The organism is Mucilaginibacter sp. (assembly GCF_028288225.1).
GTDB lineage: Bacteria > Bacteroidota > Bacteroidia > Sphingobacteriales > Sphingobacteriaceae > Mucilaginibacter.
Map to the genome: position 1 here is coordinate 1 of NZ_JAQBOC010000050.1, position 40,505 is coordinate 40,505.

The 40,505-nt window shown below is 41.1% G+C and carries 41 protein-coding genes and 1 pseudogene; 22 read left to right on the forward strand and 20 right to left on the reverse strand.

What is annotated here, in order from left to right:
- Positions 1-200: 200 nt before the first annotated feature.
- The 4 genes and pseudogenes from JWQ54_RS29185 to JWQ54_RS15305 form a co-directional block, all read left to right on the forward strand.
- Positions 201-306: pseudogene (locus JWQ54_RS29185) on the forward strand (ACT domain-containing protein); the annotation flags it as partial.
- Positions 307-309: 3 nt separating this feature from the next.
- Positions 310-555 (forward strand): ACT domain-containing protein, encoded by a 246-nt coding sequence (locus JWQ54_RS15295; protein WP_367187102.1) that lies wholly within the window; start codon positions 310-312, stop codon positions 553-555.
- Positions 556-658: 103 nt separating this feature from the next.
- Positions 659-877, forward strand: a complete 219-nt coding sequence (locus JWQ54_RS15300; RefSeq protein WP_299586287.1) for a hypothetical protein — start codon at positions 659-661, stop codon at positions 875-877.
- Positions 856-1,248 (forward strand): type II toxin-antitoxin system VapC family toxin, encoded by a 393-nt coding sequence (locus tag JWQ54_RS15305; protein ID WP_299586289.1) that lies wholly within the window; start codon positions 856-858, stop codon positions 1,246-1,248. The genes JWQ54_RS15300 and JWQ54_RS15305 overlap by 22 nt, the downstream gene beginning before the upstream one ends.
- A 6-nt stretch (positions 1,249-1,254) precedes the next feature.
- On the opposite strand, the gene JWQ54_RS15310 is transcribed toward JWQ54_RS15305, so the two are convergent.
- On the reverse strand, positions 1,255-2,883 hold the full coding sequence (locus tag JWQ54_RS15310; protein ID WP_299586291.1) for an aminopeptidase P family protein: 1,629 nt from the start codon (positions 2,881-2,883) through the stop codon (positions 1,255-1,257).
- A 298-nt stretch (positions 2,884-3,181) separates the two neighbouring features.
- Here JWQ54_RS15310 and pyrR point away from each other — a divergent pair, with 298 nt between their 5' ends.
- The 4 genes from pyrR to JWQ54_RS15330 all read left to right on the forward strand — a co-directional run bounded on the left by pyrR (position 3,182) and on the right by JWQ54_RS15330 (position 6,786).
- Positions 3,182-3,724: a bifunctional pyr operon transcriptional regulator/uracil phosphoribosyltransferase PyrR gene (pyrR, locus tag JWQ54_RS15315; protein ID WP_299586293.1), complete on the forward strand. Its 543-nt coding sequence runs from the start codon at positions 3,182-3,184 to the stop codon at positions 3,722-3,724.
- 146 nt (positions 3,725-3,870) lie between these two features.
- On the forward strand, positions 3,871-4,797 hold the full coding sequence (locus tag JWQ54_RS15320) for an aspartate carbamoyltransferase catalytic subunit (RefSeq protein ID WP_073404884.1): 927 nt from the start codon (positions 3,871-3,873) through the stop codon (positions 4,795-4,797).
- A gap of 10 nt (positions 4,798-4,807) precedes the next feature.
- Positions 4,808-5,326, forward strand: coding sequence for a hypothetical protein (locus tag JWQ54_RS15325; protein ID WP_299586295.1), 519 nt, complete (start codon positions 4,808-4,810; stop codon positions 5,324-5,326).
- A 38-nt stretch (positions 5,327-5,364) separates the two neighbouring features.
- Positions 5,365-6,786, forward strand: a complete 1,422-nt coding sequence (locus tag JWQ54_RS15330; protein WP_299586297.1) for a serine hydrolase — start codon at positions 5,365-5,367, stop codon at positions 6,784-6,786.
- An 86-nt stretch (positions 6,787-6,872) separates the two neighbouring features.
- Here JWQ54_RS15330 and JWQ54_RS15335 read toward each other — a convergent pair whose 3' ends face one another.
- The 4 genes from JWQ54_RS15335 to JWQ54_RS15350 all read right to left on the reverse strand — a co-directional run bounded on the left by JWQ54_RS15335 (position 6,873) and on the right by JWQ54_RS15350 (position 10,455).
- The gene (locus tag JWQ54_RS15335; RefSeq protein WP_299586299.1) at positions 6,873-7,100 is read right to left on the reverse strand and encodes a hypothetical protein; all 228 of its coding nucleotides are present in this window, start codon (positions 7,098-7,100) and stop codon (positions 6,873-6,875) included.
- A gap of 142 nt (positions 7,101-7,242) precedes the next feature.
- Entirely contained in the window at positions 7,243-7,791 is a 549-nt protein-coding gene (locus JWQ54_RS15340; RefSeq protein WP_299586301.1) for a type 1 glutamine amidotransferase domain-containing protein, read from the reverse strand.
- Between the two features lie 403 nt (positions 7,792-8,194).
- Positions 8,195-9,094 carry a LysR substrate-binding domain-containing protein gene (locus JWQ54_RS15345; protein WP_299586303.1) on the reverse strand — a complete coding sequence of 300 codons (900 nt, stop codon included), beginning with the start codon at positions 9,092-9,094 and terminating at the stop codon, positions 8,195-8,197.
- A gap of 353 nt (positions 9,095-9,447) precedes the next feature.
- A complete protein-coding gene (locus tag JWQ54_RS15350) occupies positions 9,448-10,455 on the reverse strand; it encodes an aspartate-semialdehyde dehydrogenase (RefSeq protein WP_299586306.1) in 1,008 nt (335 codons plus the stop codon).
- 275 nt (positions 10,456-10,730) lie between these two features.
- Between JWQ54_RS15350 and JWQ54_RS15355 the strand changes: the two genes are divergently transcribed.
- The 4 genes from JWQ54_RS15355 (at position 10,731) to JWQ54_RS15370 (ending at position 13,707) form a co-directional block, all read left to right on the forward strand.
- Complete coding sequence (locus tag JWQ54_RS15355) at positions 10,731-11,681, forward strand: NAD-dependent epimerase/dehydratase family protein (protein WP_299586308.1); 951 nt, start codon at positions 10,731-10,733, stop codon at positions 11,679-11,681.
- Positions 11,682-11,772: 91 nt separating this feature from the next.
- On the forward strand, positions 11,773-12,498 hold the full coding sequence (locus JWQ54_RS15360) for a YebC/PmpR family DNA-binding transcriptional regulator (RefSeq protein ID WP_299586311.1): 726 nt from the start codon (positions 11,773-11,775) through the stop codon (positions 12,496-12,498).
- 197 nt (positions 12,499-12,695) lie between these two features.
- The gene (locus tag JWQ54_RS15365; protein ID WP_299586314.1) at positions 12,696-12,911 is read left to right on the forward strand and encodes a DUF2442 domain-containing protein; all 216 of its coding nucleotides are present in this window, start codon (positions 12,696-12,698) and stop codon (positions 12,909-12,911) included.
- 127 nt (positions 12,912-13,038) lie between these two features.
- Positions 13,039-13,707, forward strand: coding sequence for a hypothetical protein (locus JWQ54_RS15370; RefSeq protein ID WP_299586316.1), 669 nt, complete (start codon positions 13,039-13,041; stop codon positions 13,705-13,707).
- 64 nt (positions 13,708-13,771) lie between these two features.
- Here JWQ54_RS15370 and JWQ54_RS15375 read toward each other — a convergent pair whose 3' ends face one another.
- The 12 genes from JWQ54_RS15375 to JWQ54_RS15430 form a co-directional block, all read right to left on the reverse strand.
- Positions 13,772-14,083 (reverse strand): hypothetical protein, encoded by a 312-nt coding sequence (locus JWQ54_RS15375; RefSeq protein WP_299586319.1) that lies wholly within the window; start codon positions 14,081-14,083, stop codon positions 13,772-13,774.
- Between the two features lie 93 nt (positions 14,084-14,176).
- Positions 14,177-14,974: a prolyl oligopeptidase family serine peptidase gene (locus JWQ54_RS15380; RefSeq protein WP_299586321.1), complete on the reverse strand. Its 798-nt coding sequence runs from the start codon at positions 14,972-14,974 to the stop codon at positions 14,177-14,179.
- A gap of 311 nt (positions 14,975-15,285) precedes the next feature.
- Positions 15,286-17,034 (reverse strand): family 43 glycosylhydrolase, encoded by a 1,749-nt coding sequence (locus tag JWQ54_RS15385; RefSeq protein WP_299586323.1) that lies wholly within the window; start codon positions 17,032-17,034, stop codon positions 15,286-15,288.
- A 379-nt stretch (positions 17,035-17,413) separates the two neighbouring features.
- Positions 17,414-18,754: a glucoamylase family protein gene (locus tag JWQ54_RS15390; RefSeq protein WP_299586325.1), complete on the reverse strand. Its 1,341-nt coding sequence runs from the start codon at positions 18,752-18,754 to the stop codon at positions 17,414-17,416.
- Positions 18,755-19,022: 268 nt separating this feature from the next.
- A complete protein-coding gene (locus JWQ54_RS15395; RefSeq protein ID WP_299586327.1) occupies positions 19,023-20,696 on the reverse strand; it encodes a glucoamylase family protein in 1,674 nt (557 codons plus the stop codon).
- A 91-nt stretch (positions 20,697-20,787) separates the two neighbouring features.
- Positions 20,788-21,621, reverse strand: coding sequence for a LamG domain-containing protein (locus tag JWQ54_RS15400; RefSeq protein WP_299586329.1), 834 nt, complete (start codon positions 21,619-21,621; stop codon positions 20,788-20,790).
- A gap of 20 nt (positions 21,622-21,641) precedes the next feature.
- Positions 21,642-23,123: a RagB/SusD family nutrient uptake outer membrane protein gene (locus JWQ54_RS15405; protein ID WP_299586332.1), complete on the reverse strand. Its 1,482-nt coding sequence runs from the start codon at positions 23,121-23,123 to the stop codon at positions 21,642-21,644.
- 11 nt (positions 23,124-23,134) lie between these two features.
- Positions 23,135-26,152: a TonB-dependent receptor gene (locus JWQ54_RS15410; RefSeq protein ID WP_299586335.1), complete on the reverse strand. Its 3,018-nt coding sequence runs from the start codon at positions 26,150-26,152 to the stop codon at positions 23,135-23,137.
- A gap of 455 nt (positions 26,153-26,607) precedes the next feature.
- Positions 26,608-26,835 (reverse strand): Txe/YoeB family addiction module toxin, encoded by a 228-nt coding sequence (locus tag JWQ54_RS15415; RefSeq protein WP_367187103.1) that lies wholly within the window; start codon positions 26,833-26,835, stop codon positions 26,608-26,610.
- Between the two features lie 34 nt (positions 26,836-26,869).
- Positions 26,870-27,079 carry a DUF2683 family protein gene (locus tag JWQ54_RS15420; RefSeq protein ID WP_299586338.1) on the reverse strand — a complete coding sequence of 70 codons (210 nt, stop codon included), beginning with the start codon at positions 27,077-27,079 and terminating at the stop codon, positions 26,870-26,872.
- Between the two features lie 25 nt (positions 27,080-27,104).
- Entirely contained in the window at positions 27,105-29,993 is a 2,889-nt protein-coding gene (locus tag JWQ54_RS15425) for a triple tyrosine motif-containing protein (RefSeq protein WP_299586340.1), read from the reverse strand.
- A 102-nt stretch (positions 29,994-30,095) separates the two neighbouring features.
- On the reverse strand, positions 30,096-31,052 hold the full coding sequence (locus JWQ54_RS15430; RefSeq protein WP_299586343.1) for a rhodanese-related sulfurtransferase: 957 nt from the start codon (positions 31,050-31,052) through the stop codon (positions 30,096-30,098).
- A gap of 209 nt (positions 31,053-31,261) precedes the next feature.
- Between JWQ54_RS15430 and kbl the strand changes: the two genes are divergently transcribed.
- The 6 genes from kbl to JWQ54_RS15460 all read left to right on the forward strand — a co-directional run bounded on the left by kbl (position 31,262) and on the right by JWQ54_RS15460 (position 35,312).
- Positions 31,262-32,452, forward strand: coding sequence for a glycine C-acetyltransferase (gene kbl / locus JWQ54_RS15435; protein WP_299586346.1), 1,191 nt, complete (start codon positions 31,262-31,264; stop codon positions 32,450-32,452).
- A gap of 43 nt (positions 32,453-32,495) precedes the next feature.
- The gene (locus JWQ54_RS15440; protein WP_299586349.1) at positions 32,496-32,780 is read left to right on the forward strand and encodes a DUF6364 family protein; all 285 of its coding nucleotides are present in this window, start codon (positions 32,496-32,498) and stop codon (positions 32,778-32,780) included.
- On the forward strand, positions 32,770-33,189 hold the full coding sequence (locus tag JWQ54_RS15445) for a PIN domain-containing protein (protein ID WP_299586352.1): 420 nt from the start codon (positions 32,770-32,772) through the stop codon (positions 33,187-33,189). The genes JWQ54_RS15440 and JWQ54_RS15445 overlap by 11 nt, the downstream gene beginning before the upstream one ends.
- Positions 33,189-34,223 (forward strand): phenylalanine--tRNA ligase subunit alpha, encoded by a 1,035-nt coding sequence (gene pheS, locus JWQ54_RS15450; protein ID WP_299586354.1) that lies wholly within the window; start codon positions 33,189-33,191, stop codon positions 34,221-34,223. The genes JWQ54_RS15445 and pheS overlap by 1 nt, the downstream gene beginning before the upstream one ends.
- Before the next feature lies 1 nt (position 34,224).
- Entirely contained in the window at positions 34,225-34,638 is a 414-nt protein-coding gene (locus JWQ54_RS15455) for a hypothetical protein (protein ID WP_299586357.1), read from the forward strand.
- Between the two features lie 92 nt (positions 34,639-34,730).
- A complete protein-coding gene (locus tag JWQ54_RS15460) occupies positions 34,731-35,312 on the forward strand; it encodes a TetR/AcrR family transcriptional regulator (protein ID WP_299586377.1) in 582 nt (193 codons plus the stop codon).
- A 115-nt stretch (positions 35,313-35,427) separates the two neighbouring features.
- On the opposite strand, the gene JWQ54_RS15465 is transcribed toward JWQ54_RS15460, so the two are convergent.
- The 3 genes from JWQ54_RS15465 to JWQ54_RS15475 are packed head-to-tail and all read right to left on the reverse strand — an operon-like array spanning position 35,428 to position 36,801.
- On the reverse strand, positions 35,428-35,973 hold the full coding sequence (locus JWQ54_RS15465) for a hypothetical protein (RefSeq protein ID WP_299586360.1): 546 nt from the start codon (positions 35,971-35,973) through the stop codon (positions 35,428-35,430).
- A gap of 14 nt (positions 35,974-35,987) precedes the next feature.
- Positions 35,988-36,134, reverse strand: coding sequence for a hypothetical protein (locus JWQ54_RS15470; protein WP_299586362.1), 147 nt, complete (start codon positions 36,132-36,134; stop codon positions 35,988-35,990).
- A gap of 55 nt (positions 36,135-36,189) precedes the next feature.
- Positions 36,190-36,801: a hypothetical protein gene (locus JWQ54_RS15475; RefSeq protein WP_299586364.1), complete on the reverse strand. Its 612-nt coding sequence runs from the start codon at positions 36,799-36,801 to the stop codon at positions 36,190-36,192.
- An 85-nt stretch (positions 36,802-36,886) separates the two neighbouring features.
- On the opposite strand from JWQ54_RS15475, the gene JWQ54_RS15480 reads away from it, so the two are divergent.
- Genes JWQ54_RS15480 through creD form a run of 4 tightly spaced genes read left to right on the forward strand, consistent with a single transcriptional unit; the run spans position 36,887 to position 39,456 of the window.
- The gene (locus tag JWQ54_RS15480) at positions 36,887-37,507 is read left to right on the forward strand and encodes a hypothetical protein (protein ID WP_299586366.1); all 621 of its coding nucleotides are present in this window, start codon (positions 36,887-36,889) and stop codon (positions 37,505-37,507) included.
- Positions 37,504-37,809 (forward strand): transcriptional regulator, encoded by a 306-nt coding sequence (locus JWQ54_RS15485; protein ID WP_299586368.1) that lies wholly within the window; start codon positions 37,504-37,506, stop codon positions 37,807-37,809. The genes JWQ54_RS15480 and JWQ54_RS15485 overlap by 4 nt, the downstream gene beginning before the upstream one ends.
- Positions 37,810-37,834: 25 nt before the next feature.
- Entirely contained in the window at positions 37,835-38,047 is a 213-nt protein-coding gene (locus JWQ54_RS15490) for a hypothetical protein (RefSeq protein ID WP_299586370.1), read from the forward strand.
- A gap of 59 nt (positions 38,048-38,106) precedes the next feature.
- Entirely contained in the window at positions 38,107-39,456 is a 1,350-nt protein-coding gene (gene creD / locus JWQ54_RS15495) for a cell envelope integrity protein CreD (protein WP_299586372.1), read from the forward strand.
- Positions 39,457-40,505 lie beyond the last annotated feature (1,049 nt).

A 40,505-nucleotide genomic window follows, 5' to 3' on the forward strand; every position in this document is an offset into this window, starting at 1 on the left:
AACCAAGCCGTCCCCAAATGATCATCTCAAAAATACATCGCTAATAAAAAAGCGATCAAGTAAAAATCCGTCTTACTTGATCGCTTAGTTGCTCCCCGATTAAAGTGTCACTTTTTCAGTGCCCTCTAGCAATACCGGGGGCTTTTTTTGTAGACAACATTATGACCGGAGAAAAAGACCTAAAAGCATTATTAAAAACCATGAGCCCAAAACTTAATGAGGGTGACTATGTTTTGCACAGTAACTACGATAGATAATATCGACCCTAATGAAATAGTTTGCTTATTTAAAGAGGATGAAGGCTGGACGGTGATAGTTAACAAGGAACTTGCCGATAAATTAAACCTTGGCTACTTCTACATTGCAGCGTGGATAATATTAACAATCCATTCATCTTTAGAAGCTGTTGGGCTTACAGCAGCTTTTTCAAACGCGCTTGCAAAAGAAGGGATAAGCTGTAATGTTGTGGCAGCGTTTTATCATGATCATATTTTTGTGGCGAAACGGGACGCTAAAAAAGCGATGAGTGTGCTTAAAGCGCTATCGCTTTTATAATTTCGTACTCATTGATTAAAACAGGCAACAATCATCAAAATTACAGCCTCATTCTATTTATGCTAATTTATTATTTGTAAATTTGAATAATAGCAAATTACTTATGGAGACGCTCACTATTAAAATTAGGGATAATAAGGCTTTAAAGCTAATTCATGACCTTGAAGATTTAAACCTGATACAGGTAATTGGCTCCAGTGAAAAAAAAACTACAGCAAAACTTTCTGATATACTAAATGGAAGTATTTCTACGGAACAAGCTAACAATATGCAAAAAGAATTAAAACAAATGCGTGACGAATGGGAGCGAAATACTTACTAGATACAAATGCAGTAATTGACTTTTCCTCTCATAAATTACCTGATAAAGCGCATAAAAAACTATCTGCTATTATTGATTTCTCTCCACAAATTTCAATTATTAATAAAATTGAATTATTAAGTCTTTCTAATGTACCTCATCAGATTGTGTTTTTTACACAAGAGGCCTACGTCTTTCCACTAAATGAAGATATAGTCGCAAAAACAATTGAGCTTCGTAAAAAATACAAGATTAAACTCCCGGATGCTGTTATTGCGGCTACGGCTTTAGTGTTCAATCTTGTATTAATCACTCACAACACAATCGACTTTAAAAACATTAAAAGTTTAAAGTTGATCGATTCTTATCTGATGGATTCAAAACCTATTTAATTATCGTTACTTCAACGCCGGAAAAAGCCTTCCGCCATCAAAAATACTTTTCTCGGCAACTGTTTTTTCAACATCCTGCCATTTGCGGGGTGCATCAATTGAAAGCACAGTACCTTCAGTTTTGCCTATCAGCACATCGTCTTCAATGCGTACGCCAATGTTCCACCATCTTTTATCACACGGACTTCCCGCAGGGATATAAATGCCCGGTTCAACGGTAATTACCATACCTGCCTTTAAATTACCACCGTATTCGCCCTTATCATGCACATCCAAACCTAAGTGATGTGATACGCCGTGCGGATAATATTTGCCTACATCTTTGGCGTCTTTAATAATACCCAGTTGTATCAGGCGTGCTGACAGGATCTCACGGGTCTTGTTTTCCAGGTCGCCATATTTTATCCCATCCTTACACAATTTAAATACCTCTTCCTGGGCGTCATAAACTATCTGGTATATGGCCTTTTGCTCTTCAGTAAATTTTCCATTAGCAGGGAAAGTACGGGTAACATCGGCACTGTAGCCATGGTATTCAGCGCCAACATCCATCAGCACCAGCTGGTTGTCAACCTTGGTAGCGCTATTCTCTTCATAGTGTAAAATACAACCATTAGCTCCGGCACCCACAATTGGCGGGTAGCCCTCATCTTCGGCGCCATAATGTCTATGCACATACAGCATAATGCCTTCCAACTCCTGTTCACCCATTTGCGGCTTAATGGCACGCATGGCTTCAGCATGGGCAAAGCTCGAGATCTCGACAGATTTCTTTAACAGCACCAATTCTTCCGGCGTTTTAATACCCCTCAGATCAGTAGTAAATTTTTCAAAAAGCGACAAACCTGATGGATTGGCATCAATTTTTGCTTTTACATCCATCAACGTAACTGAATCAGGTTTATTAATCAACTCCTGTATTAACGCATTGTTCTTGTATGCATCCTGGTTTAAACGCGGTTTTATATAGGCTATTATGCGGTCAAGATTTTTGGGCGTACCATACCGGCTTATCAGATTTAAATCGTTCGTTAATCCTTTATCAACATCCTTAATTTCACCCTTTGTTTTAAAAGTGCTGAGCAATTCTTTAAGGCTCCCAGCCCCGCCGCCACCTACATCATCCGGCAGGTCATCGTATAATACGGTTTTAAATTTTTTAAAATCGATAGGGAATTTTGCAAATTCTTCGCTGTTATAAGCCCGTTTAAAGCCCAGCTTAGTTTTTACACCGGCAACACCAAGCCGCCTGCCCGTCCATGATTCCCGCTGCGGATCGCGGTGACGCACAAAAAACAGTTCGTTGTAGCTGCTGTCGCCATCTGCCTGCAATTCTTTAAACACCAATAAAACAGCATCAGGCTCTTTATATCCCGAAAAATAAAACAGATCAGGATTTTGATGATAAACATAGTTTACATCTTTTGAAAATACACGCTCAGGATAGGCAAAAATAACGGCTACAGAGTTTGCAGGCATCATATCGCGAAGCGCCTGTCTGCGGCCGGCATGAAATGATGCAGTAAGATAATCGGTTGGTAAGCTTTCCGGGGCAGTATCTGCCTGCGAAAAAGCATGGATAGAGGTGCAGCAAACCAAAGCTGCAACCAAAAAGGTTTTACTAAAAAGGTTCATTATAAGGTCAGTTATGTAATCAGTTAAAACTTGTTTAAGATACGGATTATATTTTATTTCAAAATACTTTGCCCGCGTGTTAAGTGTATGTAAAATTTATACAAGTATAAACTTTAGCATTCAAAAAAATCATCACCCTTAAAGGGGGAGATCTTCACTTCGTATCCTTACATCTTCCGGACTTTCCGACTTTACTGTCTTTCGGACTAAAACAACTAATCTCCAACCTCCAATTAACTAATCTCTATTTCCACTAATCTCCAAAAAATATTTACCTTTGCCCAAATCCACCCATACGATGCAAAATCTTACACTGCTCGACGGTCAGAAATTTCAAATAACATTACAGCGTTTATGTCGTCAGTTAATAGAAAATCACAACGATTTTTCTGAATCTGTGCTTATAGGCATCCAGCCGCGGGGCATATATCTTGCCAAACGGATAGCCGAAGAACTAAGAAAAATATTACCTGACAAAACAATTCTTCAGGGCGATCTGGATATTACCTTTTACCGCGACGACTTTCGCCGCCGTGACCAGCTGGTACCCAATCAAACTAAAATAGATTTTATAATAGAAGGCAAAAAAGTGATCATGATGGATGATGTGCTTTGGACAGGCCGTACTATCCGTGCCGCAATGGATGCCCTGCAGGCATTTGGCCGCCCGGAAAAGATAGAGCTGCTGGCACTGGTAGACCGCCGCTATTCAAGACATATCCCGGTTGAAGCAGATTATGTAGGGATTGAGGTAGATTCCATCGCATCGCAAAAGGTTGTGGTAAGCTGGATTGAGACTGACGGTGAAGATAGAATAACATTAATATCTGACGCAAAGTAATATATAAATAAATCAATAACCACGCGTCATTGCGAGGTACGAAGCAAACCCCGATTTGCAGGGCGGATCTGTGCAGTTCGCGATTGCTTCGTACCTCGCAATGACAAAGTGTAGAACAAAATATAATAAATCCGAAATTCACACCCATGGCAGGACTCAGCACACGACATCTTTTAGGAATTAAGGACTTAAACCCGGCAGATATTCAATTGATATTTGAAACTGCTGATAACTTTAAGACTGTTTTAAACAGGCCGATAAAAAAGGTCCCTTCCCTTCGCGATGTAACTATTGCTAACATATTTTTTGAGAACTCAACCCGTACACGCCTGTCGTTCGAGCTGGCCGAAAAACGTTTATCTGCCGATGTAGTGAATTTTGCGGCATCTTCATCGTCCGTTAGCAAGGGCGAAACGCTGATAGACACTGTAAACAACATCCTTGCCATGAAGGTTGATATGGTGGTGATGCGCCACCCTTATGCCGGAGCGGGGATCTTCCTTTCAAAACACGTAAAAGCCCAGATAGTAAATGCCGGCGATGGGGCACATGAGCACCCTACCCAAGCCCTGCTTGATGCGTTTTCCATCCGTGAAAAACTGGGTGATGTAGCCGGTAAAAAAGTGGTTATTGTGGGCGATATTCTTCACTCCCGCGTGGCATTGTCAAATATATTGTGCCTTAAACACCTTGGCGCCGAGGTAATGGTTTGCGGACCAACCACGCTGATCCCCAAATATATCGGTTCATTAGGTGTAAAGGTTGAACACAATTTACTAAAGGCCCTGAACTGGTGCGATGTTGCCAACATGCTGCGCATCCAGCTGGAACGCCAGGATATTAAGTACTTCCCCTCCCTAAGAGAATACACCATGCTTTACGGCTTAAACAAACAGATCCTAGACTCATTGGATAAAGAGATCATTGTGATGCACCCCGGCCCTATTAACCGCGGTGTAGAAATTACAAGCGATGTGGCCGACAGCAAGCAATCCATTATACTCGACCAGGTAGAAAATGGCGTGGCTATCCGTATGGCTGTACTGTTTTTGCTGGCCGGGCAAACGCCGTAATTGAAATGCAATGGAGAAGGCATTACAAATTTTAAAAAAACACCGTTTTGATATAATTGTTACCTGCTCTGTATTTGCATTCATATATGATGTTTATTTTACCAGGCATACATTTTCACTAACCATTGTTGCTTTATATATACTCGGCTATGCATCCGATAGTGAAAGAAACAGAACCAATATTGCTGAGCGAAAACGCTTGCTAATTGCCAGGGGAATAACACCCGAATACCTCAAAAACATTGCGTTTGTAAAAGATTGGGATGAAACCAGGAAAAAGAGCATGGTAAAATTTTCACTGGTTTACGGAGGTGTTTTTTTTGGTTTTGTATTATGCGGATTGATCAGCATTATTACTTTAATGGTTAAAAAAGACATGCTTAACTATATATCTGCCGATCCGTCAAACATGATTGGCTTTATTGGTTATACTTATATAGCAGGCATGATCGGCGGCACCATATTTTACAGGCTTATCTGGATCTACAAAGAACAAAAATTTATCCGCCTAACCGATCCCTTGCATTAAATTAACCATAAGGCCGTTATACTAAGAATCCGTATTTTATGAGGTCTGTAATTATCATTCTTTTCTTTTTCGCCATGTCATCTGCCGCATCAGCTCAAACCCAGCAACAACAAAAAGTTGATTCGGTGTTTATGCTGGTTAAAAAATACTTTAACGAAAAAAATGCTGATGCCGTTTATAACCTGGCAGGTGATGCCTTTCAAAAAGAGATAAGTATACTTGCATGGGCCGATATTGCCGCTAAGCAGCTTTTCCCGCTTGGCGAAATGCAAGAATCATCGCTGATAAACTTTGTAAATAATAGCATGGCTACCTATAAGGTAAAATTTAGCAGCGTAACACTCCAGGTTTTTATAAGCCTTGATCAAAAGGATAAGTTAGAGACATTTATTTTTAAACCATACACCGAGCCTGCTAATAACAAAACTGCATTGGTGGTCACATCCAACCCTATGCTATCTGATATGGATAAACAGGTTGATACGGTTGCGCGCAAATACATTCAAAAAGCAAATACGGTGGGTTTGTGTATAGGGATTATTAAAGATGGTAAAACCAGGATCTACCAATATGGCGAAACAAAAAAGGGTAACGGTAAATTGCCGAATGCGGATAGTTTTTTTGAGATCGGCTCCATCACCAAAACATTTACGGCAACCCTGCTGGCCTGGTATGTAAACGAGGGAAAGGTTAAACTAACCGACCCTATCACCATGTACCTTCCCGATTCTGTTGCAGTTAACCAATCGCTTAAAGGCATCACCCTGCTTAACCTGGTTAACCATACCTCAGGGCTGGTGAGCGTTCCGGATAATTTGAAGGATAACATGACTGATCAGTTTAACCCATACAAAGATTATACAAAGCAGTTAATGTACAGCTATTTAAAAATCTGCAGGCTTAACAATAAACCCGGCGAAAAGTATGCTTATTCGAATTTGGGTGTTGGTTTATTAGGCACCATTCTGCAATATGTAAGCGGCAAAACTTTTGAGCAAATGGTTACCACGGTAATAACCAGGCCCCTCGGCATGCTCAGTACCGCACAGTATTTAAACCCATTGCTCTCGCCGCGCTTTGTATCTGTATATAATTCTGACGGAAACCCAACCATTGCCTGGGATTTTGACGTGCTGGCCCCTTGCGGTGCCTTAAGATCAACCGTAAATGATTTACTGAGATATGCCAAAGCCAACATGCACCCCGGTGCCGACTCGCTTTCAAAGGCTATTGAACTAACTCACCATATCACCTTTACTAAAGATGTAAAGATCGGATTAGGCTGGCATGTGATCCCGGTTAATGGCATTAGTTATTACTTTCACAACGGCGGCACCTACGGCAGCAACAGTTTTTTAGCTTTTAATGCTGATAAAAACATTGCCATTGTTGTGCTTTCAAATGCCTATGAAGCAACGGATCCGATTGCAGCGGGGATATTGGGGAGGTTGGTTAAGTAAGTTGATTGAGTTGGATAGAGTTGGATTGAGTTGGATTGAGTTGATTAGGTTTATGATGTATTAGATTTAAGAAGATTTAAGAAGTTTTAAGCACTTCTTCTTTCTTCAATAACAGCGTCTGAAAGATCACCTTTTACATCCTTAAGCAATTCCCTGGATTTTAAAAAAGAGAAATCATTGATTGATAGTTTTTCTCCTTCTACAGTTATATCCCCTTCATCAAACATAACTATTACCTTAACAGGTTTATCAACTGCTACAATTTGATCAAGGGTTATAGTGCCTTTGTTATATGTACCGCTTATTTGTACCATACTCAAATTTACTTAAAATTCATGAAAACAAAAAGTGATTCAGCTACTGAAAAATCAGACTTACGAAGTTTTTGAAACTTCGTAAATCTTTCCTTCTTTATCTCAACCCAATCCAACTTAATCAACCTAATCAACTTTTTCCTCACGCATGTACTCCCTCACTTATCTCTTCTATCATCTTTTTGTTGAAGGCTTCAAGATCTGCAGGGCGGCGGCTGGTTACCAGTCCGTGGTCTACAACTACTTCCTGGTCTATCCAGTGAGCGCGGGCATTTTCAATGTCAGTTTTTAAGGATGGATATGAAGTTAAAGTTCTACCTCCTATCATCCCGGTTTCAATCAGCATTTGAGGACCATGGCAGATAGCAGCAACAGGTTTCCCTTCATCCAAAAATGCAGATACAAAGGCTACAGCCTCTTTATTTTGTCTTAATTTATCCGGATTTAAAACACCGCCTGGTAACACCAGCGCATCATAGTCATCCGGACTTACATCACTTAGCTGTTTATCAACATTAATTACAATACCCCAATTGGTTTTATCCCATGCTTTTATTTTACCGCTTTTTGGCGATACCACATGAACGGTTGCTCCGGCTGCTTCGAGGGCATCTTTGGGGCTGGTGAGTTCTACCTGTTCAAATCCTTCCTCGGTAAGGATAACTACTTTTTTATTACTTAAAGTTGCCATAATATATAGATTTATTAAATTTTAATTATAAAAATTAATCTATATATAATTACAAGTAGTAAATGGAATGGTTTTAGGAAAGTTTACCTAATTATCATTGTTATCCTGAACGAAGTGAAGGATCTTCACCAAGCAATAGATCTGCTATATACCTATCCTGCGTTCTTTTCCCATTTAGAAGTTTCTTCACTCCGCTACCCAAGACGAGTTATATTAAACATGCAATGGGCTGTCACCCTGAGCTTGTCGAAGGGCAACGTGCGCAGAGGCCGATCCGCGTGCTAAGCATGTTGCTGAGGCCTTTGCCCGCGTCGTGGTTCGACAAGCTCACCATGACAGCCCCACTCTTGTCATTTCCTCTTCAGATTCCTCCGGGATTTTATCGCTCAGAATGACAAAAAAATCACCCCTCGATATGCTGCAGCGCATAATTAATAAAATTGCCCGTAAGCCCGTAATCCTCTGTTCCTTTGCGGCGGATGAAAAAGAAATCGCGGGTTATCTTCAGCCCTTCAACAGGTACTTCAACCAGGTCGCCTTCCCTGAGCTCACGGATAATGGATGGCCGGGGCATAAAGCCGAGACATTGATCGGCCAATAAAAAATTTTTCAGCGCTTCCGTGCCGCCTAAACGGATCTTTACGGATAGATCTGCCGGTTTTATATGTAGGCCGGATAATGACTTTAGCAAAGCATTTAGCGTTCCCGAGCCGCGCTCGCGCAGGGCAAGCGGCGTTTTTATAAACTGCTTCAAGGTAAGCGATTTTCCTGCCAGCGGACTATTAGCTGAACATACAGGGATCACCTCATCGCTCATAAATGGTTTGTAGGATACCGTGGTCAGCTTATTATCAACCTCAATAATGCCAATATCTACCTCATGGTTTAGCAGGGCATTTAAAATATATTCCGAATTCCGGTTTACCAGTTGCACATCAACATTGGCATACTCCCGCTGAAAACCGGATAATATAGATGGCAAAATGTACAAGGCAATGGTAGTACTGGCGCCCAGTCGCAAATGCCCTGCAGCCTGTGATAGACTACTTAATACCGACAGGTCATATTCCACTTTCCGTTCAATTTCGGTAGCTTGTAACAAGTATTCGTTCAGTTTTTGGCCGGCTTCCGTTAGGGCTATGCTATTTCCCTTACGCTCAAACAGGGGTACTTTATACTGATCTTCCAGCGCTTTTATATGCTTGCTAATGGCAGGCTGCGTTACAAACAATACCTGCGCCGCCTTCGAGAAACTCAAGTTGGCGGCAACTTCCATAAAAACACGATGAGCGAAGGAGATCATGGCTTCAAAGATAGTGAAACAGTATAAAAGAAAGTTATAATGATGTTTTGATTGTGATGTATTGATTTTTCGTAGAGACGCAATGCTTTGCGTCTCCCGCATGCAAATCACGCTTGTCGTACCATTGTTGCCCTTGCGCAGTTAGACGCAAAACATTGCGTCTCTACGACGGTCACAGTTTTAATTTTTCAAAATACTCAGGTAAATTTATAGGTAAAACAGATTTAGGGTTTTCTTTTGGAAATATTTCAAATAAAAATAGGGATAATCTCCCGATCATCCCTATAATTTATATTTCAATAAACTGAGCCAAAAACTTAATCTAACCCAATCAACTTAGTCAACCTAATCAACTAAACTTCCACCGCAGCTCCAATCAAATGCTTGGCAGCCAAATACTCCGCTATCTGCACGGCATTGGTAGCAGCGCCTTTACGCAGGTTGTCTGATACTATCCAGCAGTTAAGCGTTTTTTCCTGGCTTTCATCGCGGCGGATGCGGCCTACAAAAACTTCGTCTTTGTCATGTGCATCAAGCGGCATTGGGTATTTAAGGTTTGCTACGTCATCAACCACCACAATACCTGGTGATTTTGCCAATAGTTCGCGTACTTCGCTCAAATCAAAATCATTCAAAAACTCAATGTTTACTGATTCTGAGTGCCCGCCCATAACCGGGATCCGTACAGTTGTGGCCGTTACCTGGATACTTTCATCGCCCATGATCTTTTTGGTCTCCAGGATCATTTTCATTTCCTCCTTGGTGTAACCGTTTTCGGTAAATACATCAATCTGGGGGATCACGTTTAGGTCGATGGTGTAAGGATAAACCTTAGGGCCGTCAATACCTTTGCGCTCATTAAATAATTGCTCTACAGCTTTTACACCGGTACCTGTAACGCTCTGGTAGGTTGATACCACTACCCTTTTAATTTTATATTTATCGTGCAGCGGTTTTAACGCCACTACCATTTGTATGGTTGAACAATTCGGGTTTGCTATGATCTTATCTTCAGCAGTCAATACATCGGCATTAACTTCGGGCACTACCAGCTTTTTGGTAGGATCCATGCGCCAAGCTGATGAATTGTCAATAACAGTTGTGCCGGCGGCGGCAAAAAGCGGCGCCTGGCTTAATGATGTGCTGCCCCCTGCTGAAAATATAGCAACATCGGGCTTCTGTTTTATCGCATCCTCAACAGAAACTACCTTGTACTGCTTACCCTTAAAAGTGATTTCTTTACCAACACTTTTCTCTGAAGCTACCGGAATTAATTCTGAAACGGGGAAGTTGCGTTCTTCAAGAACCTGCAACATTTTAGTGCCTACCAACCCGGTAGCACCCACTACTGCGACTTTCATTTGTTTATTTAAATTGTTATTAATTAAAAATTAGCCAAAGATGCGAAATTTTTTTGATTTGATTAACCAGTTGGTCTACCTTTTTAGTGGAGTTGGTTGTAGGGGTTGTAAATGTTGTAGTTGTTGTAAGGGTTGCAGTAGTTGTAAAAGCAGGTGTAATGCATTTTTACCATTTACAACCCTTGTAACATTTACAACTTTAACGCTTACAACTTTTACAACCCTTACAACAATTTCCACCAAATTTTTACCTTTGCCGTTTAACTGACAAATGTATGAGTGAAAAGATCCTGATCATTGGGGCAAACGGGCAAATTGGCACCGAGTTGGTAAAGGCATTAAGAAATATCCACGGGGCCGAAGCCGTAATAGCTTCGGATATTAAAAGTCCGGCTTATGCCATCCGCAACAGCGGTCCTCATGAAATTGCCAACGTGCTCGACAGGGACAATCTGCACCATATATTTGACAAACATCGCCCCACCCAGGTTTATTTGCTGGCAGCCATACTATCTGCCGTAGGCGAACAAAAACCAAAAGTAGCCTGGGACCTTAACATGACGGGCTTATTATCTGTACTTGACTTTGCAGTTGAGTTTAAAGTAGCCAAAGTTTTTTGGCCAAGCTCTATTGCAGTTTTCGGGCCGCATTCGCCACAGCAGGATACACCGCAGTATTGCGTAATGGACCCTAACACCGTTTATGGATTCAGCAAGCTGGCAGGTGAGCGCTGGTGCGAATATTATTTTGAAAAATATGGGTTGGATGTCCGGAGCATTCGGTATCCGGGTCTGATCGGCTGGCGGGCCAATCCGGGCGGTGGCACTACTGATTATGCAGTACATATTTTCCACGAAGCATTAAAAACAGGCAAATATCAGAGCTTTTTATCAGCCGGTACAGCTTTGCCAATGATGTATATGGATGATGCCATAAGGGCAACCATTACGTTGATGAACATCCCGGCAGATAAAGTAGGCATCCGCTCATCATACAACCTGGCGGGAATCAGCTTTACCCCTGAGCAACTGGCAGAAGAAATTAAAAAGCATATCCCCAATTTTGAATTGAGCTACGTTGACAGCGACCCGCGCCAGGCAATTGCCGATAGCTGGCCAAAATCAATCGATGACAGTTATGCCCAAAAAGACTGGAGCTGGCAGCTGGAATATGATTTGGCTAAGATGACAGAGGATATGTTAATTAACTTAAAAAGTGTAATTTAGAGCCCCTAACCCCTAAAGGGGAACAAAAGGGCTGATTATAAGTATAAATTTTAAATAAAACCTCCCCCTTCAGGGGGTCGGGGGGCTAACAATGGGAAGAGCATTCGAATTCCGTAAAGAGAGAAAATTTAAGCGCTGGGCCAAAATGGCAGTGCAGTTTACCCGTTTGGGGAAAGAAATTGTGATGGCTGTAAAAGCCGGTGGTGGCGATATTAATACCAATTCGCGTTTACGTACCGCGGTACAAAACTCTAAGGCCGTAAACATGCCTAAAGATCGCGTTGAGGCCGCTATAAAACGTGCTATCAGTCGCGATGAAAAGGATTATGAAGAATTAGTTTACGAAGGCTATGCCCCGTATGGAGTTGCCGTATTGGTTGAAACTGCTACCGATAATACCAATCGCACGGTTGCAAATGTACGCAGCTATTTTACCAAATATGGCGGCGCTTTAGGCAAAACAGGCTCACTTGATTTTATTTTCAGTCGTAAGTCTGTTTTCACTTTTGAACCCGGCGACCGCGACCTGGAAGAGCTTGAATTTGAACTGATAGATGCCGGCCTGGAAGACCTGTTTGTTGAAGCCGATGAAAACGGCAACGATATTGCTGTGATCCACACTGCTTTTGAAGATTTTGGCAAGATGCAGAAAATGCTGGAAGAGATCGGTATTGAAGTAAGATCAGCCAAACTGGAGCGTGTAGCGCAATCATTCCATGAAGTTACAGAAGAACAGGTTACCGATATAATGAAGCTGATTGACCGCCTGGAAGAAGATGATGATGTACAGGCGGTGTACCATAATATGGCGGAGTAGAAGAATTTCGGAAGTCGGATTTTCGATTTCGAAATTGCCTGTTCCTGCGTCATTGCGAGGAACGAAGCAAACTCTGAATTTGCAGATCAGGAAGTAATTATGTTGTGGCTACCTAACAGCAGCTGCAAGGTTCGTTGATTGTCCTACGCGGAGGTTGCTTCGTTCCTCGCAATGACGGTTGAAATAAAATTAAAGATATGCCACTATTCACCTCACGTAAGCAAGAGAAAAAAGTTAAAGTAACCTTTAGCAATGGTTTGCTTTTGGTTGAAAGAGATAATGGAAAACAGCAGGCTTTTCCGCTGGATTTTTTTCCAAAACTACTGAACGCTACTGATGAAGAGCGTGAGGATTGGACACAAACCGATAAGGGCATCCATTTTAATAAGCTTGATCTGGATGTATCTTTTTAGACGTGAGATTTGAGACGTGAGATATGAGATTAGGAATTAAATTGGGGCTAAATAAGTTATAAATTAACAATATGAGATCAGATTGCCACTTCGTGTCTCAAATCTCATATCTAATATCTCACATCTAATGACCTTCGATGAGTTTTTTAAAAAGAAGAGAGTTGACCTGGTTGCCTTAGAAAAGGCAGAACCGGCGCTGTTTTCTGAATTTAAAACCCATTATGAGCAAATGGGCGAAAAAAGCTTCGATCACACAAAAAAATACTGGTTCAATAAAACAAGGCGGCAATTTCCGTTGGCTCCTGAAGTTAAAACCGAAAAGCCGCATATAACAAATCCGTTAGCAGAACAAACTATAACTGAAAGTTTAACGGAATCTGTACCTGCTCCCCCGTCGCCAAAGATTGGTTTTACGCCTAAATTCAGGGCTACAACTACTCCTAAGCCTGCTGCGGAGGATAAAAAGGAAGAATTACCGGCATCAGACGAGCCTGCTCCACAGCCTGCTGAAAATGCAACAGCTAAGCCTGCCGGTTTTGTGCCGCGATTTAAAATGAAGCCAAAAGTTGAGCGTGAGGAAAGTACGCCTGCTGTAAATGATACTCCACCACCGGCCACCGAAAGTACTGAGACCAAACCCGCTTATAAGCCAAGATTTGTATCGCCAAAGCCTAAAGTTGAAGCTGAGGAAAATGAACATGCGCCTGCGATAAATGAAGTTCCGCCTACACAGGAAAACACTGAAAAGAAACCAGCATATAAGCCGAGGTTTGTTCCACCAAAGCCGAAGGAGTAATTATTTCACATCACACAGTACCGCCAACTGCCCATTCAAGTGTGGACAGTTAACGGGCGGAGGCTTAGCATCCATCCGTTGAAAAACAACGGTTTAAAGCAGTACTTATTTTATCAATTGAAACAGAAATTTGTTCTCTTACAGGCTCTTTGTAACTGTCAATCATACCCCAAAGAACGGATTCCATTGCCGAAGTCAAAAAGAAAAGATATTTAGGAACCAAATCTTTATCGGAATAAAACAATTCTACTTCCTTTAGAGCAATTAATACATCGTTTAATTTTTCATTATCAACACCACCTAAGTTCCTTATTTTCATAAAAAAACCATCTTCATCATTAAGAACATCTTCTAAATTTTTAATTACTATATCCATTTTGCATTTCTAATCAGTTACCCGCCCATTCAAGTATCCACACTTGAACGGGTGTGGTAAACCGCTTTTAGTTTTCTGTTTTAAGCTTTCACCTTACTTTGTATGCGCAAACAACCACGGTATTAGCAATGGCTCTGCGAAGGCGTCGTTCCAGCTGTTGTGGTCATCATTGGGGTAAAGGGTATATTTGGGATCGCCGCCTGCTTCTTTTATGGCTGCTACCATAGCTTCTGAATGCGCATAGGGAACAAGGCTGTCCTTTTGACCATGAAAGATCCATAAAGGAACTTTTTTTGCATATTTTTTTGCATTATTGGTATTATCGCCACCGCAGATGGCAAATGCTGCAGCAAAAACATTTGGCTTGCGCCTGATTATTTCAAACGTGCCCATCCCGCCCATTGACAGACCGCCAATATAAACCTGGTGCTTATTTACAAAAGGCTTGTCTAAAAACTGATCAACCAAACCCAGCAGACTTTGCATAGCTTTGGTAGGCGGCGCATTTGTCAGGAAAATAAATTTCGTTTTATGAGTTACTGAATCCTCTTCAAATTTATTGCTGGCCCACCATCCGTTTGCCGGGCATTGCGGGTAAACCACTATTGCTGCATATTTTTCGCGGATAGTGTCTTTTAAAAACAACTTTGTACCATATAACAGCTGCGACTCGTTATTATTCCCCCGCTCACCGGCGCCGTGCAGCACCAGTATTAAAGGGTATTTTTTTGTAGGATCAAAATTTTGAGGGAACAGGATGCGGTAAGGCAAGGTATCGCCTTTTGCGATAAATGAACCACGATCAAAAGATGAGTTATTTTGTGCTTTTAAAAAAGTGGGGCGTATTAGACAAACGATTAGTATTACAGGCAGAAATATAGCTTTTTTCATAGGTATCAAACTTTAAAACCATTAATAAATTGTGGTTTAATGAGCCAAATATAAAAATAGGTTTGATAAATATTGATTCTAAGCCAGAGGCGTTCGACAAATTGACGCCTCATCAAACGAAATAAAATCGTTTCTTTTGTCATTTTGAAATATAAAATCCTGCAGAGTTTGAGGGGGAATGACAAGAAAAGGGGTGTCATGCTGAGGCACTCGAAGCATGCGGGCAAAGGCCTCAGCACCATGCTTAGCAAGCGGATAGGCCACTGCGCTCATCCTTCGAGCGCCTCAGGACACCCCTCTCTGTAATTCTATTATTCCACTTTCATAACCTTTGTACGCTCCGATACCCCGTTCTCATTAATCGCTTCTATCTGGAAGTAATATGGCATGTTTTTATCCATCGCTTTGAAGTAGTACTCATTAGCAGTATGGATCATTATGCAGTTATAAAGTTTATCGGGAGCTGTGCCGGTGTAAATATTGTAGGCAAAGGCGTTATCAACCGTTTGCCACTTTATCCATGCGCTGCGTTTATCTTTTTCGGTACGTAAAACAATAAAGCTTTTAACAGTATCCGGCTTGCTTCCGCCGCCATTGCCGAATACACGCAGACCACTTACAGCAAATTTTCCGGTTGGCATATGCACATTTTCCAGCTTAATATAACGTGCTTTTATTGGTGATGCCAGTTCGATATAATCATGCGGCACATCGGTTTTATTTTTGCTTTTATCGGCCAATACCTTCCACTTTTTATTATCTGATGAGTAATATAATTTGTACTGTGTATAAGTGTCTGTTGTTTTACCTAAAATGGTTGCATCCTGGTCGGCGTAGTTTATTTGTACTGCGTTTACGGTGCTTTCATTGCCAAGATCAGTTGCTATCCATTCGCCGACATTTGCTGTTTTGGCGCTCCAGTAGGTCTTTATACTTTCGTCAACCGCGTTGTTTGGCAGGTAACCGCCCAGGGTCGATGATACCCAAACCGGTTTATTATAGTTCAACAGCATCCAACCGGTAAAGCGGCTTTTTAAATGATCCTCTTTTCCCTCGGGCAAATAAGTTGGGTAATCGCCAAAAGCGGTATTGCTGTACATTACACCATCCTTATCAAAACCTGTTGGCCAGATGCCGAGCCTGCGTTCAAAGCTGTTTTTAACGCCAATAACTATGGTTGCTATGTGCCAGTAATTGCCCCAGGCATCGGTATAGGTGCTGCCATGCCCTGCGCCGCGGGCAAAGCCACCGGGCTTGTAACTAAACGGCATGCTCTGCGGTGTAAAAGGCCCAAGCGGACTATCGCCTACCACTACCCCATCGGCATAGCCGCTAAATTCGGTACCGGGGGCGCCGTATTGGAGATAATACTTGCCATTATTTTTTGTCATCCAGGCGCCTTCAATAAAGGGATCCAGGAAAGTATCATCCAAATACTCGCCAAAGCGCTGCCAGCCGTAGCGGAACGGCTGCAGAAAGTACATTTCTTTACGGTAAGCTTTTAAATGAAACGTTTTGGGGTCAATCTCAGCACCATACAATGGATAAGTATTGCTGCTGCCGTTATACATATACAGCTTGCCGTCATCATCCCTGAAAAAATCAGGATCCCAGCCGCCGGGCTCAAACTCGTGGATCGCTTCCTTCCATTCATTGGCCTTGGGGTTTGTGCTCATCCAGATCGGAAAGTTTGCCGAATAAGTTGAACCAAATACCATCAGCGTATCACCCTGCACCCAAACTGCCGGCGCGCACAGATCATCATAAACTTTATGCTCGGGCCTTAAAAAATGGCGGAAAACAAAATTCCAATGATACATGTCATGGCTCCACCAGTAACCCCATTGGTTGGTTGAAAACAGGTAGTAATCACCTTTGTACATAGTTATCACCGGGTCGGCGGTGGCACGGTGCTTGCCTTCGGTTGCAAAATTGGGAATTGGGGTATAACCGTAATCAATATTTATTGGGTTACAGTACGTTTTTTGTTTTTGCTGCGCGATGGAAGCTTCAGATAAAAACAGACTTATAAATAAGCAAATAATGATACACCTCTTCATTGTTTTATATAGATTGTTGTATTCTTTTGGGTGTTCCCGCCGATAGAAGCGGTCGCGCTATCCGTTCATACGCCTGCAGGCATTACGCGCAGGCCGGTATCCACTGCTATCGCTAACACGTTTTTTTAGTTCCCCTCCCTGGACGGCGCGTAAGGCTGTGTAGCGGCAGGGGTGGGTTCGTCGCCATACATTTACGTTAATTCATTGGCGTAACACACCCCTCCACCCCTCTCAAGAAGGGAACCGCCTGGCCCTTCCTTTTTTTTCGTCTCCGCAGGGTCTCCTGAAAGGGACCCTGCGCCGCCAGACAAGTATTTTGCATTGTCTTACAGCGCAGGGTCCTCTGCGAGAGACCCTGCGGAAACAGTACGTATTATAATTATTTCAATGCCGGACTTTGAAAATTAAGCTTTTTAAGGCCATTCTTTATCTCCGGGCAGCTCATAAATAAGTTCCAGATCAGGCCGCTGCGGTAATTTTCAATCATCACTACAATGGGTCCCTGGTCTATCGCAAGATACGATTTTGCATACCAATTATGCGATTCGCTGAAAGCATCGGTAAATCCATAATCGCCCCAGATCTTATCACCCAGATCATAGTAAAAATGACGGAGCGCCTTCATAGAATATTCCGGCGTATACGGGAATGCAGACAGGGCTGCCGTAGGTGTTATTACACCCAGGTCATTATTCGGCGCATGGGCATTATACCCTTCAAAGTTATCGCTTGCAGTTAATCCCCAACAGTTTTCACCATAGCCTTTATATTTTTTAGGGTTATCAACGCAATAATCATGATTGATGAGGGTATGATTTAAATTCTGCTCCCAGTAATCAGCATATTGGTCTTTTAATCCTTTAGGGTTAAGTGCCTGGAATGTATATTGCGAAAAGAACAGCGGGCCGCCATAAGGAAAGCCTAATGGCAGTTTATGCCCATAATAAGTTTTTCCGTTAATAAAAAAGTCGCTTTGAGCCCATCCGCCGTGATACACGTTTGCACCAACAGGGTACCTATCAGCCGAAGCTGCCAGTACATAGGTAATCATGCACTCATTAAAGCCCCGGATAGGAAAGTTCATTGCCCAGCCATTGTTTGGCGACCAATGCCAGTACAGGTTATCCCTGCCATCGCGGGTAAACCAGTTCCACTCCATTTCGCTCCATAAATTATTTATCAGGCCGCGGATGCGGCCTTCTTTTTGGTTATTGGCATTAAAATATTGCCTGGCACATAAAAGGCCCTCAAAAAGGTAGGATGTTTCAACAATATCGGCCCCATCGTCTTTGCGGCCAAAAGGGATAACCTTGCCGGTTTCGCCATTAAGCCAATGCGGGAATGCGCCATGAAAAGAATCAGCTTTGCTTAAAAATAACAGCATTTTCAGCATCCGGTTAACCGCCTGCTCATGGGTGATCCATTTACGGTGATCTGCAACTATCATGGCCATAATTCCAAAACCCGAGCCACCTGTGGTAACTACTTCGGTGCCATAATCAAAGGCAATGTTGCTGCGCTCGCGGGCAAGGCCACTGGTTGGGTGCCCAAAATCCCAGAAATAACGGAAAGTTTGCCGCTGTACAACATCCAGCAGGGCGCTGTCTGTAAGATTTTTAATTATTCCAACGGGTTTAATACTATCTTCTTTTGCAACCGGTTTTTGCGCCATGCAGTAAGTGGATAGTAAAATTAAAAGGGGAAGGATAGTTTTCTTCATTGTAGTTGTTTATTCGTTATTATTGGTAACCATAGGCTTATTAGCCCCCTCTAAATCTCCCCCGGTAGGGGAGACTTTAGCTTCACTCTTTTTTATAAACTCCGTTTCCAGAGATCAAAAACCTTAATTACTTTTATTTTATTCTGTCATTCGCACATCTGCATATTCGCACATCCGCACATCGTTATTCTGTCATCCGCACATCTGCATATTCGCACATCGTTATTCTGTCATTCGCACATCTGCATATTCGCACATCTGCACATTGTTATAATTTCGGGCTGGTAAAGCCCAGATTTTTCATTCCTGTTTTTACTTCGGGACAGCTCATGAATAAATTCCATAATAAGCCGCTCCTGTAGTTTTCTGTCATTATTATAATTGGCCCCTGGTCAATAGCCAGGTACGAATCTGCAAACCAAACACTGGTTAAATTAAAGGCATCATAAAACCCATACTGCCCCCAGGTTTTATCGCCCAGTTTATAGTAAAAAAATTTTAAGGCCTGCATTGATTGCGTTGGCGTATAAGGCAACGAAGCAATTGCAGCTGTTGGTGCAATAACCCCGACATCATTAGTTGGCGAACTGGCCGTATAACCATTTTCAATATCGCTTGCTGTTAGTCCCCAGCAATCAGCACTGTAACCGTTATGAGCCTGCGGATTAGCTATACAATAATTGTAATTGATCATGGTGTGCGCCTTGTTCTGCACATCGTAGCTGGTATAGGCATCTGCCAGACCATTAGGATTGATCCCCAAAAATGAATATTGTGCAAAAAACAGCGGACCACCCTGCGGCGGCCCCAATGGCAATTTGACACCGAAATAAGTATTGCCATTTTTTATTGCCCCGTTAAGCGCCCAGCCATTATCATAAACAATTTTTGGGATAGCATGCGTGGTTGACGATGCACCTAAAACATAAGTTATCAATGCTTCGTCCCAGCCGTTAACCTGCATATTGGTTGACCATGCGTAGTTTGGGCTCCAATGCCAGAATAAAGTATTCTGGCTGTTTTGCCTGAACCAATCCCACTCCACATTATTCCAAAGAATGTTTATATCAGCCCTTAGTTTGGTTTCATCTGCTCCGGCGCCATTAAAATACTGGCGCACGGTTAAAAGACCTTGCATCAAGTATGAAGTTTCAACCAGGTCGGCACCGTCATCCTGTGTGCTGAATGGCACCACTGCCCCGGTAGCGCCATTCATCCAATGCGGGAAAGCCCCGTGAAACTTTTGCGCCGTATTTTTTAAAAACGATACGATCTTTTGCATCCGGGCTAAACCATCGGCCCTGGTTATAAAATTCCGGTTAACACCTGTAACAATGGCCATCACTCCAAAGCCTGAACCACCGGTGGTTACTACATCACCGGAAGTATTACGCTCGCGCGCCAGGCCGCTTGTGGGATGGCCAAAATCCCAGAAATATTTAAGGGTTTGTTTCTCGACAAGATCAAGCAATTGATCATCAGAAATCACCGGAAATTTATTGGTTGAGTCAATAGCAGTAATAAGCTTTATAGTTAACGAAGATGCAAGTGATGCATTTTTTGATGATTGCAGGCCGGTTGAGACATCCAGTGAATATTGTGTAATTGGCTGTAATGCCAAAGGACTTATAACCACGGTACTATCGTTATTCTCGTACGTAGCGTTGTAAGCAGCTACCACCCCTGATTTATTTTTCAGGCTGATGCTGTTTGCGATAGAGGTATGATTTACGGGTGCTGTGAACGAGAGCTTAATTACCGGTCGGGTGTTTACACTTGTGTAATTAAACCCGTTATAAAGCCCGTTAACTTTTAGTGAATTAAAACTAAAGGATTCTGGTGTGGGTACAACAGGTTGCTGAGGCGTTATTATTTTTTCTTTACCGCATGATATTATAATCACCAACACTAATAACCAGCTATAAACTTTTAAATATTTCATGCCTGAATTAAATATACCGAATGGCCCCTCGTTAAAATTTAAAAAAAGAGGCTGCCCAAAAATCCGGGCAACCTCATAATCAATCAACTGTTTATTTCCCACGGCCCTCAAGGCCTATAATTGCACCGACCTGAGAATCAGTTAGTGCTTTGTTGTAAATTCTAACTTCGTCTATCTGGCCTGTCAAATAGCTTGCCCAATCTTGTGCCCCTGTGGCTGAAGTAAGGCTCGGACTTGTCTGAAACTGAACACAGCCGAAGGCCATTTTACCTACATTATTAAACGTTAAATTACCAGTAAGACCACCTACCGTTCCGGAAGATACCTTTGACCCGTTGATGTACAATGTAGCAATTGAAGTTGCTCCATCATATGAAACCGCAAGATTAACCCATTTGTTAAAGAGATTCTGAAGGTTATCAACGGCAAGGGTGTTGTCTGTTTCACCGTTTGCGATATGTATGCGTACTTTCCCGTTATCATTGGTACTTCCATTTTCAAAAAACACCTCAATATTACCCCAAAAGGCACTTGATTTTGAAAGTGTAAAAATCCCGATAATTCCGGAGCCCGGAGGCGCTGAATTATACCATTCGGTTACAGTAAAGCTCTTCATTGAAGCAACAGCTGCCGGCACATCGGCTAAAGCATAACTATGTAGCGCTCCCTGCAATGCTTGTCTTTCAAAGCCTGTACCAAATGTGGTTCCGGTTGCTGTACCTGCACTCCCGGAAACACTATCAATAAGGTTTCCATCAAATGACCAATATGCTACCAAGTTTTCTTTTGCAATTTCTTTAACGCTTGTATACCCTCCAACGCTTAACGGCGGCGCATATGATTTGGGATCAAACGCCTTTCGGCAGGATGATAAGCCCACGCTGATAAACATAACAGCTATTATATAAATATTTAATTTTTTCATAATTGATTATAATTTAATTATTAATAACCTGGGTTTTGAGTCAACGTTCCTGCACTCAAATCAATCTCGTTTTGTGGGATAGGCCAAACTTCATTTTTATTTTCCTTCCATCCTTTTGGCCCAAAAACTTCTTTACCACGTCCCTGGCGTATAACATCAAAATAGCGGTCAAATTCCATTGCCAGTTCTACTCTCCGCTCATGCCATATAGCAGCGCGTAAGGCAGCCTGATCTGTAGTTGTTACCTGTGGAAGAATTGCTGCGTTACCACTCCTTGCACGGGCCCTAACTTTTTCAAGAGAGGCTAAAGCCAGGGTAGGATTGGCTAATTCATTAGCTGCTTCTGCATTCATTAGCAACACTTCAGCAAAGCGGATCACTCTTATATTTTGCTGGCAGCCTTCGTTATAACCGGGATGAAATTGACTAAATGGCACATATGATTTGTAGTTGTACATAGGATTGTCACCATCGGCAGGGATAGCATCACCTTCCACTGTGCTAACCCCTCTGAAAATTATTGTGCCGTTTTTACGCGGATCACCCGGCTCAAATTCGGCAACAAGGCTTGGTGTAGGCACGTTAAAGCCCCAGCCACCGCCGGTAACTCCGCGCACACCCTGAACCTGTGAATATTGTGAATTAGAAGCAGCGCTATTACCATCAACGTAAGCACATTGAATTTCAAATACCGATTCAGAATTATTTTCATTTTCAGTTCTGAACTGTTTTTCGAAATTAGGGAACAATGAATAGCCAAGGCCCATAACCTGGTTAGTAAGGTTTAGCACGTCGTTCCATTTTTTCTGGTACATAGCTACTTTAGCATGCAAAGCTAAAGCTGCTCCTTTTGTGATACGGCCCAGGTTGGTGGCGTCATATGTTTGAGGCAATACGGCGGCGGCATCGGTTAAATCTGCTTCAATTGCTGCCCATACCTGTGCTTTCGGACTTCGGGGTATGTTATATTCAGTCGCATTTTTAGGCAAATGCAAACGCAACGGCACATCTCCAAAAGCCCTTACCAGCCTAAAATAAGCATAAGCTCTCATAAATTTAACTTCTGCAAGGTAGCGTGACTTTAAATTTGCATCCATGCTGATGCCAGGTACATTATCAAGCACCTGGTTGCAAAGATTTATGGCTTTATACTTTCCTCCCCAAAAATCAGCGATCTGCCCTTCTGTAGAAGAAGCAGTAAAAGTGTCAAAATCATTCATATATGATGCATCATCAGGACTGCTTCCTTTTTCAGCATCATCAGATCCCACGCTTTCAAGTGCAATAGGTGCAAAGGCAACATTTGTCCACTCATGCAAATCGGCATAAGCAGCATTTACAGCTTTATCAGCATCACTTGCAGTTTTCCAAAAAGTAACTGCAGGAGGGGTTGCCTGCGGCGGCACATCCAAAAAGCTCTTTTTACAGCTTTGGGATAATATCAGCATTACAAAAAGACTAAATCCTAATGCTTTTTGTATATAATTTTTTCTATTCTTCATCTTTATTCCGATTAAAAAGTAACGTTAACACCAAAGGTATAAGTGGCCGATAGCGGGTAAACATTTGCATCTATACCTGCGTTAGTAGGAGTTCCCCCAACTTCAGGGCTAAAGCCTTTATATTTGAAGAAGTTAAGCGGGTTTTCTGCATTTGCAAAAACTCTTATCTTTTGCATCTTCCATTTTGACAGGATAGATCCCGGAAGCGTATATCCTAACTGGGCAGTACGAACACGGAAATATGAACCACTTTCAACATAAAATGAATTTGGAGCTGAGTTTGCCGTTGAACCTACGGCAGCAGAAGGGTAAGTAGTTGAGGTTCCTTCACCATGCCAGCGGTGATCATAAAAGTCTTGGGTAAAGTTCTCATTACCGAACCTGTAGGCAATATTAGAATTGTATACACTAACACCTGCTACACCCTGGAAAGCTAATAACAAATCGAAATGTTTGTAATTAAAATTAGTATTAAAGCCGTAAGTATATTTAGGTGTAGGATTACCCAGGTCAACCCTGTCTTTACCGTCAATAACTTTATCATTATTCAAATCAGCATACATAAAATCACCGGGTCTTGCATTAGGCTGTGCTGATCCGGTAATTTGCGATTGATTTTGGAAAATACCTGTAACCTTGTACCCGTAAAATTCACCAATTGGGTCGTTTACAACAGTTCTGGTAGCTAATGCTCCATTAGCAATCCCGTTACCGCCTGAATAAATAGGGTTTTTACCGGATGTTACCTGGGTAACCTTATTATTATTTATACTAAAGTTACCACCAATTGAATAACTGAAATCTTTGGACGTATTACTTCTGTACGTGGCTGAAAATTCAAATCCACGGTTCTGAATATTTGCCTGGTTACCAATTATATTACCGGACGCTGTTCCAACAGATGCCAAAATTGGAATTGCAAAAATTGCATTTTGCGTTGTGCGGTTATAAAAATCAGCTTCAAATGATAAATGATCATTTAATACCGTGCCTTCTAAACCAATATCAGTACCCACACCGCGTTCAACCAAAATAGCAGGCGGAACAACTGAAACTACGCTGGCGCCTGTATGGGCGGACTGATCAGCGCCAAAAATAGCAGTGTAACCGGGATCCTGGCTTACTACCAGTGTAGTCGGGTTAATTGGTACACCGGCATTTCCAACTTTACCCCAGCTGCCGCGAAGCTTCAGGGTATTGAAAATATTTTGATCTTTCATGAAATCTTCATTAGATATCACCCATCCTGCTCCTACTGATGGAAGATAGGCCCACAGATTGCTTCCGTAGAATTGTGATCCTGCATCGGCCCTTATTGAAGCATTAAGCAAATATCTATCCTTAAACGAGTAATTTACCCGGCCAAAATATGATACTGCTGTTGTTAAACTTCCGCCATCACTTACATTTCTGCCGTTTACATCACCAAGGGAAAGATAATGGTCACCATTGCTGCTGTTTGGAACATTCAGAGCTGTGGCGTTAATAAAGTAAGCTTTATAACGCTGTGCTGTTTGCCCTGCTAATACAGTTAATTTATGGTCGCCAAATGTATTGTCATAAGTCAATGTATTTTCAGCTATCCAGTTACGGGTATCAGTTCTGCCAATTGATAATAAACTGGTAGTGCTTTGCTGGATAAGTGTAGCCTTATAAACCGGTGCATATCCAATTGTTTCAGCCTGGGCAATTTCACCGCCAAAGCTGGTTTTAAAGGTAAAGTGTTTTAAAAACTTCAACTCTGCATAAGCATTACCTGTAAATGTGTAATTTTTTGATGTATGATTATAAAAATCAAGCGTGGCCTCTGGATTATAATTATTACCGCCACCGAGGTTAAAATCAGTTGGATCGCCATAACTGCCGTCAGCATAAAAAACAGGAACTACCGGGGCGGCGCCATATAACTGATGAAATATGCCTCCGTCTATATCTTTCGACTGGCTAAACAAACCGCCGACAGTGTAGCCTAATTTTAAACCTCTAATTGGAGTATAGTCATTTACAAATCTTGCTGTATAACGCTTATAGTTATTGTTTTTTACTAAACCGTCCTGGTCAAGAAAACCCAATGAGAAATTATAGGTTGATTTGTCTGTTCCGCCGCTAATTGAAACGTTGTGATTCATTTTAAATGCATCGCGCAGGATCTGTCCGTACCAGTCTGTACCTTTACCATATTTTGTTGGATCAGGAAAAAGAAGGGGAGTAGTATGATTTACACCATACAATTCATTTATTAGCGTGGCATATTCGGTACCATTAGCCATTTTTACCGGGTTGGTAACTGTTTGCCAACCTGCATAGCCATCATAAGTTACCCTTGTTGCGCCTTTTTTACCTCTTTTAGTGGTAACCAATATAACACCGTTTGCTGCCCGTAAACCATAAATTGATGTGCTGGAAGCATCCTTTAAAATACTTATATTATCAATATCAGACGGATTAATGAAACTGATATCATCATACCAAACCCCATCAACTACATACAATACCCCGGTATTACCGTAAATGGTACCTAAACCACGGATATTGACCTGCGGTGACGCACCTGGTGACCCAGAGTTTGTTACCTGTAAACCGGATACCTTACCCTGTAAAGCGCTGACAGCGTTTGTTGAGGATTGTTTTGAAATTTCTTCGCCTTTAACTGTGGATACAGAGCCGGTAACATCTAGTTTTCTTTGGGTACCGTAACCAACTACAATTACTTGTGCAAGTTCATTTGAGCTTACCTGCAGCTTAATATCAACAGTTGCTTGTCCGTTTACCGCAACTTGTTGTGTAGTGTATCCTATATAGGATGCTTTTAAAGTTGCATTTGATGGGGCATTAATTGTAAATGCACCATTTACATCGGTTTGAGTACCGGTCGACGTTCCGTTTACCGCTACGCTAACACCAACAAGTGCTTCGCCGGTAGTTGCATCAGTAACTTTACCTTTAATAGTAATGTTTTGTGCAACTGCAGCATTAATAAACATGAAACATAACAGTACTAACCCTGAGATTGTAAAAATTCTCTTCATAGTGGTTAATTAAATTTTAAGAAAGTAGGATTAAAAAAATTGGTTTTTTTGTAGGTCGAAGTTGGCGAGATAATACAATTTTAACAAATTATATAACTCTACATTATTACATCACTATAACTAACACTTTCTCATTAAAAATGCTTGTTCTTTATACCAAATTGATAATCAACTATTTAAGTAAATGATAGTGTATTCTTTACATACTACACCAGCAAGGCCCCAACTACTACATTTAAAAAGTGTTATGAGAGGTAATGATGTAGTATTAAAGCTCGATGAGAAACTCTACAAGGTTTTTATCATGCTCCAAATTGAGCTTTTTACGCAGCCTGTAACAGCGGATCTCAAACAATATTCAATGAAATTTTTATTAAGGCAGTAATAAACCTGCGTTTTGCGCCAGACGAAACATTAGGGAAAAGGAATACTAGGGGAATATTTGAGAATCAGAATTATTTGTCTCTGTAATGGCCACTGGCAGAAACCACAGTTACAGTGACCAACTTATCTTCTATGAGGTAAATTAATCTGTCTTTCTTATTTATTTGCCTTGACCAGTATCCTGAAAGGTCAAATTTTAATCGTTCGGGTTTCCCAATACCTGTTTCGGGATGTTCATATAACTCCAAAAAAATATTCGCAATCTTTTTGATAGAAGCTTTATCTCCAGATTTTTGAATATCTAATAATTCTTTGTTGCCCTATCAGAAACAACTACTTTAAATTTTCCCATATCGATTTATTGGGATCAAGTGTTGTGTATTTCCCCTCATCAATTTGTTTTTTACTTTCTTTAATTTTAGCAACAAAATCAGGATTGTAAGGGCTTGCTTCTGTTTCAAACTCAACTTTCAATGCCTTAGCGACAGCCTTTAAAGCAGATAACTGCTCTTTATTTTTGGGGTGCATAATCATTGTTTCCATACACAAATTTAAAAAATAAATTTCATCACAGTTCTATTAAAAACTCCACCAAATTTTTATCATGCTCCAAATTGAGCTTCTTACGCAGCCTGTAACGGCGGATCTCGACCCCGCGCAACGAAATATTTAATAATGAGGCCATTTCTTTACTGCTCATATTCATTCGTAAATAGGCGCAAAGTTTCAGGTCATTAGGTACCAGATCGGGGTGGCCTGATTTTAGTTTTTTGAAGAAGTTTTCGTGAGCCTCGTTAAAGCTGCTTTCAAATATGTTCCAGTCGCGCTCATCATTCATACCCTCATCAATAACCTTTTGGATGCGGCGCAGCTGCTCATCAGCCAGCTGTTTGCCTGTGCTATCTTTAAGATGGGTCATCTCCTCGCTTATTTTTTGCAGCAGTTCGTTCTTATAAACAATGTTCATGGCTGAGTTGGCCAGCTCCCGGCTTTTACTTGCAAGGTCGGCCTGTAATTGTTCGTTTTTTATCTTTACAATTTGCTGCTCGTTTACAATTGCTTCCTGCTTTAAAAATTCCTCTTTCTCCTTCTGCAATTTTTCGTGAATATGGTGCTGGTGCCTTTTAAGCTTTAGCCGGTAATATTTAGTTGCCAAAAAGTAAGCTAAAATAATCAGCAATAAATAGCAAAACACCGCTATTTTGCCGGCATACCAGGGCGCCAGGATCGTAAATTTAAGGGTTGTTACCGGCGAAACATTTTCTTCATTTATCTTGGCCCGTACCTTAAAATTATAGGTACCCTGGTTAAGATTTGTAAATTCTTTTTGGGTCTGTGTACTCCAGTCGCTCCATTGCTTTGAATAGCCTTCAAGATAGTACTGAAATTTAATTTTTTCCTGCCTGTAAAATGGCAGGGAATAGGAGATGCGGATATTGTTTTGTGTGTAAGGTACCTCAATGTCATTCTGATCGCCGTGATTTACAATCGGGGTTACGCGGTCGGTTATGTTTTCAATGCGCCTTACCAGTACCATTGGCAATTTTGTCCGGGTTTGCTGCAGGGCGTCCTCGTCGTTCAAAATCACAAAGCCATCATCAACGCTTATTAAATAAATGGAGCTGTTTATACGGCTAATGTTCTCGTAGTCCTTAACCATCCGCCCGTCAAGGATATTAAACCGGTTTGAATCGATGCTCATTTTGCCCGGTGTTGAAAGATCGGCCAGTGCCACGCGGCCATGATTAATAAACCAATATTTTTTACCGAGCGCAGGTATTATTTTGTTTGATGATGAGAACGTACCCAGCATTTTATTTAACTGCTGGTACTTTGAAAACCGGTCGCTTATATCATCATAAACATAAAAGCCAGAATCGGAAGAGAATACAATGCGGTTATCCAGGTTAAACACATTGATGTTATAGCTGCCCGGCAAACCTGAGCGCTTATCATAGTATTTAACTGATGCTGCCTTTTTTAAATCGTTGGTTAATGTTACCCTGTAAATCCCTTTATAAGCATGGCTCACCCAGATCTGCCCTTTATTATCCTGCTCCACATACCGCGAGGGCTCTCCAAAACCTTCCAATTTATGGTCAAAAGCCCAGTTACCGGCATTATCTTTTTTATAGAACACAAGGCCGGTATAAGTCCCCTGGATTAGTTGATTGGTATTTAGTTTTTTTATTGTCCATCCCCCGCTTATGCCAGTTATTCTTGAAATAGTATTCCCATTAACCTGGAATGTACCCGTATTATGCCCACAAAGCAATTTACCATCCTGCAATGCCAGCTCCCAAACCTGGCCTTGCGAACCGGGAATCAGCTGAAAATCAAATGATTGAAAGAGCCTTTTATTGCCACTTTCAATCCAATCACTATAAAATAGTCCCTGGTTGGTGCCCAGGTAGATCTTATTATTAAAAATAATGCTGGAATAAACTGTACCGAAACGGCCGCTTTTATCAAAATAAAAATACAGCGGCGAGTTTACTTCAATACGGTCTATTCCATTATCAAGGCCTGTCCACAGGTTGTGCTCATTATCAATAAACAAGCTTAAAACCGTATTATTTTGTAAACCGCTCGATTTGTTAATGTGCTGCACCACATTGCCTGCAGTATCAATTATGATAATGCCATTTAATATAGTACCATAGGCAATATATTTACCCAAAAGTAAAACCCCATTATTAAGCTGGTAGGTTTTTAAAAAATCATTAGCCTGGTTACGCCACTCGTTAATTTGCCTGCCATCATAAATAAACAAGCCATTTCGGGCCGTGCCGATCAGGAATTTATTTCCTGGCAGGGATAGTATGGATAAAACCCCGCTGTTGCCCATTTTATCGCTGCCTTCAATATAGTTAAGCTGATTGTTCTTCAGCTCAAATAAACCTTTATTTACTTCCTCAACAAAATACCTGCTGCCTGTTTTATATAAAAACAAAAAAGGGTTTGCGCCTTTTATTACGTTGATCTTCCCCTGTCTATAAATGTAAATGGAGCCAAACGACTGGAAGATAACTTGTCCGTTATCAATGTAGATTTTCCATACCTCCTCGTTTACCGGCTGGTATTTTTTGGGTACCAACTGTATGAGCGAATGATATTTTAATGAGCCGTTTTTATTTGTTTCCCAATAGCCGAACTCGCCAAAGCCGCCAGCGTACACTTTGCCTTTGCCATCAGCCGCAACTGAGCGCACAATAAGTCCGTTAGGCATAGGGTATGATTGCCAGTACTTGCCATCGAAAGTTAGCAGCCCTTCGGAGTTGCCAAAATACATTATACCATGCTCATCCCTGGTTATAGACCAGTTTTGATTACCCGACTGGTATAAAGCCTTGGTATAATTTTGCACATAAGGCACGCCAATGCTTTTTATATCGGCAGCATTAGCGCTTACAAGATTTAAAAATAAAAAAGCAAAAAACAGAAGTGCTTTACGCATAGGGTTTATACAACAAAGACGCAATGCATTGCGTCTCTACGAAAATACGGATTGAATTTGAAATATTGTAGAGACGCAATGCATTGCGTCTGCTCTGCTTAATTATTCTGCAGTTACCTTTGCCTTCTTATTGACGTTTACCGGCTGTGGAATTTTTACATAATAGCCTGTACCATCATAAACCCTTTTGCGCGGATGTTCTTTACAGGTAATGCTGCAGCAACCGTCCATAGCTGTGCCGCATTCATCGCATTGTGTAAAATGCTCATTACACTCAGGGTTAGCGCAATTGATCATTTTTGGGGTTGTTTTACCGCAGTTAAAACAAGTTGAGATCACTATAGGGTTTACGCTGTTCACATCAACAGAAAGCCGGTTATCAAACACGTAGCATTTGCCTTCAAAATCCTCGCCGCCTGCTTCCTTGCCATATTTTATAATGCCACCATGCAATTGGTATACATCATTAAAGCCCTCATGCAATAGTAAAGCTGATGCTTTTTCGCATTTAATACCACCGGTACAGTAGGTTACTACTTTTTTGTTCTTGTATTGAGCCAGCTGATTGATCATCTCCGGAAAATCCCTGAAATTCTCAATATCCAGTGTTATTGCATTTTTAAACTTGCCCAGGTTATGCTCATAGTTTGAGCGCACATCTAGAATCACCACATCTTCGGCATCCTTCATCGCCAAAAACTCTTTGGGCTCCAGGTGCTTGCCGGTTTTTTGTTGTGGATTGATGATTTTCGGATCGCGCAGACCTGAATGCACAATTTCGGATTTGTAACGCACATGCATTTTTACAAATGAAAGCGCATCAACCTCATCAATTTTAAAATCTATATTAGCAAAGCGCGGATCGGCATGCAGGGTGTCCATATAAATCCTGCAAGATTCAGGCGAACCGGAAACAGTGCCATTCAATCCCTCGGTAGCCACAATAATACGGCCAGCCAGGTCCAGGCTTTTACAGAATTTTAAATGATCGGCAGCAAATTGCTCCGCATCAGCTATTGTTGAATAACAATAGTATAGTAGTGTATTATATTTTGCCATAACATTCATTGATACTGCTGCAAACAGTGGGAAATGAGGTGCAAAAGTACGAAAAGAAGGTGAAAGCTGAAAGGATTTTTGAAGTCGGAATGCGAAATGCCGATTGCGGAAGTATTAAGAGCAATATGTTTTTACATTCCGCAATCGGCATTTCGCGTTCCGCATTTAAATTAATTCCCTAATTTTGCGCTCTCAAAAACTGACTCATTATGTATAACACATTGCAACCGGTATTACAGCAGGAACTAACCGATATTGAAAATGCCGGTTTATATAAACGGGAACGGATAATTACCTCGCCGCAGGGTGCTGATATTACAGTACAAGGCGGAAAAGAAGTTATAAATTTTTGTGCGAATAACTATTTGGGCTTATCAAACAACCCGAAAGTCATCGCGGCGGCAAAAGAGGCAATGGATACACACGGTTACGGACTTTCATCCGTACGCTTTATTTGCGGCACCCAGGATATACATAAAACACTTGAAAAAAAGATAGCTGAGTTCTTAGGAACTGAAGACACCATATTATATGCTGCTGCTTTTGATGCTAACGGCGGTGTTTTTGAGCCCCTGTTTAATGAGCAGGACGCTATAATATCTGATGAGCTGAACCATGCCTCAATTATTGACGGCGTACGTTTATGCAAGGCCCAGCGCCAGCGCTACAAACATGATGACATGGCCGACCTGGAAGAAAAGCTAAAAGCTACTGCAGATTGCCGTCACCGGATTATTGTTACCGATGGCGCTTTCAGCATGGATGGTACTATTGCACAACTTGATAAAATTTGCGCTTTGGCAGAGCAATACAATGCTTTGGTAATGATAGATGAGAGCCATTGCTCGGGCTTTATGGGTAAAACCGGGCGCGGTACACATGAGCATCATGGTGTAATGGGTAAGATTGATATTATTACCGGTACGCTGGGCAAAGCTTTGGGCGGAGCATCGGGTGGGTTTACATCTGGCCGTAAAGAGATCATAGATATGCTGCGCCAGCGTTCAAGGCCTTATTTGTTTTCAAATACACTTGCTCCATCAATTACCGGCGCTTCAATAGCTGTATTGGATCTGCTGAGCGAAACAACTGATCTGCGCGATAAATTGGAAACCAATACCCAATACTTCCGCCAAAAAATGACCGAAGCAGGTTTTGATATTAAACCAGGTGTGCACCCTATTGTGCCTGTTATGCTGTATGAAGCCAAGCTGGCACAAGAATTTGCCGCCAAAATGCTGGAGGAAGGTATTTATGTGATAGGTTTTTATTACCCGGTAGTTCCGCAGGGAAAGGCACGCATCAGGGTGCAGATCTCTGCAGGCCATAATACGGAACATTTGGATAAAGCTATTGCAGCGTTTACCAAGGTGGGAAAAGAGTTGGGAGTGATAAAATAATACGTGTAAGTTTATTATATTTGTACGTATAGAGTTTATTATTATGGCAAAGTTGACATTGAGTATCGAACCTGATAGAATTGCAAAAGCAAAGAGATATGCTTATAAACATCAGACGAGCATTTCAAAAATTGTTTCAGACTTTTTGGCCGATATAACAAAAAAAGACGAAGTTGAAGAGGAAGATCCTTTTATTAAAAAGCTTAAACAGATAGAAGTCTCGGACGAAATAAAAGCACTCAGCGGAATATTAAAAGGCAAAGTGCCCGATGATATTAATCTTTGGGATGCCAAATATGAGTATTTAAAGGAAAAGTATGACTTATAAAAAAGTTTTTGTTGATAGCGACATACTTTTAGATTTATTACTTAACAGAGAGCCTTTTTTTATTTACAGCAGGACGCTGCTTACAGATGAAATAAAAAAAATAATTGAGTTAAATACATCAGCATTGATTTTAGCAAACGTTCATTACATTATTTCAAAAAATTTAAACAAAAACATTGCTGTAACTTCAGTTAAATATATAATGGATTTGATAAACGTTCTTCCTTTTGGAGCAAGCCATATCAATTCAGCAATTATCGCTAATCAGGCAGATTTTGAAGATAGCATCCAATATCACATTGCAAAAGAAAACAAATGCGATTTGATTGTTAGCCGAAATATAAAACATTACAAAAAATTTGACATCCCGGTTCTTAACGCCGAGGAATTTTTAAGAAAAATACTATAATGCAAGCCCAAATAGATCAATACACCGCCGAGATCAATGCTTTTTCACCTGCAAATGCAGAGGAACTGGAAGCATTCCGGATAAAATTTTTAGGCACCAAGGGAATTATAAAGGACCTGTTTGAGCAGTTTAAAAATGTTGGCCCTGAAGAGAAACGCACCTTTGGTAAAGTGCTTAACCAATTTAAACAATTGGCCGAAGCAAAGTATAATGAGTTGAAAGAAGCCACCGACTCTGGACTTAAGACTCAAGACTTAGGCCTTGATCTCACGCTGCCCGGCGATGGCTTTGCAGTAGGCTCACGCCATCCCCTGTCGCTGATCCGTACCGAGATCATCGATATATTTAAACGCCTGGGCTTTATTGTGGCTGAAGGGCCGGAGATTGAGGACGACTGGCATAACTTCTCGGCGCTGAACTTCCCGGAAGAGCACCCGGCAAGGGATATGCAGGACACCTTCTTTATCAAGAAAAAACATGGTAAGGATGATATTGCTTTGCGTACTCATACCTCATCTGTACAGGTTAGGATGATGGAGAATGGCAAGCCGCCTTTCCGCGCAATTATGCCGGGCAGGGTTTACCGCAACGAGGCTATCTCAGCACGTGCACATTGCTTTTTTCACCAGGTTGAAGGTTTGTATATTGATGAGAATGTTTCATTCTCAGATTTGAAACAAACCCTTTACCACTTTGTACAGGAGCTTTATGGCGAAGGCACTAAAGTGCGCTTCCGTCCCTCCTATTTCCCGTTCACCGAACCTTCGGCCGAGATGGATATCTCCTGTACTATTTGCGGGGGATCAGGCTGCAATATGTGTAAATACACCGGCTGGGTTGAGATTTTAGGCTGCGGGATGGTTGACCCGAACGTTTTGGAAAATTGCGGTATTGACAGCACAAAGTTTACCGGGTTTGCTTTTGGTATGGGAATAGAAAGAATTGCCAATTTAAAATATGTTATACGTGATCTGCGTTTATTCTCTGAAAACGATGTTCGTTTTTTAAAGCAATTTCAGGCAGACATTATATAATATGAAGAAATTTTTACTGTTAATAGTTATTCCGCTAGCATTTTTATCATGTGGCAAACAGGGTGACGCGGTACCCAGTGTGCCGGTAAATTTCCAGGCATCATTATTTGACCCGCGAATACTTCCATTAAACGCCAGCGGAGGCTATGTTGTAATAAGCGGATACGGCGTTGCAGGCTTAATTTTATATCGGACGCCAGATAGAAGATACGTTGCTTATGACCGCTGCAGCAGCTATCAGCCGCAAAATAAATGTGCAGTAACTATTGATGGTTCGGGTTTTACAGCCACCGACCCATGCAGCGGATCGAAGTTTTCATTAACAGACGGCACCCCTGTAAAGGCGCCCGCTACCAAATCTCTCAGGGCTTATTACGTAACTACAAACTCTTCTGAAATATTTGTATCAAATTAATGATATGGCAATTTTAAAAGCCTTAGTAACCAGATTACTCAAATCACATGCTATAAATGTCAGTAATTTTGAGATATTTGTATCCAACTGACATGGAAGCCGATAAAATAAAAGAAAGCATTAAGCGCGCAGCGCAGGATCTGTTCCGAAAATTCGGTTACCATAAAACCAGTGTAAACGAAATTGCCAAACGGGCTAAAATAGCCAAAGCCACTATTTATAAGTATTTTGACAGCAAAGAGGATGTTTTACACTCCCTGCTGATGGATTATATCAAGCTGAGCGTGAATGACCTGATCCATCATAACACACCTGAAATGGACGAGGAGGCGCATTTAAACATTCTGATTATGAAAACCTGCCGCCTCAGCTACACTGTGTGTAATGAGTTTATCGGCTGGGACTTTATCCGCGAATCAGCCAACTCACAGGATTTTCTTAAAAACCTCTCCAATGAGCTGGAAGAAATGCTGGTAAGCGCTTTCTCACAGCTAAGCGACCTGCGCAAGCAGGAAAACTACCTGCAGCGCCTGCGTTTTTTAATAAAATGCAGCAAAAGCATTGTCTTCAGCTTTGCCTTTACCTCGGTAAGCGACTCAGACGTTCGTAAAAACTTTGTTTCATTTCAAAAAGAGATCCTGCCCTACTTGGTGAAGGCGGCGATAACTATTTGATTTCGGAATTTTGTCTGAATCAGAATTTACAGAATTTTTAAATTTTCAGGATAACGCGGGCGAGATTCTGTTAATTCTTTAATCCTGTAAATTCTGATTCAGACGAAAGAAATGCTCAAAAATACATCAGGCTTGCGGGATTATCCAGTTCAGCATATGTAAAAATATCATATATGATCCTGGAGAGCAATATTTTGACAGCAATAGCATCCTTGAAATTTCCCATATCATATTTATAGATCAATTTATTGCCTGCGTTATTCAACGCGAAGCCCAACCCTTTGAATTTATTTAATGGTCTGTCTTCTTCATCGTCATCACCAAAAAAATATTCAACGTTTAATGCTGACTTTGCACTGATTGAAATATCCAGTAGCTCATCATCAGTTGATTCAAAAGTGAAGCTTAAGTTATCCTTCTTATTAAGATAAAGAATAAAACCTCTGTAAATGCCAGCCCAGAGACCGAACAAAGCGTCATCTATTTTTTGGTCGTCGTAAAATGGCTCGCTTCTCTGATCCGTCAGTTTTTGCAGCTTAATTTTATCTTTATCAATTATTTCTTTGTAGTAAGCGTTAATGGCTTCGTCTTTGTTGAACCTTTCACGAATCTTAATCATCCTTTCCAGTTGTACTTTTTCATCATAAAACGGATCTTTCATTTTATGAAGTATTCTTATTTTTGATTGACTTTAAACAGTGCCAGTGAATTAGAATGAGCATTTAAATAATCCCACTCCTCTATGTTGTCCTTAATACAATCCTCTAATAATTGTCTTTCAGCCTCGTATAATTCAATAAGCTCCTCTAAATCCGGTTTCATGGAGATAATTTAGGTTAGGTATAATAGCATAACAATTGATCTCCTTCTCTCTTGATCAGGCAATTTGCACTACCCTGGCGTTTTCACATTCAGGGTTAGAATTTATCAAATTCGCAATAGCATCCTTCATCCCATTAAATGATTCTCCATAAAAATACATTCCTGATTCTGTATTTCCATGCCAATATCTAACTATATCACTTTCTATATTAGTTAGTTTTTTTATATCAAGTATAAGTGCTTCAGGGTTAGAATTTTTATAAACCTCATCAGAAAGATTTACACCGTCCAGGTACAAGGCAAGCCCTTCAAGTTTCCCAAATTCAATTTTCTCACCTGTATCTTCAATTATAAGTTTAGAACCTTTAGGAGCACCCAGTTCTTCAAGCTTGTTTATTATTTCAGCAATTGCCTGCCTGCTTATATCTTTTTCCCTAAGTTTTATTTCCACATCACAATATTCAATTTCATTGCTTTTGCTTAGTAAAGTCCCACCACCTGAAATTTCACCATACCATTTTTGCTTTAAAAACTCATCCAATGGATCTTCATAAACTTCTCCCCTGTCAATAGGCATTAATTTATCGTTCAATTGAGCAACAATATAATTGCCGGGTTGTGGTTCTTCTGCCTTGTTAAAAAGCTTATTCCAAATCTTTTTTATCATATAACTCTTAATTAAAACTAATTTCTAAATAAAATTTGCATTATCAATTTAAAAATGCTTACTTTGAACAACAAAGTACTTTCAAGTGGAAGAAAAAGAAATACAGGACGAGCTGGCCTCCATCCGCAACCTGATGGAGCGATCCTCAAAATTTATATCCCTCAGCGGCCTCTCGGGGATCCTGGCAGGCATTTATGCGCTGATTGCTGCAGGCCTGGCCTATAGCATAGTTTACAGCGGAAGCACAAGAACATATACAACATTAAATCTTCACTCCGATCCGGTTCCGCTTTATAATTTAATCGCTATAGCTGCTGTTACTTTGCTGCTTTCGGTAGTTACCGGGGTGATATTAACAACCAAAAAGGCAAAACGAAAAGGCCAGCCGGTTTGGGGTAAAACAAGCCAGGCTTTATTATTTCACATGGCAACACCTTTGGTAACAGGAGGCGTGGTAATACTTATTTTTCTTGTCCGTGGTTATTATGGAATAGTTGGCCCAACATCGCTTATCTTCTACGGCCTCTCATTAGTAAGTGCAAGCAATTTCACTTTTACAATGGTTAAGTACCTGGGTCTGTGCGAAATAATTTTAGGCCTTATTGCCGCTTGTTTACCCGGTTATGGTTTGCTATTTTGGGCCTTTGGTTTTGGTGTGCTGCATATTGTTTACGGCAGCATGATGTACTTTAAATACGACAGGTGAAAATCCCCTTTGATAAACTTGATAGAGCATTTGAGAACCGTCTGAGGTTACAGATCATGAGCGTGCTGATGGTTAACGACCGGTATGACTTTAACTCGCTTAAAGAACTGCTTGACACTACCGATGGCAACCTTGCATCGCACCTGAAAGCGCTGGAAAAGGAGGAATATATTGTAGTGCATAAAGCATTTTTAGGCCGCAAGCCAAACACAACCTATGAATCGACAGAAAAAGGGAAAAAAGCATTTAAACAGCATTTAGATGCTTTGGAGCAATTAATTAAGCAACAGAAAACCAACTAATTTTTCACCACTAAAACGAATGATCATGCAGAACAAAAATTTAACCTTTTTGATGCGTTTTGCCGCCATCAGCGGCAATGTCCTGTTTATTTTATGGGTAACTTATAACGGGATTAATGAAGGGTTTAGGGGAACCTTGCCGGAAAAGATCTCATACATCGGACTGATGAGCCTTTTGACTTTAAACTCCTACCTTATTATGGCCGGGGCAAAGCAAAAACAAATTATTGAACAATAAACACAAACTTTTTTTTATTCATTTACTTTGAAATACAAAGTACTTTAAAATAAATAATCATGACAGAACAAATTGACGAAAAACGTGGCTTTATGCACTGGTTAAAGGAATCGGTAACCGTAAAGCTGGCCTTTATTGGGTTTCTTATTTTAGTGCTCCTGATCCCATCATCACTGGTAGAAAACCTGGTCAAAGAGCGGGCAACGCGACAAGAGGAAATGATGAAGGATGTATCAGACAAATGGTCGGCCAGCCAATTGATCCGCGGACCGGTATTAACTATCCCTTATAAAAAGCATGTTAAATACCTTGACGATTCACAGAAGGAGGCAGAGAAAGATGTGATGGAGAATTTATACGTATTGCCTGATAACCTGCATATTAAAGCGGAGTTAAAGACAGAGATCCTGCATCGCGGAATATTTGACGTAGTGGTTTACAATACAATTGTAAAGGTGTCGGGGAACTTTGCACCGGCTGATCTGAACGCACTTAATTTGTCGGCCACCCAGCTGCTCCCTGAAAAAGCCCGCATTGCGTTTAGTATTTCTGATTTGAAAGGCTTAAAAACAAACCCTGTAATAAATACAGCGGGCCAGTCATCACAGGCAGAGCCAATTTTTGACAGCCACTCTCCTTTTAACAGCGGCTTGCAGGCCAATGTTAACTTAACAGCTAAAACAGGTGAGATCCCTTTTGATTTTACGCTTGATTTAAAAGGCAGCCAGGGATTAAGCTTTTTACACTTAGGAAAAACAACCGATGTTGAAGCAAAAGGAAATTGGAGCAGTCCAAGTTTTGACGGCCGCTATTTGCCCGATACCCGCGTAGTGGATACCGGTGGATTCTCGGCAAAATGGCGCATGCTGTACTATAACAGGCCTTACCCGCAACAATGGGTTGGCAATGATACTTTATTAAGTGATCGTAAAAAGGAGGCTGACGCATCATTTGGCGTAAAGCTGCGCTTACCGGTTGATCAGTATCAAAAAACTACGCGCACCAGCAAGTATTCATTACTGATAATAATGCTGACGTTCATCTCACTCTTTCTTACCGAGGTTATCCGCAAACAAAAAGTCCATGTATTTAATTACCTGCTGATAGGTGCCGCAATGATCATCTATTATTCGCTCTTGCTCTCATTTTCAGAGCAGATTGGTTTTAACCCGGCTTACCTTGTGGCATCGGTTGCAACCGTAGGGCTTATCACCACATTTATTGGCTCCCTGCTTAAAAACCTGAATGCGGCCCTGCTCTTTGGTTTTATTTTATCGGTGTTTTATGTTTTCATTTTTGTGATCATCCAGCTGGAAGATTTTGCGCTGATAATTGGAAGCGTGGCCTTATTTATAATTGTAGGGATGTTGATGTATTTCTCCCGCAAGATTAATTGGGACAGGGAGTAAACAATTTCAACTCCGCGATCTCCGTGCCTTCTTAGTGTTCACTGTGGTTAATTTTTAACGCAGAGGCCGCAAAGGAGGCACAAGCTGGGAAGACCCATTAACTACATAATTATCCGTTCAGTGGTAACAAATATATTGTACAGCCTTAAGGTCTGGCTTAGCGGTGTCATTGTTGTATCTGCCTTTTACTTTTTCATTTTGAGCTATCATCGGGAAGCCTCACCGACCGGAAATGGCTTCGACGAATCAACCGGCATTGTCTATTTCATCATCATAGCTATCGGGCTATTGACCTTATTTATCACTTGGTTTGGATTCATGATAGTAATAATGCTGGTAACCCGTTTCGCACAGGACTTAACGATCGCAAGGTGGATAATTTGCATAACAGGTATATTGATCAATGTGGTAATTTTCATTATAGAAAAACATTTTCGTGACATTTTTCGTGACAGAGACGACTTTATTTACCTTATGCTGGCCAACTGCATTTGCATAAGTGTGGGTTCTTGGTTTTATAGGTTGAAACTCATAACCGCCGAAGTTGAAATTTAACTCAATAAAAATTTATCAAAAAAACACAATACCAATTTGGTTTTTGGTATATAATTGTCGTAATTTACAATACTAAAGCAATTAATATGAGTCGGGAGCTTCTTGAATTTTCAGACATGATCGATGCGAAATTTGACATTACACCCGTTGAGCCTGATGATTTTTGGCAAATGATAGTGAATATGTTTATTTGATTACGCTCTTTTTCTCTTCCTTGTTGACAGTGGATTTACCGTCACCATAATTCATTTTGCTCAAATTAAACCGGTATTTTTATACAGACCCGTCCTAAGGAAGTCTGTGAGGACACAGACTTTCGGGGTGGTGCTTTTATTTATCACAGGGCGTTGCCCTGTGCTGATATATTAGACCCTTTCCTTTGTATTACCAAAGATAGTTTTTATTAAATATTGTTATTGTTGGAAATGGGGGGTCTGGGGGGTGTTAAAAACTAAAAACTTTGTGGAAAACGTTAACATAAAAGGCAGGGTGAA

Bases quoted from the DNA above. Each gene is read 5' to 3' on its own strand.
- JWQ54_RS15300 (WP_299586287.1), top strand. From the start codon at position 659: ATGGAGACGCTCACTATTAAAATTAGGGATAATAAGGCTTTAAAGCTA.
- JWQ54_RS15305 (WP_299586289.1), top strand. From the start codon at position 856: ATGGGAGCGAAATACTTACTAGATACAAATGCAGTAATTGACTTTTCC.
- JWQ54_RS15310 (WP_299586291.1), bottom strand. From the start codon at position 2,883: ATGAACCTTTTTAGTAAAACCTTTTTGGTTGCAGCTTTGGTTTGCTGC.
- pyrR (WP_299586293.1), top strand. From the start codon at position 3,182: ATGCAAAATCTTACACTGCTCGACGGTCAGAAATTTCAAATAACATTA.
- JWQ54_RS15320 (WP_073404884.1), top strand. From the start codon at position 3,871: ATGGCAGGACTCAGCACACGACATCTTTTAGGAATTAAGGACTTAAAC.
- JWQ54_RS15325 (WP_299586295.1), top strand. From the start codon at position 4,808: ATGGAGAAGGCATTACAAATTTTAAAAAAACACCGTTTTGATATAATT.
- JWQ54_RS15330 (WP_299586297.1), top strand. From the start codon at position 5,365: ATGAGGTCTGTAATTATCATTCTTTTCTTTTTCGCCATGTCATCTGCC.
- JWQ54_RS15335 (WP_299586299.1), bottom strand. From the start codon at position 7,100: ATGGTACAAATAAGCGGTACATATAACAAAGGCACTATAACCCTTGAT.
- JWQ54_RS15340 (WP_299586301.1), bottom strand. From the start codon at position 7,791: ATGGCAACTTTAAGTAATAAAAAAGTAGTTATCCTTACCGAGGAAGGA.
- JWQ54_RS15345 (WP_299586303.1), bottom strand. From the start codon at position 9,094: ATGATCTCCTTCGCTCATCGTGTTTTTATGGAAGTTGCCGCCAACTTG.
- JWQ54_RS15350 (WP_299586306.1), bottom strand. From the start codon at position 10,455: ATGAAAGTCGCAGTAGTGGGTGCTACCGGGTTGGTAGGCACTAAAATG.
- JWQ54_RS15355 (WP_299586308.1), top strand. From the start codon at position 10,731: ATGAGTGAAAAGATCCTGATCATTGGGGCAAACGGGCAAATTGGCACC.
- JWQ54_RS15360 (WP_299586311.1), top strand. From the start codon at position 11,773: ATGGGAAGAGCATTCGAATTCCGTAAAGAGAGAAAATTTAAGCGCTGG.
- JWQ54_RS15365 (WP_299586314.1), top strand. From the start codon at position 12,696: ATGCCACTATTCACCTCACGTAAGCAAGAGAAAAAAGTTAAAGTAACC.
- JWQ54_RS15370 (WP_299586316.1), top strand. From the start codon at position 13,039: ATGACCTTCGATGAGTTTTTTAAAAAGAAGAGAGTTGACCTGGTTGCC.
- JWQ54_RS15375 (WP_299586319.1), bottom strand. From the start codon at position 14,083: ATGGATATAGTAATTAAAAATTTAGAAGATGTTCTTAATGATGAAGAT.
- JWQ54_RS15380 (WP_299586321.1), bottom strand. From the start codon at position 14,974: ATGAAAAAAGCTATATTTCTGCCTGTAATACTAATCGTTTGTCTAATA.
- JWQ54_RS15385 (WP_299586323.1), bottom strand. From the start codon at position 17,034: ATGAAGAGGTGTATCATTATTTGCTTATTTATAAGTCTGTTTTTATCT.
- JWQ54_RS15390 (WP_299586325.1), bottom strand. From the start codon at position 18,754: ATGAAGAAAACTATCCTTCCCCTTTTAATTTTACTATCCACTTACTGC.
- JWQ54_RS15395 (WP_299586327.1), bottom strand. From the start codon at position 20,696: ATGAAATATTTAAAAGTTTATAGCTGGTTATTAGTGTTGGTGATTATA.
- JWQ54_RS15400 (WP_299586329.1), bottom strand. From the start codon at position 21,621: ATGAAAAAATTAAATATTTATATAATAGCTGTTATGTTTATCAGCGTG.
- JWQ54_RS15405 (WP_299586332.1), bottom strand. From the start codon at position 23,123: ATGAAGAATAGAAAAAATTATATACAAAAAGCATTAGGATTTAGTCTT.
- JWQ54_RS15410 (WP_299586335.1), bottom strand. From the start codon at position 26,152: ATGAAGAGAATTTTTACAATCTCAGGGTTAGTACTGTTATGTTTCATG.
- JWQ54_RS15420 (WP_299586338.1), bottom strand. From the start codon at position 27,079: ATGGAAACAATGATTATGCACCCCAAAAATAAAGAGCAGTTATCTGCT.
- JWQ54_RS15425 (WP_299586340.1), bottom strand. From the start codon at position 29,993: ATGCGTAAAGCACTTCTGTTTTTTGCTTTTTTATTTTTAAATCTTGTA.
- JWQ54_RS15430 (WP_299586343.1), bottom strand. From the start codon at position 31,052: ATGGCAAAATATAATACACTACTATACTATTGTTATTCAACAATAGCT.
- kbl (WP_299586346.1), top strand. From the start codon at position 31,262: ATGTATAACACATTGCAACCGGTATTACAGCAGGAACTAACCGATATT.
- JWQ54_RS15440 (WP_299586349.1), top strand. From the start codon at position 32,496: ATGGCAAAGTTGACATTGAGTATCGAACCTGATAGAATTGCAAAAGCA.
- JWQ54_RS15445 (WP_299586352.1), top strand. From the start codon at position 32,770: ATGACTTATAAAAAAGTTTTTGTTGATAGCGACATACTTTTAGATTTA.
- pheS (WP_299586354.1), top strand. From the start codon at position 33,189: ATGCAAGCCCAAATAGATCAATACACCGCCGAGATCAATGCTTTTTCA.
- JWQ54_RS15455 (WP_299586357.1), top strand. From the start codon at position 34,225: ATGAAGAAATTTTTACTGTTAATAGTTATTCCGCTAGCATTTTTATCA.
- JWQ54_RS15460 (WP_299586377.1), top strand. From the start codon at position 34,731: ATGGAAGCCGATAAAATAAAAGAAAGCATTAAGCGCGCAGCGCAGGAT.
- JWQ54_RS15465 (WP_299586360.1), bottom strand. From the start codon at position 35,973: ATGAAAGATCCGTTTTATGATGAAAAAGTACAACTGGAAAGGATGATT.
- JWQ54_RS15470 (WP_299586362.1), bottom strand. From the start codon at position 36,134: ATGAAACCGGATTTAGAGGAGCTTATTGAATTATACGAGGCTGAAAGA.
- JWQ54_RS15475 (WP_299586364.1), bottom strand. From the start codon at position 36,801: ATGATAAAAAAGATTTGGAATAAGCTTTTTAACAAGGCAGAAGAACCA.
- JWQ54_RS15490 (WP_299586370.1), top strand. From the start codon at position 37,835: ATGCAGAACAAAAATTTAACCTTTTTGATGCGTTTTGCCGCCATCAGC.
- creD (WP_299586372.1), top strand. From the start codon at position 38,107: ATGACAGAACAAATTGACGAAAAACGTGGCTTTATGCACTGGTTAAAG.